This is a genomic window from Thalassobacillus sp. CUG 92003 (genome assembly GCF_013618635.1).
Lineage (GTDB): Bacteria > Bacillota > Bacilli > Bacillales > Halobacillaceae > CUG-92003.
Genome location: NZ_JABLSJ010000010.1, coordinates 56263 through 112986 on the forward strand (window position 1 = coordinate 56263; position 56724 = coordinate 112986).

The following is a 56724-nucleotide window of genomic DNA, read 5'->3' on the forward strand; positions in this document are numbered from 1 at the left end:
CCTGATTTCGATTTTTCAAATGCCAACCTCATTTGGCTATCCATTTTTCCACCACCCATAGTTATTTTAAACTTTTTACCTTTAAGACGTAAACGAAACCGACAACTTTCCAGTAAAGAGGCGAAATATAGGTGTTTTATGATGGTGTTACAGTTGCAATATCTGAATAAGATTGCCGCATGTATCGTCAAAGACAGCTATTGTAACGTCTCCCATTTCGGTCGGCTTCATCGTAAACTGTACATCGTTTGCTATTAATCGGTCGTATTCTTTATGAATATCTGCTACGCCAAACATGGTGGCTGGTATGCCATCGTTAAATATCCTTTGCTGATACTCTTTCGCCGCAGGATGCTCATTCGGTTCTAGTAAAAGCTCAGTCCCTTCCTGTTCCTCGGGAGAAACAAGGGTTAACCATCTAAATTCTCCTGTAGGTACGTCATGTTTTTTTACAAACCCGAGTACGTTTGAATAAAATGCCAGTGCTTTTTCCTGGTCATCTACGAATATACTGTTCACAATGATTTTCAAAATGATTCCTCCTTTGATATTTAGTGGAGCTTTAGTAGCGGTCTGGCTTAGACAGAAAAGCAGCTAAGCGTTTTGAGATGTACTTATTCGATCCATCCTTTCAGCAAATTTTTAAGTGGTTCGTTAGTAAATATCAATACCCTATATTTCCCCTTTCGTTTCGACATTACGAGCCCCGCATCTTCCAATATAGCCAGGTGTTTGGCTATCGCTTGTCGTGAAATGGAGAGTTCGTGCTTCATAATGAGTCGTGCCGTAAGTTCATAAAGTGTTAGCTCATGACGTTCGGAAAGTTCGTCTAACATAAGCCGCCGGGTTGCGTCACTGAGTGCTTTGAATATAGCGTCTTTATCCTCCATATATATAACTATACGCAACCAATAAGTTGCATGTCAAGCACAGTCAACTTTTTGGTTGCGTATTATTGGAGGCTGGAGCAGACGTGTAAATCAGAGTTTTTAAAATTATTGGAGCCTTTTGGACATTATTAAGTCTTTTTGTTCTTCATCTCCCATAAAAAAAGTGTGCTCTCCTGTTTGAATAAAACCCAGTTTTTTATAAAAAGCAATAGCATTTTCATTATGTTCCCATACACCTAGCCAAATCCTTTGTTTATCCATTTCCATAGCCATATTCATAGCTTTATTGAACAAGTATGTTCCAAGCCCTTGCTTTTGAAATTTATTTATTATATAAATTCGCTCAATTTCAAGAGACTCCTCGTCCATTGTTTCAGACTGAGCGTCCCCTGTATTAACCTTTAAATATCCAGCGACTTCATCATTAAATGAAACAATAAAGAAGTGTGACAAATGGTTGGATAGCTCTTTTACTACTTGCTTTAAGTTAAATGACTCTTCCAAATAGGCCTTTAAATTTTCTGGTGAATTCTGTTCCTCAAATGTCTCCTTAAATGTGTCATAACCAACCTTTTGAAGTTTGCGTGCGTCTTCCAAGGTACACTTTTTCATCGTTATATGCATTTAATCCTGTGGCTCCTTTCTATAATTAATAATCCCTTTTGTTTCCCTTCTTAACAAATTCCCACTCTTTTTCTATGTTTGTTCTAACGCGTTGCAGTAGATCGAAAATGGTGTCAACTTCTTTCTCGGTTAACCCTTCTAAGGCAACAGCGTTGGAATAATCATTTTCTCTTTTTATAAAGGGAAAGACCTTTTTCCCGTTCTCGGTTGGAAAGAGCTTTTTTATTTTTTTGTTATGTTCGTCTTCTTTCTTCTCAATAAAGCCATTCATTTCAAGTTTTTTTATAGATCGAGCTGCTGTGGTCCGGTCTACTTTAATCATTTCCGCAACTTTTTCTTGAATGATCCCTGGGTTTTCACAGATTCTCACAAGGTACAAATACTGCCCTCGCGTGAGCTCGTACTCTTTGAATTCTATGTTACTGATGGAATCTAACGCTCTTGCTATCATTCCAATTTCACGAAGTATTTCTTTCATCTTATACACCTCAGCACATATTTTTGTTGCAAATGCGTCATGTTTAACTTTATACTTAACTTACCTTATTATTGTTGTATTTGCAACATAATTAAACGTAAAGAGGTAGATTAAAGTGAATTTTTTCTTTTATGTATTAGGCATTCTATTATTAACTCTTGGCATTTCTTTCACGATCCAATCTGACCTTGGGACTTCCCCTTTTGATGCACTACTGGTAGGACTATCTATAAATGTAGGGCTGACAGTGGGTAGTTGGGAAATCATAATAGCTTTGATTATGATAGCGAGTAATTCATTGTTAATTAAACAGAAACCCGAAGTTTTAGGGTTGGTAACAGCATTCATAACGGGGATTAGTATTGATATGTGGCTCTTCTTAATGGCCAATTTTTTCACACCTGATCTATGGTTCAGCAAAGTTGTTTACTTTGGAATCGGCTTAGTTGTAATCGGTTTAGGAACTGCCATATATTTAAACACAAATTTTGCACCCATCCCGGTGGACCGATTAACGTTAATCATAAAGGAATTAACTCGAACAAATATATTTCTTTCGAGGTCATTCATTCACCTCATGTTCTTACTAATGGCCATGTATTTTAGTGGCCCTATTGGCATTGGAACTTTATTAATTGTGTGCTTCAGTGGTCTAATACTTAACTACTTTATGGATATGACTCAAAAGAGACTAAACTGATCTCCAATTCATTAGCTACATTTTAACCACATGAAATGTTTTTAGCTGCTACACCTTCCTCTATTCGGAATTCATACAACTCATATTAATAATAACAAAGCAGCAACCATAGGTTCGGCTGCTTTGTATTATTCATTTCTACCATAATAGGTACCCCCTTATTCGAGAGGCCCCTTCCTATGTTTAAATCGTCTAATGAAAAAAGATTCACTTTTTTTCTAAAAATATCCTTCACTTCACACACACTTCATCCGATATTTATGGTTGTCTGACATCATACTTCGTTGAGGTGAACATTATGAAAAAATTATCCATACTCATCATTGGATTGGTAAGTTTATTAACCGCGTGCTCTCAAGCCGCGGGTGATCAAGATGATGAAAACATCAGTGCCGGGCTTCTCGTGACAGAAAGCGGTATCGGTGATGACTCTTTTAGCGACTCTGCATTCAGAGGTCTGGAGCAGGCACGGGATGAACTCGGTATTACGTTTGATTATCGTGAACCCTTAGAAAAAAACTATCAAGAGAAAATGAAGGAACTTATTGAGCAGGGTCATGACGTCATCATCGGTCTTGGCTATAATTCTCAAGAAGCTGTAGAAACACTAGCTGAACAACACCCCGATCAAGAATTTGTCTTGATTGACGCTGTCTCCGAAGCTGACAATGTGACATCGATTACCTTTAAAGAAGATGAAGGGAGCTACTTAATCGGGTTGATCGCCGGAATGAAAACAAAATTCGACGTCGTTGGCTTTATCGGGGGCGAGCAAATGCCCGTCGTTGAGAATTTTGAAGCTGGATTTACAGAGGGCGTTCAGGCAGCTAATCCTGATGCCGAAATTTTGGTTGAATACGCAGGCACGTTTGATGATGATGCAAAAGGGGCCCAACTCGCCCAGCAAATGATTGACGCAGATGCCGATTATATTTTCCCAGCCGCCGGATTTACAGGCATAGGTGTATTGAAAAAAGCGCAAGAACAAGGTATTTATTCGTTCGGAGTCGATAGCGATCAATTTTTTGTTGCTGAAGAGGCAGTCGTAACGTCCATGATGAAAAATATCGATGTGGCTCTATACGACATCATGGAGCAATTGATAGATAATCAGGAGTTGACCGGCGGGCATATACAGCTTGGTGTTGAAGAAAATGGCGTCAGGCTTGCCCCTATCCGTCTGATTGACCTAACCGCAGACCAACAAGCTCAAATCGATCAAGCTCAAGAAAATAGCGAGTAGAAAGGATTAAGACGATGACCATAGGAAAACGACTTTATACAATGACCCTGCTGCCGTTGGTATTATGTCTGGCTTTGATCGGCTTTATCATTGTGCAGATGATTGACTTACAGAACGCATCGAACAACGACGTCCAAGTGTTGATCGAGACAAAAGAATTAGATGGCCATATTGCTGGTTTAAAGCAGACATTGAACAATTACGCTTACAATCCTTCAGAAGCGAGTAAAAATGAGGCTATCACTAAGCTTGAAACAGTGAGCGATAGTATCGAAGCGATTGAACCTACTCTGCAAACAGATGCCCAGCAGCAATGGGCTGCTCAAGCTACCGATAAATTCAACCGTATTAACGAGACGGCAGTCACGGCTTTTGAAGCGGACGACTCAAATGAAATACAACGCCAGGCCGCCCGAACGTCCGGTGTCCAAAACGATATTTATATGCTGCAGGACGAAGCGAATCAGTGGTATGATGCGCAAATGGCAAACCAACAACAGCACATTTCCAACCTTATTATGTGGAGTGTGATTGCCAGTGTGGTGCTCATCTTACTATCCATCTTTGCCACATCCCGACTGACGAAACACATCGCTAAACCGATTCAGCATCTAGCCGAAATGGCCTCCACCGTAGCCCAGGGGGACCTGACCCGATCGATTGAAACGAACGAACGCGAAAAAGATGAGATCGGCCAGTTGAAATCAGCGTTTAATCAAATGGTCTTGAATTTAAAAGAGACTGTCTCTTCTGTCGACACAGTTGGATCGAACGTTTATCAATTCAGCCATAAATTAAATTCTGAAATGAATGGCTTATCGGAAATCAGCGATCAAGTCGCTCATTCAACGGATGAGTTAGCGCAAGGCAGCCAATCCATTTCCAGTGATATACAAGATATGGCGAACCGGTTAGATGATATGAATCAAAGCTTTGAGGCAGACATGAAACAAAGCCAAGAGTCTTCCGCCTCCAGTGAGGAAGCTCTGGCCACAGTGAAGTCCGGACAGATGGCCATCGAACAGCAACGCGCCTTGATGGATCAAAACAAGTCGTCTCTCCATCAGGTCGAACAATCTGTCGGGCACTTTGTGACTTATACGAAACAAATTGAAGATACTGTCACACTCGTGAACGATATCGCCGAACAAACCAATCTGCTTGCTTTGAATGCTGCCATTGAAGCGGCTCGAGCTGGCGAACACGGGAAAGGTTTTGCAGTGGTGGCGGAGGAAGTACGCAAATTGGCAGATCAGTCCACGAACGCGACGTCTAACATTGTCGAGATGGTTAAACAAATCAAAACCGGTGTCGAGGATATCCAAAAGGAAACCGAGGAAACCATTTCAGTAACCGAGAAACAAAACCAGTCCTTAAATGAAACGGAAACATCCTTCAACACGGTAAGCGACAAGGTCAATGCCATTCATGAGCAGCTGGATCACCTCGTTGAAGGAATGGAAAAATCGCACGAGAACAGCTCAAAAGTGTTATCGTCCATCGAAAACATCAGTGCCATCACCGAAGAAACAGCTGCGGGAACAGAAGAGATTTCCGCATCAACTGAGGAACAACAGCATTCCTTTAAGCACATGTTAGATGAAGTGAAACAACTGGAAACGATGGCTGAAGAAATGAATCAGGAGCTCAACCGTTTTCAACTGGAACAATCATAGGCAAAACAATTCAAAAACCAGACCAAGTCGGCTATGATTTGGTCTGGTTATTTATCCCTCATAAATGGGACATTCTCATGCTAGTAACGCCATTCGCACGTCAAAACGATTTGTTTTTTCATTAATTCGGCGGTAAGACTGCCATTCATTTTTCCCATTAAACTTTTTGCAATGGGTAGTCCTAACCCTGTCCCACTCCCCGTTCTTGTATGATCTGCTTTATAAAAACGATCAAATAAATGATTAAAATCCTGCTCACTGATCTGGTTAACTGAGTTACTGATTATCAATATAACAGAGTGATCTGTTTGCTTTAGCTTGATAGATACTGATCCTGTTGAATGCATGACTGCGTTGACAATTAAATTTTCAATAACGCGCCTGGCAGCGGAAGGATCGGTTGTTATCGTGCATTCACGATCTGGGATGTCGATCGCTGGTTTCAAATCCCTTTGATTAAATTCTTCGTAAAAACCCAACAGAACCTCTAGCGTCAATGAATTTAAATCGACCTTCCCCAATTTTACTGGGTAGTCTTCTTGTTCGATAATGGATAACTCGAAAAAGTCCTCAAGTAAGACCTTCAATCTTCTGGCACTACTTTTTATAATGCCGGTGTATTCTTTTTTTACTTCTGGCGTTGTTTCATCTGATTCCAGGAAGTGTATGTAACCTAAAATGGAAGTCAACGGCGTACGAATATCATGTGATATGTAAGAAATCGCTTGTTTTAATTCAATTTCAGATGAGCGCTTCTCCGCCTGTGCTTCTTTAGTTAAATCAATTTGTTTATTTATTTCCATAGCGAGCTCTTCAATATCTTCATCGAAATAACCGAGGTTTATTTTTTTGGCAGTTACATCATAATTTAAATCATGGAGCTGCCGGGCTGCATGTCTTATTTCTTTCTTCAGAAAATAGTGGCGGGTGAGTAACACTACAATGACGATGGCTAAAATTATGATATACAGCATACGACTCACCCGCTCCTTTCTTACTTTATTTCTTTCCGTTGGAAAATGAGGCTCCCTATTACTCCAGCTGCCAGGTATGTCAACACAGGAATGACTACCATCATAACGACGTCATTATTCTCCAGCTTACTGACGTTCACAATATCATAAATTAACACAAACACAGAATGACTAATGATGGGTTCGAAAAATGGTACCTTAGCTGCCAGCACTTGCAGTGGCCAATCCACCATTAAGAATAATAATAGTAAAAATCCTATTGTCTTCCCACTATCGGAAAATAGCGTCGCGAAAATAGCCATGATGGAGGCAAAAGCAGCTCCATAAAGCGCAATCAACCCTACCGTCTGAAAGTAGAAAGCCCATTCTGGCATGTCGTTAAAACCAAAATAAACAGCACTGGCACCAGTCATGAAAATAGGAAGGATTAAAGAGATCACGATTGCCCCAACAGAAAATATGGTCAATTTGGCAAAATAAATTCTTAATCTACTATTTCCTGATGAGGCGATGCTTTTCATCGTCCCAATCGAATATTCGCTCGTAATGAAGAACCCGGCAAGAATACTTGGAATCAGCTTTACGATGTCTGCATGGACGCTAAGCACATTATTCAAATAGTAATCTTTAACAGGAGGCAGACCGAGATCTCCTCCATCAAACTCAAGAAGAGGAAACAGTATTGCGACGGCGATCAAAAGCCCTGTTAATACACGAAATGATCGGTCTCTTGTTAATTTAAACCATTCTGATTTGATCAGGTTACCCATTGGAGGCGCCCCCGATCCGTTTTGAAAAGTACGTTTCTAAATCTTCCCCCATCGGCATGAATTCCTTAATAACCAACTGTTGATTTGTGAGCGTCTGCGAAACTTCACCTGGAACATCTACAAAATCAAACAATTTAATCGACCCATTCGGCATTACTTCAAAATCTTTCGTATTAAAATGGTTTTCTATGATAGTAGCTGCTTTGTTCGGGTCGTTTACTTTGATATGCAGATATTGCTGACATTTATCATTTAGCTCTTTAAGTGACATTTGCTCGATTAGTTTCCCATTATGAATAATGCCGTAATGCGTTGCTAATAAATGAAGTTCACTCAATATGTGACTTGAAATTAAGATGGTAATACCATATTCTTGATTGAGTTTTTTTAATAACCCCCGTATTTCCACTACTCCCATCGGATCTAATCCATTAATAGGCTCATCAAGAATAAGGAACTCTGGATCACCTAATAAAGCAATAGCAATACCTAAACGTTGCTTCATTCCCAGTGAAAAATTTTTGGCTTTCTTCTTTCCTGTATCATCTAAGCCGACAAGTGTAAGTGTTTTTTCTATACAGTCTTCCCCAGGTATCCCTTTTAAGAGACGGTGTGCTTCCAGGTTTTCGGCGGCCGTCATATTTGGATATAAGGCCGGCCCCTCAATAATCGTACCGATCCTTTTTCGAGCTTGAATCAAATTGTGTTCATTGCTCTTTCCGAATAACTCGATTTTGCCAGTGGTGGGTTTGGCAAGACCACATATCAGCCGGATCAAGGTGGATTTTCCCGCTCCATTTTGTCCAATAAAGCCGTATATCTGTCCCTGCTTAATAGACACGTTCACTTTATCAAGCGCCATGTTATCCTGGTATTTCTTTGACAACTGATTTGTTTGAAGTACATAGTCATCCATCTCGTTTTCCCCCTATCCTTACACTTTCACCTTTATTTTTGACTCACTTCATACTTTAAGGAGGAAAACATAAGAAATGCTTAAGATCATCCTTAAGAAAACCTTAAGATTTAAGTTTATAGCCCATGCCCCAGACTGTTTCAATATACTCTTCCTCCGGGTCGGACTTTAGAAGCTTACTTCTTAGATTACTCATATGGACATTAATCGTATTATCATCGCCATAGAAATTTTCATTCCAAACGCTCTCGAATAAATTGGCTTTTGTGAAAACCTTTTTGGGAGAGGAAATGAGTAATAACAAAATTTCATATTCCCTTACTGTTAATTTCAATTCATTCCCATTCACCGTCGCTGTCTTAAGGTCAGCATCCAATACAAGGTTTTTGTGACGAAACTGATGCGAGCCATGCGCATCCTTTCTTCGATATCGTCTTAAACAAGAATCAATTCTGGCAGAAACTTCCTCCACATCAAAAGGCTTTGTAATATAGTCATCCGCTCCCGTTCTCAAGCTGTCAACTTTTGTTTGCATTTCCTGCTTTGCAGAAATAATAATGACAGGAACATGGCTCGCTTGATTTAAATTCAATAAGATCTGTTCCCCCGATAATCCGGGAAGCATAAGATCCAACAGAATCATGTCCCATTTTTGATTTTCTAAATAAATGGCTGCCTCACTTCCTGAATAGGCAGCCTTGGAAGAATATCCGTTTTTGTTAATGATATTACACAGTAAGCGATTAATATCACTATCGTCTTCAATGACTAAAATCTTTATTAAATCATCCATAAATTTCATCCTCACAATTTTATATCCTTCCTATATTACTAAAGAGGTATAGAAATAGAGACAAAAAAAGAGACAAGGTACCAATCAACGACCAAATCAACTTGAGAGGAGATACCCTGCCTGTACTTACCAGTATAGGATAATATACCTTAGCATATCAATTAAATCAATAGTACCCTCAATTGGAAAGTCTCCCAATAAACGCTTTTTGCGAGCCTAGCTGGTAAGCGGACTCGTCCTTCTAGCATTAAAATTCTCATAAATAGACACGTTTTTTATAAGGCTCTGGATTGCAAAGCTATTTGGGGCATTTTTTAGGTTTAGTGTGGTGGTCCATTTGATACTTGCATTGACATTCAAATGATTGTTTGCATATACTATATACAAACAATCATTTGAATGAAAGCGGGTGCTTGATATGGCAAAGGATAATTGTGATGTTACCTGTATTCACCGCGATAAAGTCGATCGAATAAAATCTGAAATAACCGATCATTCTATACCGGATGTGGGGATGATTTTCAAAGCCCTGGCTGATCCGACACGATTGAAGATTGCTTACGCTCTTGCGATGGAAGCAGAGCTGTGCGTCTGTGATGTAGCCAATATTGTAGAAGGGTCGAATGCGACCGCCTCTCATCATTTACGCCACTTAAAGAAGATGGGACTGGCCAAATATCGAAAAGAAGGTAAACTTGCCTACTATTCGTTAGACGATGACCACGTGAGGCAACTCGTTGAACTTGCCGTCACCCACCACAAGGAGATGAAGGAGCATGTCACAAGCATCTAAAGAAACCTACCGCGTGCAGGGGTTTACATGTGCAAACTGCGCTAGCACGTTTGAAAAAAACATTAAGCGAATTGATGGCGTTGAAGATGCAACTGTGAACTTCGGCGCATCAAAAGTGACCGTCCACGGGGAAGCATCTATTTCCGATTTAGAAAAAGCAGGCTCATTTGAAAATTTGAAAGTGACACCCGAACATTCCTTCACGCCGGGTGAGAACAAGCAATCAATTTGGCAAGCGTACCGGCAGGAATGGTTCACGCTTTTCCTAGTGCTGGCTGGATTTGCCTCCCATCTTACCGTTGGGGAATCCTATCTGACCATTCTCCTCTTCCTGGCCGCTGTCGTTGTCGGCGGAACATCCTTATTCATCACAGGGCTGACAAACATCCGCCATTTACAATTTGATATGAAAACATTGATGACCATTGCCATCATCGGCGCTGTCAACATCGGAGAATGGGGCGAAGCAGCTGTGGTGGTGCTCTTATTTGCCATCAGTGAAGCCCTGGAATCGTACTCCATGGATAAAGCTCGCTACTCGATTCAATCCTTAATGGCACTCACCCCAGATGAAGCATGGGTGAGACGTTCAGGGAAAGAGTTTATGATCCCAACCAAAGACATTCAAGTAGGCGATGTGCTGTTAGTTAAACCAGGTCAGAAAGTCGCCATGGATGGATATATATTAAACGGACATTCTGCTATCGAAGAAGCGGCCATTACCGGCGAAGCGATACCGGTGGAAAAGCGCGTGGAAGATAACGTATTTGCTGGGACGTTGAATAAGGAAGGCTTTCTTGAAGTTTATGTAACCAAAACTTCCGAAGATACGACACTTGCAAAAATCATTCATCTCGTAGAAGAGGCCCAGGCTGAAAAAGCCCCCTCCCAGCACTTTGTCGATCGCTTCGCCACCTACTATACCCCGGCTATTATGATCGCAGCTTTGGCGATAGCGGTGGTCCCGCCGTTATTTTTCGGCGCCGTTTGGTCCACATGGGTTTATCAGGGGCTTGCCGTCCTTGTCGTCGGATGTCCTTGTGCCCTCGTCATTTCAACACCGGTTTCCATTGTGACGGCAATCGGCAACGCTGCCAAACAAGGCGTTTTAGTTAAAGGAGGCGTCTATCTTGAGGAGATGGGAAAAATTCAATCGCTTGCCTTTGACAAAACAGGGACTCTGACCAAAGGCTATCCTGAGGTCACTGACCTGCAGCTTATTCACTCCAACAATGCAAAGCAAACGTTGACCTGGATGGCAGCTTTAGAGACAAAATCGCACCATCCCTTAGCCTCAGCCATTCTTGAAAAAGCAGCCCAAGAAGGTGTGATGGACGCAGCTGAGCAGTTGTCCGTCCACGACTTACAATCTGTAACCGGCAAAGGGATTAAGGCAAGCATTGAGCAAAAGCCGTATTTTATTGGAGCTGTCGATGACATGTCCGCTACCTTACCTCACGACGCAGCATCTAGGGTAGATCAATGGCGCTCGGAAGGAAAAACCGTCATGATGGCTGTTAGCGGGGATCACATTGAAGCACTCATCGCGGTCAAAGATACGGTTCGCGACGATAGCAAGGCCATTGTGCACAGGCTTCACCAGCTTGGAATCAAACACACCATTATGCTCACAGGGGATCACGCTAAGACGGCCGAACAAATGGCGCAAGAAACGGGCGTTTCCCGATATGAGGCTGAACTTCTCCCTCATGAAAAACGTGATTATATTAAACACTATCACCAGCAATACGGCAGTGTCGCCATGATCGGTGATGGCGTTAACGACGCGCCTGCACTGGCTGCCTCCAATGTGGGCATTGCGATGGGCGGTGCCGGGACCGATACCGCTTTAGAAACAGCGGATATTGCGCTGATGGGAGATGACTTAAGCAAGCTCCCTTTCACCGTGAAATTAAGTCGAAAAACGCTTGGGAATATTAAACAAAACATCAGCTTTGCGCTTATCATTAAACTCATTGCTCTCCTGCTCGTCATTCCGGGTTGGCTCACGCTCTGGATCGCTATTGTGGCGGATATGGGCGCGACCTTGCTTGTCACGTTGAATGGACTCAGACTATTGCGTGTCAAAGGCGATGATTAGCCCTAAGAAAGACACTCTTATGTCAAAGAAAGCTGAATGAAATATCAAAATGCCGAACGATTTCGCTGAAATCAGTTCGGCATTTTGGTGAGAATTCTCATCTTCTATTATATGGTTTCTCTAAAGCCAACAAGTCTTCGTCTAAATTCATCACCTTTTGTTCCACCATCTGACGCGCTTCATGAACAGCTTTATTGTGTATGTAAGGCTCCAACTCTTTCATGAAAAAATCCAACAGTTGATCAGCGCCCAACTCCCCCAGCTGCTCCCCTCTTTCAAGCTCGAAGTATGTTTGAATATTCGTGATCACGTGTTCTTTTTCTTCTTTTCTCATGGATACCATCGTACTTCCTCCTTTTCTCAGCCGCAAAGGTACATCGCTTTGCAATCTGCTTGACTAATCGATTCATGTTATCAATAATGATAGCACATCGAACCGTCTAGGAGGTAAGCATGTTAATTTGGAATCCCGCTCATGCCAATCACAACGAATTGAATGAGGACAACGTTAAAGCAAAGCTTCATGAAAGTTATACAGAATGGCTTTACTGATGGAACGATGATGGTGTTCATTGGAGAACACAAACAACGAAGCCTATTCAGCTTAGGAGGCATTATGAAAACAATCACCCATACTATGCTATTATCATGCTTATTTATTCTTGCAGCCTGCAACAGTGACCAAACACAGTCCCCCTCTGATGATAGATTATCCGCTTTGCTCGACCAACCATGGAATAAAATCACAGAAGAGGCTGAGAGCTCCACGGTGAATTTCTATATGTGGGGTGGCGACGAGGGGATCAATACGTATATCGATGAGTGGGTGACTCCCAAACTCAAGCAACAATACAACATAACGTTGAAGCGCATCCCTTTGGACACCCCGGAAATTTTGCAGAAATTAAATAATGAAAAGCGCGCTGACCAAGAAGAGGGCAGTGTCGATATCGTTTGGATTAACGGAGAAAATTTTAAAAAAGCCAAGGAAAACGGTCTGTTAGCAGGGTCTTTCACAGAAAAGCTTCCTAACTTCAATCCCTATTATGATACGGATTCAGATGCCCTACAAACAGATTTCGGAACCAGTGTCGAAGGAATGGAGGCCCCGTGGGGAAAGGTTCAATTCGTTTTCCACTACAATCAAACAAAAGTTGATTCCCCTCCGGAATCGTTTAAGGAGTTAAAAGCGTGGATTCATGAACACCCTGGCCGTTTCACCTATCCCAATCCGCAAAGTTTTACCGGTAACGCCTTTGTTCGGCACCTCCTCTATAAACACGCCAGCGAACCTGCCGACATTTACAATCAGCCGTTAGACAAAGAACAAATAGCACCTGCCGCCGAAGGAACATGGAATTACTTATCCGATATCAAACCCGATCTGTGGCGCGAGGGTAATCATTATCCTAATTCACTGACAGAACTTGACCGGCTTTACAGCGAAGGTGAGGTGTGGATAACCATGGGGTATAATGAGGCGCGGGCAGAATCGTTGATTGAAGATGGGGTCTTTCCTGATTCCACACGTTCGTTTGTGATGAAACCGGGATCGATCGGCAACACGCATTTTCTATCGATACCGTATAACAGCACCAATATGGCGGGTGCTATGACAGCCATTAACTTCATGCTGAGTCCTGAAGCTCAACTTGAAAAATTGCAGCCTTCACCCTGGGGAGAAAACACGCCGATTCAACTGGACCAACTAGATCCCGAGCAACGAGAAGCGTTTAAAAACGTGAAACGTGGTGAGAGTGTGCTGCCTCAGGAAAAATTGGAGACAAGCTTCTTGCCGGAATCAGACGCCGCTTACGTGGATTGGATCAAGGAGCAATGGTTTAATGAAATCGCTCAAAACTAAACCTTACCTTATATTATTAGCACCTGGACTCTTATTCCTCGTGCTTCCTTTTTACGCATGGGTAGCCGGAGTTGGTGAAAGCTTCGGTTTTGAGGATTCACCGACACTCGCCTACTATTCGGACCTCTTTCATTCCGAGCGGTTTCTCGCTTCACTGGGATTCAGTTTAAGAACATCACTCGTTGCTACGATCCTGGCTGACACAATCGGCTTTTTGATTACAAGATGGTGTTATGCAAGTTTAACGACATACGCTCACCGCCTGACGGTTTGGCTCCCGATGCTCTTTCCGCATTTTGTATGGGGATATGTCGTCATTTTAATCGTATCTGAAACGGGAGTGGCCGCTCAGTTATTGGAGCAATGGGGTTGGATCAGTTCGGAGGCATTTCCGGTCCTTACCCGTGACCAGCACGGCATCGGTATTATTCTGACGTATGTCTGGAAGGAAGTCCCGTTCGTTATTTTAATGCTCTACCCTGTTTACGCCACGATGTCGAACGAGTTGAAAGACGTAGTGGCCACGGTAGGCGGAGGGCGATTCCAACAATTCAAGACCGTGGAATGGCCGAACATACTTCCGACGCTTTTCGAGACATCCCTCATTATTTTCTCGTTTACGTTAACTGCTTATGAGGTGCCTGCATTACTAGGAACAACGTTTCCCGAAATGGTCTCGGTCTTAAGCTATCAATGGTTTTACAGCAGTGACTGGGACGAGCGTCATTTGGCATTTGCCGCCATGGCTCTGTTCAGTATGATCATTCTATTCGTGACATTGATCGGCTATCTCTTCCTTAATAAAAGAAGATGGCTCATGACGAAAGGACAATCATGATGAGGCACATTAACATGCCAAAGCTGTTATTCCGAGCTGTCGCTATGCTCCTATTCATCGGACCGATTGGCCTTTTGATATTCAAAAGTGTGACGTCGCCGGGGATTCCTCATTGTCCGTGAACGGCTGGCACACGCTTTTGAATGAACCGAGGCTCTGGGAGGCCACATACTGGTCTATGTTGATTGGGAGTCTCGTGGTCCTGGTTAATCTGATCGTTGGGGGAATGACAGGAAAGGCACTCGCATTGTATGATTTCAAAGGCAAATCCGTCTTGGAAACTCTTTTTCTCGCTCCAATTTTAATACCTATCATTCTGTTAGCTATGGGGGCCCATTTGGCGATGATTCGCTTAGATTTGGCCGGGACTTGGGTCGGAATTGCCATCATCCACTTGATTCCGACCCTGCCCTACAGCATCAGAATCATGACAAATGGTTACCACCAAATCGGACGTCTGTGGCTTGAGCAATCAGAAATTCTCGGAGCAAGCCCTGTCAAGAAACTTCTGACCATCGAACTTCCTTTGCTGAAACCCGCCATTCGCAGCCTGGTGTTCTTAGTCATTGTCATCAGCCTTAGCCAATACGCCATCACAGCTATCATTGGCGGCGGTGAAGTGTTAACCCTGGCTTTAGTGTTTTTTCCTTTCTTGGATACAGCCGATACGTCTGTGCTGGCCGCTTTTTCACTCTGGTTCGCCCTGGTCCCCCTGATTATGTATATCCTGGCAGAAACCTTTTTATCATACCTGCCTTATCACGGTAAACGTTGGAGGAAACACATATGAACCCACATACCCTTGAATTGACACAGGCTGAGAAACAATTCGCTTCCAATACGATATTCCACGACCTTTCCTTCCACGTTCATCAAGATGAGGTGCTCAGCATCGTCGGTCCCTCAGGAAGTGGCAAAACGACACTTCTGCGCACCATTGCGGGACTGGAAGGGCTGTCTCAGGGACGTATTATCCTGAACGGAAAGGATGTCACTCGGCATAAAGCGCACCATAGAGCCATCAGCTTCGTTTTCCAGCAGCCGTTATTATTCCCTCATATGAATGTGTGGGAAAATATTTCCTACGGGGCGAAGTTGAATAAGACCCACAGCCACGCTAAAACAGAAGATTTACTACGCTCAGTTGACCTTGCCGGGTATGAAACGGCTTACCCGTTTGAGTTATCAGGAGGACAAAAACAACGTGTCGCGCTAGCCCGGTCCCTCGCCATTGAGCCCTCCCTCCTGCTTTTGGATGAACCTTTCAGCAGTCTGGATCCCACGTTACGACACGGGTTAAGGTACTGGGTGAGAAACTTGCTGAAAACCAAAGGCATCACAGCTGTGTTCGTTACCCACGACCATGAGGAAGCTTTGCTGATGGGAGACCGCGTTGCTGTTTTTCACGAAGGGACCTTCCAACAAATAGGCAAGCCTGACCAGATTCATGAGTATCCAGCCAATCCTTATGTGGCTCGTTTCCTAGGCAGCCATATCATTTTGGATGACGACCGTTATGCTCCGTTGAAAGCTTGCTATGTAACAACAGAAACGCCGGCTGATTCCGTCCTCTCGTTAAGCGGAACGGCCGACCATATCACGTATCATCACGGCCAGCGGCTCGGGCACTTATATCTTCCTCACATTCACGAACGCATTGTGCTGCCGATTCCGCTCCACGTGAGCCCAGGAGAAGAGATTCGGATCAACGTCCCGCGCGAGCACATTCAAACCTTTTCAAAAGCGAGGTACTCTGAATGAATCGGACGCGTATCATGCGAGCCGCGGCCTTCCTTATCCTATTCATCGGGATTGTTTGGCTTATTCGAAGCCGTTTAGACATCACGCCCCAAGAGATCAGAAGCTTTGTTTTGTCTTTTGGCTTATGGGGGCCGCTTCTGTTTATTGGGGTGTATGCCATCGGCCCTCTGGTCGTCTTTCCGACCTCCGTTCTATCATTGGCGGCAGCCTACGCTTATGGCATTTGGCCGGGCATGCCTTATATCCTCCTTGGGGCCTCCGGTGCCGCTATCACCGGTTATGTGATGGGGCGGTTCTTTGGGGATTCCGTGCTGCAATTCCAGCACTTCAAATGGGCAGACACCATTTATCATCGGATTAGCGAACGCGGTTTTCTCTATGTTTTTATTCTTCGCCTCATTCCGATCGTCAGCTTTGACCTCCTTAGCTATTCAGCCGGAACCACCCGCGTTCGCCTGCCGGCATTTTTAGCGGCGACTTTCTTCGGTATGATTCCCGGAACGTTTGCCTATAGCTTTCTTGGTTCAAGTTTATCCAGTGGAAATTGGAACTTAATGATCATCGCGATTAGCCTCTTCATCGCATTATTGCTCGTTGGGTTTCTCATGCGTAACAAAGTGAAACAATGGTTGAACCTCTAACAGGTTGCTTTAATCAAACGGTAGGAGAATCGTTTTATTAAAATGCCTCTGTAAAAGATTGCTGTTGATATTAAAGGGCAGGATTGTGGAAGACTTGATTTCGAGATGTTTGTGGGAGTGTAGGGCCGTTGGGGAAGGATTCGCTTTCCTGCGGGGGAACTGGCAAGCCTCCTCAGGCTTCGCCTTCCGGGGTCTTGCCTTGCTCCTTCTTCCGCGGGAGTCTCACCCTTCCCCAACGGCCCTTGCCATATAGGCTTCTCGAAATCATTTGGTTGCGCATCAGCCTATAGGGAACCGATAGCACATATAATCACGAGTATGAAAGCTTTTTCAGTCAAAGCTTCCTGTTACGGAAGGTCGTTTCGAGCACATTATGATTGTATGGTGGATGGGAAAACGGTGAGATCCCGCAAGGCGTAGCCTGAGTAAGCTCACCCCATGCCCACGGAAAGCGATCCTTTTTCCCATCCAGCATCCGCATACACAAAAGTCTCGAAACTGAGCCTTCAAATAAAGGGGCAATTGTTCAATATATACGAACGCTTTTTTAACTAACGGAGCAGGATAATTGAATTAGATTGGGTAGGTATCATAGCGATAAAAAAATACTAATTCAATTTGATAACTAGGAGGTCTGTTTTGGGAACTGAATTAATTTTTATATGTATTATATTAGTAGCCTCAGTACTACAGACAAGTACAGGTTTCGGTTTTTCCATAATGGCGACACCTTTCTTGCTGTTGTTATTCCAACCACAAGAGGCTATACAAATAAACATAATTTTATCTTTAATTATCTCAATATCAGTAATTTGGAAATTAAGAATGGACATTGATTTTATACTACTAAAAAGAATTACTTTAGCAAGTATAGTTGGTGTCCCTTTTGGTATTTTATTCTTTATTTCCATTAACATTAGCATCTTTAAATTAGTAGTTAGCATCCTTCTCTTAATATTAACAATGCTACTGATATGCAATTTTAAGGTTGAACCAACAAAATCTAGGGATTACATAGTGGGTGGGTTATCAGGGCTTTTAACGACAAGTATCGGTATGCCAGGACCTCCGTTATTGCTTTACTTTACAGGAACTGATACTGAAAAAGGTAAGTTGAGAGCAACAACATTAGCTTTTTATCTGTTTATATATTTCATTAGTCTAATAACTCAAATAATCTTTACTGGAACTAATAAAATAATATGGGAATTAAGTCTTTATGCAATTCCAATAGTGTTTCTCGGTTTATTTATAGGTCAAGTTATTTTCAAATGGCTTAATCAACGGATTTTTAGAATATTTACATATATCCTTTTGAGTTGTACTGGTATTTTTCTTCTTATTGAAAGTTTGAGTTCGTTATAATATCACCACTAAACTTTATCAGAGCCATTAAAATAAAGGACACGCTCTGAGGTTTTCTACTCGGAGCGTGTCCTTTATGCTAGATCTATTTTTGGGGTTGGTCATTCTACTTTAAACCGATTCATAAATTCCCGATCTATTTTATTCTTTAATTTCCACGCCTGTTTACTGTGATAGCATAATGCACCGTAGATCATAAACCCTCTTTGGTACCCGGTCGATAAGATATAGAGGGCTTTCTTTTGGGGCTGATATACCTCAAGGGTTTCTTTATGAACAGCGTGCTTAATGTTCTGCCACAAGACTAAACCCTGTTTGACAGCATAAACCCCGCTTTTTGACAGATCGGGGTATTCTTCCATCGTGGCGCAATCCCCAGCAGCAAACACGTGTTCATGGCCTTTGAGCTGTAATGTGTTTTCGACTAAGGCAAACCCTTCTGCATCCGTCGGCAGGCCTGACTCATAAAACAGAGGCGGGGCTATTGCGCCTCCAAGCCAGAGAACTTCTGTATGTCTGATCTTATTTCGATTATTGGTGATAACATGATCCTCATACACAGACTCTACACGTTCACCATTCCATACTTCGATCCCGTATTTTCGCATCATTTTCAACAGTTTAGCAGAGGTGTGCTTAGGTTCGTCAGGCAAAAGGCCTTCCGAACTGACCAGTCTTACGTTCCCCTTCCGACCATTGCGGCGTTTCCAGGCTTGTATGGACAAAGCGAGCTCGGCTCCCGTTGCGCCTCCCCCGACAATCAAAGGCTGGCGTTGTTCACGAAGTGTCTCGATCTGATCGGCAAAATTATGGTTCGGTTTAATGGCCTTATCTGCTGGGGTGCCGTGACGTTTCGGTGGTACATTCACCGAACCGATATCAAAACTGATAAGGTCGAACGGATAAACGGACCCATCCTCACAAATCAATTTTTGTTGATCAGGGTGGACGCAACTGGCGTTCTTTTCGATAAAGTTAGTGTTCGCTTTTTCACAGAAATCCTTTAAGTCAATACGAATATCATCTAGGTTATACAGCCCTTCTGTATAACCGGAAAACATGCCAGAGTAGTATTGGTAGCGGGAGGATGATATAAGACAAATCTGAAGTTGGTCCTCTCGTTCTTCGTAATACGACTTGATAACTTGCAGGTGAGCATGTCCCCCACCGACTAAAAGGACCCGTTTTGTCATTGGTCATTCCTCCTCTTGATGTAAACAAGCCCACATAAGAAGTTATGTGGACTTGGTTGACTTTAAAGGTTTGATGCCAGAAATTGCTGAACTTCTTCCGGCGTTTTAGCTTCGGCACTGTGAAGATGGGCGATCTTTTCACCATTTTGAAAAACGAGCAGACTCGGAATCCCCATCACCTCATATTTTTCACCAAGCTCAGGCAATTCATCACGGTTCACATCAAACCAATCATACTTGCTGTATTCCTCTAATATATCTCCAATAAACATTTCCATCCGACGGCAGTCTGGACACCAATCTGCTTGGAACTTCACGATGACTGGCTGATCTCCACCAATGACATCGTTAAAATGATTCACACTTTTAATTGACTCCATCTTCGTCATCCTTTCTCCATAATTATATCCATGCTCTATCATAATGGCTGCACATTGTCTTTGTCGTGTAATGTGCTTATTTATACTCAAATCGACCGAGCAGCCACGCCGTTCCTAAACCACCCAAACACGTTGCGACACTGGCAGCTAATAGCCCCGGGGTGCTTGGAAGACCCGGGAAAACCACCACCACAGAACCAATGACGAGTCCGATGATTACGGCATATGTCCCAGAGGTGTAGCGATCCAGGAAAAACTTCACAACTTTGCTCATCACCACAATGCCACAAAGGATGCCCAATCCCACTATCATGATAATATCAAACTTGAAATTTGATATCCCATCAATGATGGTCGTATACATACCCATTATCAGCAGCATGAACGACCCACTGATGCCCGGGAGGACCATAGCACTGCTGGCAACGAATCCACCAAAAAATAACGATATGTAATCCGGCATGTTTAAGTTCTGCATCGCTTCGGACTCTGAAGTTTGGAAAATCACCATAGAAGCCACCAGGACTGCCCCTATCAAGAGTAAGACGTAATGCCGGGTGACAAAGTTATGCTTCATGTCCGCTTTATGTGTTAAATACGGCAAGACACCGACGATCAACCCCAGGAAAAAGAATTTAGTCGGCCCCGGATAATGTTCAAATAACCAATCAATGACGTTGCTTAATAATAGAATCGATAGACCTATACCGAGCACGAGCGGGATCATAAATGATAGATGTTTCTTCCAATCTTTACTGAATATGCCGTTTACTGCTTCAATCAAACGGTCATAGATGCCGAGGACAACGGCGATCGTCCCTCCGCTTACACCAGGGATGACATCACTCGCTCCCATCATCAAACCGCGATATATATTCTTCCATTCCCACATGAGTCATCGTTTCCCTTCTCTATTCAATATCTGAGGATCTTAATCATTTTACCAAACTTCCCCCATTTGAAAGAAGCATATTTTTGACCTAGTCGGTTTTTCCTTTGTATGCGCATCCTTACACGCTATTCCCATAAATGTCAGACGCAAACCTTACGAACGTCATATAGTATGAAGGGAGATTTTAATATATTCAAGTTCCTGCCAAAAAAAATGTTAAAAATTGCCTTTAACCCTAATTTATCAGTTATTTCAACCTGAGGAGTTACTCAATGCTCCGCGAAAACAAGTCCAATTCTGTAGTCACACTTAAAGCCCGCATAAACACGTTTATATTTATAATTATATTACAGTAGTTTTGTTAGGTTTACCTTTTAAAACAGTACGGGTATTGATGAAATATAGATAAGGTTAAACCCTTTTCTAAAATAATTTTGGAGGTGGGTAAACATGGGAGATAACAAGTTCAAGACTGGTGAAAAAGGACCAGAAAGCGGATCGAAGGAAGTAATCCTTCTGACGATTTGACCACTTTTCGAAACAAATGAAAGATTGAAGACGTAGGCTTACTCCCCATTATCGATAACCATAAATATACGAGAGTGGTTACAGATCGAGATATTGTCGTAAAAGGCTTAGCGAAGGGCAAAGCTGAAAATGTAAAGGCTTCTGATATTATGACCGAAAATATTATCTCAGGCTACCCCCAAATGGACGTGGAAGAAGCTGCTCAGTTAATGCAAGAACATCAGATTAAGCGTTTATTAGTCATAGAAAATGGAGAGGTCCAAGGCGTTGTCTCTTTAGGCGACTTAGGAGCAAAGAAAGCCAGCCAAATCGCTGGAAACATTCTTAGTGAAGTCTCTAAAGGAGAGAATTACAATTAAACGTAAGTGTTGGTATAAAAACAAAAAATGCCTGCCTTTTTCAATTTTTCAAATGAAGAAGGCAGGCATTTTTTCAGCAAATTAAAGTCCTCGTCCCCCCTTGACTGATTACCCGCTAAAACAAATCTTCTTTAACTCCCGATATCGACTCTTTGTGTATTCCTGCTGCAACTCCCTATAACCGTCTCCACTCTTACCCAAAACAGCCCGCTCAATTGTTGAACGGGCTGTTGTAATTTAAGCTGTCGTTTTATTTTCGTTTTTTTCCTTTTCTATAATGGCTTTGTCCTTCTGCAAGGTTTTATAAAAGGAAATCACCATCATGACCATGATAATGGAGAATGGGAACGCTGCTGAGATGAGGGCGTTTTGCAAGGCTTGAAGGCCACCCGTATACAGCAACACCGCAGCTGTTGCTGATTGCAGGATCCCCCATGCAAACTTGACCATTTTCGGCGGGTTCAGCGAGCCGCCTGTGGTCTGCATCCCCAGCACAAACGTTGCTGAGTCGGCCGACGTAATAAAGAATGTGCTGATCAACAACATCGCCAGGATCGACATGATGATGGTCAGTGGGTAGTAATCAAATGTACCAAACAAAGCTTGCTCCGTCGCCAAACCGGCAATATCAGCTGTATTATTCTGCTGGAGGTTGATGGCTGACATCCCAAAGGTCGAAAACCAAAGGAAGCCCACTACTGTCGGCACGAGCAATACGCCTGTAAGAAATTCTCGAATCGTCCTTCCTTTTGAGACACGGGCGATAAATATCCCGACAAATGGTGACCAGGAAATCCACCAGGCCCAGTAAAAGACAGTCCAGTTATTGATCCATGCTTGATTTTCATCATTATTCGGCGCTAGCCGAAAACTCATGGACGGTAAATTTTGTATATATGCTCCAATGCTGTCGGTAAAAATATTCATAATATACAGCGTTGGTCCGACAATCAGCATGAGTGCAAACAGCACGACAGCCAGAATCATATTCGTGTTGCTTAGCCACTTGATGCCGCGGCTAAGCCCGGTATACGCCGACATCATGAATAGAACCGTCACAATTGCAATAATAATCAACTGGACACTGAACGAATTGTCGACATTTGTTAAATAGGAAAGCCCGCCATTGATTTGCGAGGCACCGAACCCGAGCGTTGTCGCCACACCTACAACCGTGGCGAACACAGCGATAACATCAACCACGACTCCCCACGGACCACGCATAGCTTTTCCAAATAGCGGCTCCAGAGTTGCGCTGATCAGCCCCGGTGCTCCTTTGCGGAATTTAAAATAGGCCAGGACCATGGCGACAATAGCGTAGATTCCCCAGGCATGAACACCCCAGTGGAAAAAGGTGAATTGCATGGCTTCTTGCAATGCAGCCACTGTTTCAGGTTCAGCTGTCGGGGGGTTCGAGGCGTAGTGAAAAATCGGCTCGGCAGCGCCCCAAAAGACAAGTCCAATTCCCATTCCCGCACTGAACAGCATAGACAGCCAAGTCGGATAAGAATATTCAGGCTTATCCTCTCGTTTTCCTAATTTAATTTTTCCATATGGGCTGACAATCATATAAAGACAAAAAATTACAAACAGTGCAACGATGACAAGATAATACCAGCCAAAATTGACGGAAATAAACATTTGAATATCACTTGTCAACGATTCAAAGTTATCCGGGGCGAACGACCCCCAGATCACAGCCATTAACGTAATAGCCAGCGTAATCCAAAACACAAGCGTAACCTTTTTCATGAGTGTGCTCCTTCCTGATGTCAATCAATCATATCGTTTATTATGCGTCATCAGGAAGTAGCTATACTCACGAGTGGCCGTTACGATTTATTGCACGCTTGCTTCAGTTTGTCGATTTGATGGCGGTAATGCTCATGATCCAGTTCATCTAACGAGTCTTCATCTACGACTTTGTCCATATAAATGGCAAACCGCCACACATCGTCTTTCACATTCTGTTTATTCACCACGGAAATCTTATATAAGGCTTCCATTACACCGTTAATTACTGACAAGTCATGGCTGCCGTACGTCCGGATTTGGTAGAAGCTCTTGTAAAGATACTCTTGATAGGATTTGGGTTCCATGATGAAACGGAGGGCCCCCTCATCATCTGAATAGTAGCGTATCGGCTCGTACCTTTCTCCAAGCTCCGCTAATAATGAACCGATCCGATTGATGCAATTGGCTGCAGTATGTGGATCGTTGATGCTTGGGGAAATAGCTTTAACTGATATTTCAACAAGTTTTTGAATTGAAAATTCAATATCCTTCAAGTCAGTCCGCTCATTGCCGATCATCACGTAAAAGTTACATTCATTTTCATCGAAGTCTGACTCTTCCTGCTTCCAAAATTTAAATAACGGCATACTTTTTTGAATGTAGTCCCCTATTTGAAAGTTCGCCTCAAGCAATACATTATGCTGCTTGGCCCAGTTAATCAGTGGATTCATTTCCACGTTCTGCATATAACCTGACTGGGAAGCATAAATCGTCCCATAATCTGGCGCTTTCATATTATCAAGTTCCTGTTCATCCCAATCACTTGCTTCGTGCTCCTTCTTGTTTGAAAAGGTCTGGTTGATCATGTTGGATGTACTCTTACGAATTTTGCCTATTAAATTATTGACTTGGACAAATCGTGAAGAGTGGTGAATAAAGAGCACAAAAAAAGCTAGACACGCAATCGCCACCATCACGGTGAAGAACGGTGTCAGTAAACCTTTTTCTTTCCCATTGTTCAACAAAAGCAAGTTCAATAAGGAAAATATGAATCCAAAGGAGTAAACCCCCATGACATGCTGCGTGAGACGGCTTTTCATAAAGTCCTGCAGGGTCCTTGGAGAAAACTGGGTCGAATATGTTGTCAATACCACCATTATGGTCGAAAAGCTGATCGTGGTCATCGTTAAAATGGAGGTGATCAGCGCACTATACAGTGATTTGGCGATATTGGTATTCGTTAATAGTATAGACGGAACAGCGCTCTTGATCGATGGAATCATCCAGAAATCGATTGCTGTAACAAGAAAGACAGCAAACAGAGAAATAACACTATAGACGGCTGGCAAAAACCAAAATGTGTCTCTTACTTTTAAAAATATTGTATTTGTGTTCATAGCGCGTACACTCATTTCTATTAAAGTATCTAGTAACTATTTCCGTGCTTAGCGCCATTGAAACTGGGGATTTTTCCATGGCCTAACATAAATAGCATTAATATAAGAGTTGTTCCAGCCATCTGTGTTGGGGATAGCATTGGATTAAAGCCTGTTTCAACCATTCCTTTTGCCGTTCATTCAAAAACGGGAAAACGTTTTGAAAATCCGCTTCATCTTTATCACTAGTCGCTTTCGCTTTATATAACAGGACTATCTCCGGATTCAAATAAGGAAAACCTTGTTCCGAGCGCAAATGCATATGAGACAACGGGTAAGTGATATCATGGTTACGGCGGAATTGCCAATAACGCCCCTTCCGCTCATTCAGCAATATTTCCAAATGATCCTCCTCGTGGTTGACATGGATTTCATGGAGCGGTTGTGCTAAATGTTCCATTAAGTCCCATTCGACCAATTCCTTCTCTTTCGCCACCTTAACCGTCCAACCTTGGAACAGACGTTGCAATTCCCGCTGATCTTCTCTGAAAACCGCTACTTCAATGTCGTGGTGCTCCCGGGTCACCTCTCCGATATGAAGATCAATGGCCCATCCTCCGGCAATCAGCCATTTGCCTTCATAACCTTGCATCCAATCCGCTGCACGTTGGCATAATTCAAACATCGCATTCACCTTCCTCTTCTATTAAGCTTCCCTCTGTTTTCCTATCTATAACCATAATGGGCCATCCTCTATGTTAAACTAACACCATTACAATGCACCGGAGGGATCACACGTTGCTGAAAGGCCAATTAACCGAACTGCACCCTGTTTCACGCAACGATTTACCTTACATGTACGAATGGGACAATGATGAAGAGCTGACGATTTTAGCCTCAGGCTCTAAGTCTCCATGTCGAAATAACAACCCGCTAGAAGCCCTAGAAGCTTATTATGATGAAAACTTAACCTCCCATCATCTATGGGAGCATGGGAGGCTTTTTATCATTCATACCATCAGCAGCTGCGACACCATTGGAAAATGTGATTACCGCGACCTGATTTCATTACCCGGAGCGCTCGCATCGGGATTACTATCGGCGAACGCGAATACTGGGGCAGAGGATATGGCCGAGATGTCCTCCAAACCTTGCTTCACCACCTTTTTAACACGTTAAACATCGAACATGTGCAAGGGGAGACGTGGAGTGGCAATCATCAAGCCATCCGCTTCTATGAAAAAGCCGGGTTCGTGCACGAAGGGAGACTGAGACGCAACGAATTCGTCAACGGCCAATACTACGATACCATCCTCATGGGTATCTTGAAGGAAGAATATCAACAGCAATAAAAGAGCTCCTGATCATTACAGGAGCCCCTTCTCTATTTCAGCCCTACCCGTTTTTTCACGGTGTGCATCATGGTTTGCGCTTCGTTTCGCGCCCTTCCTGCCCCTTCATGCAAGAGCTGATCGATTTTTTGCTGATCATTCATCAACTCTCGATAAACAGAACGGGGCGTTTGCAACGTTCGATTCATGACACGAAATAACTCTTCTTTAATTTTGCCGTACCCTATTCCCTCTTGATAAGACCGCTTCATCTGGGCGATTTCTTCATTTGTTGCAAACTCCTGGTACAACGTAAATAAGGTTGAATTGTTTGTATCCTTAGGCTCATCAGGTCCCTTAGAATCTGTAATCACACGCTTGACTAATTTCTCCAGGACATGTTCCTCAACAAACAGCGGGATGGTGTTATCATAACTCTTACTCATCTTCCGGCCGTCCAGACCAGGCACCACCGCTCCATGTTCATTGATAACGTGAGAAGGTAGCTTGAACGTATCTTCATACGTACGATTGAACGCTCCGGCAATATCTCGGGCCATCTCAACATGCTGAACATTGTCCTTCCCTACCGGAACTTCGTCTCCCTGGAACATCAGAATATCAGCGGCCATCATGACAGGATAATTGTATAGCCCCATATTGATTCCATCATCCGCTTCCCGGTCGTGTTCCATATTTTCACTCACTCTCGCTTTATAAGCATGAGCTCGGTTCATTAAACCTTTACTCGTTACGGAAGCTAATATCCATTGCAGTTCCACCAATTCCGGCACTTCGGATTGACGATAAAATAACGACGTATCAGGGTTGAGCCCCAACGCAAGCCATGTAGCTGCCACTTCATACGTCATTTCCTTCAATTTACGCGCATCATGGACAGCATTCAACGCATGCAGATCCGCCATGAAATACATCGTTTCACGTTCAGGGTTCTCGGCAAGCTGTAAGGCCGGTTTAATCGCCCCAATGTAATTTCCTACATGCGGTGTTCCCGTCGGTTTAATACCTGTCACAGTCCGTTTCACAAGGATCTCCCCCTAATTAAATTATCGCGGCATGCATAAAAAACCCCATCCTGGAAAAGGACGGGGTTCCGTGGTGCCACCTTTGTTCGCGGCTTTTAGCCACGCACTTTTGTGCCATAGCGATCACTATGGCGTCTCTTATATCGGCGAGACTTCCGTCATCCCTACTATGCTGTTCAGGATAATTGCTCCAAAGTCCATTCAATGGTCCGCTCTGTTGATTCTCACCCACCATCAACTCTCTTAAAGAACGACATCCACCTACTCGTCTTCATCAACGCAAGTCAATATAGTTAAAAGCATCATATCCAATACCGCTTCTTTCGTCAAGTTGATCTACAAGAAAAGTCTGTTAAAAAATTTTCATGATCAGGTACCAGCTGTTCAAAACCACTAAACCTGTCACAATACCCTTCTCGATCAGGGAGCCGGTCTTAAATGTAAAGAAAAAACGAACGTACTTGGAGGAAAAGGGATAAAAAACCGGTATACCTTTTTTCGTAACAAAATCCCCGACTAAGTGTGAAAAAGCGCCCGCAAGCAGCCCGTGTAAATAAAACCAGGGCAAATCTAACCATTGGACGATCACATAACTATACACCCACAAACAACCGATAAAAAATAAGGAATGCGTCGCTTTCCGGTGACTTTTAATCATAACAAGAACCGGGAGCATGAACATGACGAACACTTTCAACTCGTCCCGGTACCGATTCAACCATTCAGGGAAAAACAAATAAGCGGCCAAAGCTGTAAAAAACAGCAGCATTAATAAACGCCAGAACTTGTTTCCCAGCCGGGAACGGGGTGAATCAATATCAGGCAGTAAAGACCCGAATAAAACAAAAACAAAATACAAAACCGTATGTAAGGGCATTGTCGGAACCATTCCAAAGCCTTGTAAGACGGTAATCGCCATGAGCCCGAAGGTGAATCCAACAACCTGGTGTCCTGTTGCCATCATGATAGTCTACCTCATTTTCACTAAAAGTATGACTCTCCAAAATCACGGACTGAGTCATCTATCAGCTTAATACAAAAACATACGTTCGTAAAGAGCGGAATGCCTGTAACTACTTAAAAATACCGGCCTGACCATAAAATTCCCACCCTTCTTCCTTCACCACCACGCCGCTCCCATCCTCGCAGGTGACAACGGGTAAATCTCCTTCAATGAATGAATGCAATTGTTCCTGCTCATATTTCGTTCGTTCATAATGAGGATAAAAATGCATGCTGGCCAATCCGAAGCTGCCATAATCGCTTTTAGACAAAGGAGACTGCGATTTATACTTCTCATCTACGATATCTGCTATGTCAATCCGCTGCGTCATGATCATAGCGCCAGCACTGGCTCCAATTAAAACGCCACCCTCACGGACATAAGCTTGCAGCCAAACGAGCATCTCTGTTTGTTTCAGACAGGAAAGAAAATGAAACGTGTTGCCCCCTGATAAAAAAATAGCATCACATTGGCGCAATTCCGGGAGTAAGGACGCGTCATACTCACGGTCCACATCAACATAAACGTAATCCTCAAATCCGATTCGCTTAAATTGATCCCACGCCGGGTGAAAATACGTACGAGATTCATCTGTCTGAGAGGGGATATAGCCTAGTCGGGGGTTGTCTCCATCAACTTGGCTGATCATACGGTCTTCCAGATCTGGCACGAGCGATTGTTTGATGTCACTAAGTAAAATGGCCGTCATATTTATCTCTCCTCGCTTGATATGGTAAATTAATGTTAAATACATAAGGATAAAGGAGTTTATGCGATGTCTGGCCATGCAGAGGAACGCCTGCAATATGATGGTGCTCACGTGATGGGCATTTTGATCCTGTTTAAGTTCAGTGAATTCTTAAGTCTTCCTTTATGGTCTTTAAGTGTCTCGATTGGCGTTTATATGCTAGCGGCCCTTTTATAATGAAAAACGTCAGAGAAGCGATGTATTGGTTCACAACTTACTTATTCGGCGTGACCGGCTATATCCTGCTCAATTACTTAGACCCTCACTATAATTGGCTTTATGAGGCGGCCCGGCCTCTTGGACTCAGCTAATAAAGAAGGGTGCAACCATTTTGGCACACCCTTTGCTCCATTAACATGAATCCTCTGGTAGACCGAGCATTTTGAATTTCGGTCCTTCCATTGTCTGTTTTCCATCAATCACTAATTCTTCCGTTAAATAAATGATTTTCTGATCGATTGCCACCGGAATGGAATTAATATTCTCCAATTGATCCTCAGCCTGGGGTTCCTCTAACGCCATTCCCAGCTGTGGTTCGCTGCATCCATATCCGGCAAAATAGATGCGAAGACAACCGCCACTCTGATCTTTGAGTAAGAGATCGATCATATCACGTGCTTCATCTGTAATTTGCATACACGCTCTCCCCTTTTATCTATACCATACCACATGAATCCTTCAACTCTGAAATGATTGAGCCTTTACGGCGCTCCTTCCACCTTTGATTTAACTTTTACGAAGACATAGCGACTTTTTGGAGAGATAGTTAGCAGCTTCAGGATTTTCAAATCAAATTTTTTTGTAAAAAGGAGCATGATCGTGTTATTAACTTCATTAAGTAAGCACATAAAAATAGTGAATAGTGTTCTCATTATTGTCGCCATTATAATTTTTTCTTTGAACGTTGTGAATAGGACAGAACACTATCTCATATATGGAATTATAATCAACTGTATTTTAGCCCTCCAGTTTATGGTTAATGGAGTATATATATTCCATAAGAAGCGAAGCTGGTCACTTATGTTGATAACGGCGTCGATTCTGATTACGTTCATTACTATATTGGAAATGATGTTATATTATTAAAAAACATGCTGCAGCCTGAGTACGTGTTACATTTCACTTAACCGTTTAATAAAGCCCCTCGCCGAACTGGCAAGGGGCTGATATCTTTACTTATACTGCTTTTGCCTTCAGTTGTACATCGATGTTGCCGCTAGTCGCTTTGGAATACGGGCAAACTTTATGAGCTTCGTCGACAAGCGCTTCCGCTTCATTCTGGCTGACGCCTCTTACTTCTACATGAAGCACAACGCCTATTTTAAAGCCGTTATCAGACGAATCCTTAAGCAAGCTAACATCCGCTGTCGTCTCAGAATCAATTTCCTGATTCTTCTTACTAGCAACTAAATTCAATGCACCATCAAAACAAGACGAATACGCGGCAGCAAATAGCTGTTCAGGGTTGGAACTATTCTTCTCAACGCCATCTCCTGGCATGGACAGATTAAGGTCAATTAACTTGTCACTTGAAGTGACATGACCGTCGCGTCCGCCTTTTGCTGTTGCGTGTTCTGTCAGAATTACATCACTCATTCTAATCACTCCTTGTTAGAATAACGATCTCACTTAATAGATGTACCTCATAATGGGCAAAATCAAACATCTCGTTTATGAATCAAACCCATGTTTTTCTCTGATCCAAGCTGGTGCCATCTTCACAATCTGCTGAAGTACCAAGGTGAACACCGTGACATCATCCACAATCCCCAGCAAAAATAAAAAATCGGGGATTAAATCAAAAGGCAGAAAAAAATACCCCACAATCAACGCGATCGAGAAAAACTTACGAGTGAAGGGAACGTCCCCAGACTTAAAAAAATCAACAAGAAACGGGATAGACTGCTTAACATTAAATAAGAATTTGATGCGTTTCCAAAATCGCCACATAACGATTCTCCTTCTCTAACATTCATGAGTGAGCCCCTTCCCTGTCAGGCAGGGTGCGTTGCTTAATCAAAATGAATGATTTAACATTATGATTGGATTATATATCAACACACGTAACAAAACCGAATAGGATAACCAGTAAAGGAGAGAAGCAAGCATGAAGATTTTATTACTTAACGGTACGATTGTCGGTGATAAAACAAAGGCATTGCTCGAAGAAGCTGAAAAATTTGTCACCCAGTTATCTGACCGTTATGATACCCATATTTTAAACTTGGCAGACTACGACTTGCAATTTGTCGATGGCCGCCCAAATGAAGAATATAATGAAGATATGCAAAAACTTATCCAGGCTATCGAATCAGCCGATGCTTATGTGATCGCCACGCCCATTTTTCAAGGCTCGATACCCGGCACCCTCAAAAACGTATTCGATGCTGTTTCCCCTCTTTCCATGCGATATAAACCAGCCTCCATCGTTGCTAACGGGGGCACCCAGCAGCATCACCTGGTCATCGAAAATCAACTCAAACCGATACTGAACTATTTCCGCTGTCTCGTGACGCCGAACTACGTCTATACCCACACCAATCACTTTTCAACCCAGGGGGAGCTGATAGACGACGATGTCATCAACCGCCTGAAAGAAATGGCGCGCGTGTTCCATCATTATATCAACATGAGTCAGGAACTGAAATAAAGTGAATCGGCAAAAAAAGATCGCACGCCTCTCATTAGGCGTACGATCTTTTTTTAAGCGAGTCCGAGCACTTTTTTCACATACTGCTGTGTTTCTTCAAATGGAGGCACCCCGTTGTGCTTGTCCACATTACCTGGCCCCGCATTGTATGCTGCCAAAGCCAGCTTAGCATCGCCATCATAACGATTAAGCATATCCTTTAAATACTTCGTGCCGCCCATTACATTCTGACGAGGATCAAAAGCATCCGTCACCCCTAACCACTCAGCTGTTCCAGGCATGAGCTGCATCAAACCTTGAGCACCTGCATGACTGACGACATCAGGATTAAAATTCGACTCCGCTTTGACAACCGAGCGAATTAAACTGGCATCCACACCATGCTTCTGAGAAGCTTCTTCAATCAACGCATCAATCTCTTTGTCTTCCACCTCTACCTCAGGAGGCTGCGTGATGGAAGCTGATTGTACCTTAACAGGCTGTTCCTGAAACAAAGGCAGAGAGTTAGAGTTAGTCTGAGACGGTTGATTATCCGCGTACTGTGATATAGCCGACTGAAGCATGCTCTGAAACGCCATTTCCATCATCCCTGAACGCTGTGACGAATTGCTCGATTGGGATGTGCCATGCAGCATAGACATGGCGTATGACTGCCACAAATAGTTCATTCGATTAATTTCCAAGGAGACCCACCTTCTTTATTCAAAAATGTTATCTATAGTTTACAGTAATTTCATCTATATATCTATGGAAAACTGGAAAATTGCGTTATCATTAACATACTCGTGAACACAGGAGAGGGTACTATTTTATTCATTCTATTAGGTTTCCTAGTCGCTAGCTTGATTTATTACGTCATAAAAATGAAACGATTGAAAGCAGAGGGCGTGCAGATATACGACTTTAAGCTACACCTCACACCCCTCTGTTTCTATTTAATCGCCCTTATTAATATGGCAGCTGAATTCCTGGACTTAAGAGGCATCATAAGCTGGACTCTCACCATGGTGCTGCTTGGTTTAGCCGCTTATTTTACAAAATACTTGCACACACCAGAAAAACAAACGCAAAAATGAGCCCCTGACAATAAGTCAGCGGCTCATTTTTCATTTATCATCGGTCCGCTTCGCCTTATCGTCGCTTCGAGCTCATTTATCGGCGCTCCAGACCAGATTATCATCGCTTGCGAGCATTTTGTCGTCACTCGACCCTTTATCATCGGTCCGCTTCACTTTATCGTCGCTCCGACCTCGTTTATCATCGCTAGCGCAGACTTTATCATTGATCCCTTCTTCATTCAGGTACGATCACACGAATGTGAGAAGGTTTGACGCTGATTTCAACAGGAAGCCGATCGCCTTCTTCACCGTCAACATTTGTGATGAGATTTTCAGAGGAATCTACTTTCAGGTGCGTAGCGGTAAAATAGTCAACATCTTTATCTTTGCGCAAATTCCCACGTAATACAGCCGTTACGAGCGTTGCCAGACGCATGACGTTGACGTTTTTAATGATATAACAATGGAGCACCCCGTCATCGACGTCCGCTTCTGGCGATAGTTTTTCAAAGCCGGCAGTCGAGTTCGTCAAGGCTGCTAAAAACAGCAGGGATTCTCCTTCCCATGTGCTTCCATCATGGTCGACTGTTAACGGATAGGATGGGTTTGTCGAAAGGGTTTTGAATCCTTCAATAGCGTAAGCAAGCGGTCCTAGTTTGGTCTTTTGTTCCTTTGTAACCTCATATGTGGCCTCAGCTATGGCACCGACTGCTACGATATTGACGAAATATTGATCGTTGAACTGGCCGATATCCACTTCCCTGCTCGCGTCTGAACGCAAGTCTGCAATAGCCTGTTCTGGATCAAGGGGAATATTGAGGGCACGGGCAAAGTCATTTACCGTTCCTAAAGGGATAATTCCTAGCTTCGGCCGGTGTGCTTGATCGACAAGTCCGTTAATGGTCTCATTTAAGGTCCCATCGCCTCCGAGCGAGACGATTAAATCGAATTCGTCTTTGCACGCATCCATGCAAAACCGTGTAGCGTCCAGTTCTTTTTCAGTCTGACTGACCCGTACTTCATAGTCTTTTTCCGTTAATATTTCTTTTATTTCGTCTATGTAACTTACCGCCTCTTCTTTTCCCGAGGACGGGTTAACGATGAGCATCGCTTTTTTCACAGCTCGGCCTCCTGTAAACTAGTTGATTCAAACGCCACCTAAGGAAGGTGGCGTTGGTCACCTTAACTTTAGTTGATAATGTCCGTCGCGCTTTTCGAATCCATGGGCTCTTAGAAATCCAGTGTCCCCTTTATCAGTGGCATAAAGCATACTCGTACCTTGCTCTTCCATCCACTCTATCGCTGACTGTATCAATTTCGTCCCGACACACGTATGGCGATACCATTCTCTTACGAAAATTTCTTCAATCCAACCAGTATGTGAGGATGTCATAGAGGCTAACACATAACCATAGACGATGCCATTCTGCTCGGCCAGGCGAAGGTAATGTGCTGGTGTTTCCTCCATGATACAATCTGCTGCCCAGTATTTACGCTCTCTCAGCTTCTCTTGGTGATTGTTTGTGAATGAACGCGTTTGGGTTTCGGTATATTCCAAAGCTAGTCTGGTGAATTCCAGCAGATCCTTATCTCCTGGTTTTCGAATACGCACTGTCATGCTTATTCATCATCCGTTTTCAACACATCGTGATAATCCGGCGTTTGTTCTAGAGTGTCTCGCGCAAATGAGCAGACGGGATCAATCTTCAAACCTTCTTCCCGTGCATGTTCGACTGCTTTTGCGACTAATTTTGAGCCTAATCCTTCTTCCCGTTTCGAAGGATCCACAAATGTGTGGTCGATCACCATTGTCTCATCATCTGTTTCTTCAAAGTGAATTTCAGCATCAACACGTGATTCACTGCCGATATAAAAGCGATTCTCTCCTTGTTTGATATCTGACATATAGCATCATCCTTTCTGCAATTCTCATACCCGGAATGACTTTGCCTTAAGCACCGATTTAGGTGGCGCGTCGGGCGGCTTGTTGCACCGGGTCCCACACACTGTTATAAGGCGGGGCGTAAGCCAGATCCAGGTCTAATAAATCATAGATTGTCATGGAATGGAACAAGGAAACAGCGAGAACATCGATCCGTTTGTCCACACCTTTTTCGCCAATGATTTGGCCGCCGAGCAGCTTAGCAGTTTCAGCGTGGTAGATGAGTTTCACTGTCAAAGGGTCTTTCTCAGCGTAATACCCCGCTGAATGGGTTGAGTCCACTGTAACCGTTTTGTGCGGAATGTGAAGCAGGTGCGCTTCACGTTCAGACATACCGGTTCGCCCCAACGTCAAATCGAAGAACTTTATAATCGAGGTTCCCACTATACCTTTAAATGTCTGTGGTTGATTGATCATGTTGCGACCGGCAATACGGCCTTGTTTGTTTGCATGGGTACCAAGCGGGACATAGTCATCGCGTTCCTTTACTCTATGGTATTGCAAGGCACAATCACCAGCGGCATAAACGTCCTTGATGTTCGTCTCCATATAGCCATTCATCTGAATCGCGCCATTTATCCCCGTTCGTATGCCCGTGCCTTCAAGAAATGCAGTGTTCGGTGCAATCCCTACAGCAGCGAGTACAAGGTCAGTTTCATATCGATGATGATCCGTTATAACCTGCTGCACACGATTTTCGCCCTGAAATCCTTCTACCGATTGGTAAAAACAAAGCTCTACATCATGGCGCTTCGCCTCAGCATGAATCAACTCGGCCATATCTTCATCAAAAATCTTAGCCAGCTGGCCGCCCCGATCAATAAGGCGGACGTTTTTACTTAAGGCTCTTAAGCTCTCGGCCATCTCAAGCCCAATGTATCCTCCGCCGATAATGGTCGCATGCTCCACATCATGTGATAGGTAATCCATGATGTCTTGGGCATCCGGGATGGTCTTCAATGGGAAAATGCCTGCCAGTTCCTTTCCTTCCCAAGGCGGTAAAATCGGATCAGCTCCTGTAGCGATCAACAACCTGTCATAAGGTTCCTGGAATGATTGCCCTGTGGCAAGATTATCACCGATGACCACCTTCTTATCACAATCCACACGCGTAACTTCATGGGACGTGCGAGCATCGATCCCATATTTATCTCTGAATTTTTCAGGGGTGCGCGCGATTAAATCATCCGTCGCTTCCACCTCTCCACTGATCGCATAGGGTAGCCCGCATTGGCCATACGAATAGGTTTCTCCTCTCTCCAGTGTCACGACCTGATGAAATTCACTATGACGTACGATTTGCATCGCAGCACTCATCCCTGCTGCGTCTCCCCCTATAATGACGTACTTCATGATCATCCTTCCTTTCTTCTGTTAACACCATACCCTGAAATTTACGTAAATATGTACGTTCGCTCTATGCATGCACGTCTCATCTGTTACAATGAATAAAAAATGAGGTGACGCATATGAGCTACAACATTACCATCATCCAGTCCGATGTCGCTTTCGGTGATCCTTTGCAAAACCGTGAAGCGATGCAGCATAAACTCCTGCAAGCTAAAGATCAGAACGCCGACATCATCGTCCTGCCTGAATTATGGACGACTGGCTATGATCTGTCCAGATTTGACGAAATAGCTGAACCCATAGATGGACCGACCCACCAGTTGCTCGGTCAATTTGCTGAAAAATATGGCATCATGATCGTTGGCGGCTCCGTGGCTGAAAAACGAGACGGCGGTTACTACAACACGATGATCGCCTATGACCGGGCAGGCGAGAGACAGTTCCACTATAGTAAAGTTCATCGTTTTCGCTTGATGAATGAAGAAAAATACCTGCTAGCCGGTGAACGTAAAGCGAGTTTTCAATTAGAAGGAACTTATATGGCAGGGCTGATTTGCTACGATATACGTTTCCCGGAGTGGGTCCGCACAAACATGCTTCATGACGAAAAAATTCTATTCGTCGTTGCCGAGTGGCCCCTGCCGCGCGTGGACCACTGGCGCAGCCTGCTGATCAGCCGAGCGATTGAAAATCAATGTTTTGTCGTAGCCTGTAATCGCGTGGGAAGTGACCCTAATAACCAATTCGGCGGTCATTCACTGATCATCGACCCTTGGGGAAACGTTATCGCAGAGGGCGATGAAACAGAACAACTTGTGTCAGGAGGAGTCGATGTCAGCCAGGTCGAAGCGATTCGCCAGCAAATCCCGATTTTCCGTGACCGCCGCCCAGAACTATATGAGTAAAAAAATAATAACCTCTTGGTCCCATCCAAGAGGTTATTTTTTACCTTTAGCCGCCCAGGAAAAAGTCCAAGACGTTTCCTGCTTTAGAGGCTTTTTGGTTATAAAATTCGGAGTAACCGCAGTTTTTACAATATACAACTGTAAACTTATTGGATTGAACGTCCATCAATTTAGATAAAGTCCCTCCTGTCATCGATACTTCCTTCGAGTCAGCATCCTTACTGCCACATTTCATACAACCTTCTTCGTACATTCAAAATCCTCCTAATAATTCATTTAATTTATATACGATAATAGCCAAGATGACGTTTCACATAATGTAAATACCCTTCACTAGAGGGTTTAAACCAAATGAAAAAATGACCAGTGAGATTTCTTACATCATAAAAAAGAGAAGCCCTTAGACTTCTCCTTCACGCAGCATATTTGTATCGGTTACGGATGATTGCACCCCTGACAAATCAATAGAAAGAGCCTCTACACTCAGACCTGGTGCAGCGTCACGCAGACGCTTAAACTGATCATTATCCAGCCCTTCGAACAAGCCGATCAAGGTCGGTCCCGCTCCACTCATATAAGTGCCAAGTCCACCCGTTTGTTTAACAGCATGAGTGATGGCCTCAAAATGAGGGATCAGCGCCTTCCGGTAGGGTTGATGCCATAAGTCCCGCTCCATCATTTTACCGACTAGCGGCCAATCCTGTTCAGCCAAGGCTGCGACTAAAACGTTGGCGTTGGCACTTGCATGAATGGCATGAGGATACGATAACTCGGAAGGCAAAAACGCACGGGCTTTTTGCGTTTCCAAATGAAAATCCGGTATGACGGCAACCCACGTTAAATCAGTTAACCCTTTTGAAAACCGGACAAAATCCAGGTGTTCGTTATCATAACTCGAGACCATAACCCCGCCATATATGGCAGGTGCTACATTGTCCGGATGGCCTTCAATATCGCATGCGAAGCGCAGTTTATCCTCTTTCGACAGAGCTAGTCCGTGAATTTGGTCAGCCAACTCGATCCCTGCAACAACAGCTGTCGATGAGCTGCCTAACCCCCGGGCAATCGGTACTTCATTTATCACCGTTACTTCATAAGGAGGAAGGTCGTCTTTGCCGAAAGCATGCGCGGTATGAAGAGCAATTCGATAAATAAGGTTGGTTCCATCAGCGGGAATAAAGGGCTGATCGACATCCGGTATAACAAATCGCCATTGCTCAGCGGGACGGCAAGTCAAGGTAAGATACTTATTTAAGGCAAGCCCTACAGAATCAAAACCTGGGCCCAGGTTAGCTGATGTAGCCGGAACAGTGATGTGGAGCGTCTTCATGCTTCAACACCCAATACCGCTGATTTGAACTGCTCAATATCATTTTCGATGACGCGTGGCTCCAGTGTACTTGTTTCGATGGCTGTATCAGGATCTTTCAATCCGTTGCCTGTTAACACGTGAACGACTTTTGAACCCGGTGATATGAGACCTTCTTTGACTTTTTTAATGGTGCCCGCTAAAGACGCACAAGAGGCAGGCTCAGCGAACACACCCTCTTTCCTGGCTAACCATTGATAAGCGGCCACAATATCATCGTCTGTCACTTCATCGATCAACCCATTGGATTGTTCTGTTGCCGTTAAGGCTTGCGACCAACTGGCGGGGTTGCCGATGCGGATGGCCGTGGCGAGTGTATCCGGATTTTCAATGACTTGATTTCTGACGATAGCCGCTGAACCGCTAGCTTGAAAACCGAACATCTTCGGCAACTTAAAACCTAAGCGCTGATGATACTCCTGGAAACCTCCCCAGTATGCCGTGATGTTGCCCGCGTTTCCAACGGGGATAGCAAGATAATCTGGCGCTTCGCCCAGCGCATCGCACACTTCAAACGCGGCTGTTTTTTGCCCTTCAATTCGGTAAGGGTTCAGTGAATTCACCAACGTAATTGATTCCTGACCTGCAATTTCTTTTACCATTTCAAGTGCTTGATCAAAATTACCCTTCACCGCATAAATTTCCGCGCCGTACATAACCGCCTGCGCTAGTTTTCCCTGGGCGATTTTCCCTTCAGGAATAACAATGATACACCGCAGACCAGCCCGAGCTGCAAAAGCAGCTGCAGAAGCTGATGTATTACCGGTGGAAGCACATATGACCGCTTTCGAACCTTCTTCAATCGCTTTAGCCATTGCCATCACCATCCCCCGATCTTTAAACGACCCGGTAGGATTGGCCCCTTCTATTTTGACGTAAGCCTCGATGCCAAGTTCTGCAGAAATCGAAGGGACCGGAAGTAACGGCGTGTTCCCTTCATGAAGAGTCAAAGGAGGCGTCTCCTCATTAATCGGTAAATAATTTTGGTAATGATGCAAAAGACCCTTCCACATTATGATTGTCCTCCTTCAACTCGGAATACACTGTCAACGGAACGAACAGTCTCCAGTTTATTTAAATCCTCCAGCGCTTTCCCGAACCTTTCTTCATCCACTTGATGTGTAATCATCATCAATTCTCTCTCTTCCGGCGTGTCGGTTGGGAGCTGAATGATTTGATCGAACGAAATATCATATTCAGCAAAAATTTGCGTCATTTCCATCAGCATGCCGGGTTGATCATGGACATGCAGACGCAGATATTTTTTCGTGAGACTCGCTTGTTTCGGTTTTAATTTTTTGCCAAATTGCGGATTGACATACCCCGCACCCGTCGTTCCAAGCCGAACGTTCTTAATTACAGCAATCAGATCAGAGACGATTGCTGTCGCGGTCGGTAACTGACCCGCACCGGGACCATAAAACATCGTCTCCCCAACAGCTTCCCCATGGACATAAACCGCATTATATTCGTCATTCACGGATGTAAGCGGGTGATCCTTAGGTAAAAGCGTCGGTTCGACACTGACTGAAACGCCGTGTTCGTTATTATCCGCAATCCCAATCAATTTCAGACAGTAGCCGAGCTGCTCAGCATAGCGAATATCCGAAATAGACAGACCTCGTATGCCTTTAACGGAGACATCTTCAAGATTCAGCGGCATGGAAAATCCGAGAATCGATAAAATCGTCATTTTTCGTGCCGCGTCAAGACCATCGACGTCTGACGTAGGATCTGCCTCAGCAAAGCCGAGTTCCTGTGCTTCTTTCAAAACGTGGTCAAAGTCAGAACCTTCTTTGCTCATTTTGGTCAAAATATAATTGGTCGTTCCGTTCACGATCCCCATCATCTTGGTAATACGATCTGATGAGAGGCCATCCATGATGGATCGAATAATCGGGATGCCCCCGGCCACGCTCGCTTCGTAATAAAAATCACATTGGTTTTCCTGACTGGCCTGAAATAATTCAGCACCATATTGAGCGACTAAATCCTTATTGGCCGTCACGATGTGCTTTTGGTGATTAATAGCGTCCATCAAAATAGAGAACGTATGCTCAATGCCGCCCATAACTTCCACTACAACATCAATGTCAGGATCCCGTGTAACATCTTCATATTGATCGGTCATGTGGGCAGGGTCAATGCCGACATCACGGACTTTTTTCATATCGTGTACGAGCACGCTTTTGATCTCCACCTCACAGCCGATTTTATGGCTGATTTCTTTCTGATGCTCTTTTAAAATATGAATAACGCCGCCTCCGACTGTACCTAAACCTAGTAAACCAACAGTAATCGTGTTGCTCATTTTCCCCACCCCTTTATTGTCCTTATTAAAGGTACTTTTGTATTTATATAATGGACATTGTAACTGAAATCATTAAAGCAGCACAAGCATTATGGATGAATCTTCACTAAACTTTTTCAAAGTAAAGACATTTATACATTATTTGTCAAAGTTGCCTGCCCTCAGCTAATTCCAACACAAAAGACCTACTTAGATAGCAGGTCTTCAAAATGTACTTCAATTAAGGGTCATCAGCATATCCCGATGAGGAATATCATCGTCCAGGTACGTTTCTGAAATAGCTTCAAATCCACACGATTCATAAAACGAACGTAAATGCTCCTGCCCCTGCAGGAAGATTTCTGAAACACCCCATTCTTCTTTGATCCAAGCGATGGATTTTTCCATCACTAGCCGTGCGTAGCCGTGACCACGATGTTCAGGGTGGACCAACACCCGTCCAATAGAAGCTTGCTTGTATTTACTATTCGGAGGAACCAGTCGGGAATACGTGATGACCTCCCCGCCCGCCTCTAACCATAAGTGGATACTATCGGCATCGTACCCGTCTAACTCAGGGTAGGCACAAGCTTGTTCGACAACAAATATGTCCATTCTTAGTTTGAGAATAGTGTATAACTGGGTCGTTGTTAATTGGCTAAACTTTCTAACCCTCCACTCCACAACTCTCGCCTCCCTCTGTGCTTTTATTGTAAATATATACGGAATGCCCCCATCTTTCAAACCTGGTTTTTATTACTCACTCATGTATGCTCCAGCTTGGATTCAATGTATCTGGAAATGGAGTGTAAGTTGCTGCTTTTGGCTTGGATGTATCGTGAGGCATGTAAATGTGTCGATTTGGCACGATAATGTCTATCTACGGAATGGTCTTCCTGCCAACTGGATCGGTGTTGCGCTAATCCGGCTTAAATCACCCCTCACCCGGCTTATTTCAATAGCGCTCATTGTCGCATTGCTTATATGCTGTTCTTCAGCTCTCATACTGCTCGATCCCGGCTTAAATGCAGCATAGTTCGACTGATAAAAGCGGGAATTTTTTCTTATGGGCAGAGTCAAGATTATAAGTGAAGCAGGTTAGCTAGCACCTGTTCGCTAATGGATTATAACTGGCTGCTTTTGACACGTAGGCGTCAAATGTTTTTTCTACCCTCCCACGCTTGACCTGGTAATCCAGCAATCCAAAAATTTCCCCAGATTGTTTAAGATTTTTCAAATTTATTATTTACACCCCGCATTAATTATACTAATATAATGTTCTGGCTATTTGAGCTGGTGATTAAACAGCAATCAAAATCATTAGACAACGAGCCTGTCGCAAGGAAAACAAGGAAAATCCTAACTGCCGTGTCACACCAATTAAGGCTTGTATATCTATAAAGATGTGTAAGTTTCCACGGTTTGGGGGATTGGATGACAGGGAAAGTATTTTCCACATTATATTTAGATACTAATTAAAGGAGGTGGCAACACAATTGTTTCTCAAATTATTACCCGGATCAGTGAGAAGGTATTTCGAAATGTCAAAACGCATGCGCCAACATGAGGTGCAGCTGACACTTTGGCGGATGCCATTAAGATATGTTGGTTCCGCGATTTTGCTGTTAATTATTACATTAATATTGGACATCCAACTCGAAATTTGGCAATACTCGCCCGATCCGCTCATTATTGGGTCTGATATGACGCGCACCCTCGTTAGCACACTGGTAGGTGCCATTCTAACACTCAGTGCCTTTACTCTTAACTCCATCCTCGTTGTGCTCACAACATTCAGTGGGCAGTTCTCCCCAAGAATGCTGTTGAATTTCGTTTCCGACAACCGGACTCAGCACGCTCTAGGAATATTTAACGGCAGCTTTGTATACGTTTTGCTAGTCTTTTTATTTACTGGAAATAGCGAGGAAATATACGTATCAATCCCAATAGTGACCGTTCTGCTCGCGTTTCTTTCAGCTATGGCATTCATCTATTTCATTAATCATGCCACCAGCTGGATGCAGGTTCATAACATCACGTTCAACATGAAAACCGTTTCGAAAAACATTATTCGGGATTCACTACGCAATGACCTGGAAGCTTATCGCACGAAAGAGCCAAAGAACTTGATGGAGCCTTACCGGGAGATTAAGAAAACCGTAAGATCAGAAGTATCCGGTTACTTTCAAGTGGTCGACTTTCGCCAAATGATCCAGGAAGCCCGGAAGGACCAGATTATCCTGCGTTTCCATTCCAGGGTAGGAGATTTTATATTGGAAAAAAACCGATTATTCAGCTACTGGGGCCCAGGCGCAGAATACATCGATGAAGATAAATATCACAGGATGATCGAACTTGGTCATAAGGAAACGGAAATCCAGGATATTCAGATGGGGATGCATAAACTGGCCGAAATCGCGATCAAATCACTCGGTAATGATGACCCCAAAACGGCAACCAATACAATCCATCAAATGGCCGAGTTGATGCTATCAGTAGATGAATATATCACCTTTACACCATACTTGATGGACGACAACCAACAAGTACGGGTGGTCCTCGAGGAAGAGGATTTTGATTACTATTTATACAGAGGGTTCGGTTTTATTCGCCACTATTCTCAGAAAAATTATCCGATTATTACTGAAATTATCGGAGCCCTTGCATTAATTGCCGAATCCATTGACCCATCCAAGCACGAGAGTATATGGAAATTTGCTAAGAACACCGTTGACCATATCGAAGGTCAATTTGTATATGACCTTGACCGTGTTCATCTGTTGAATCGGTTATTTGAATTAGCTACCATAACCGATGCAGAACCTGATTACTACTTGATTGAAGAACGGATGTTCGAAGCGGCAAAATAAAATCCTGCGGTTGTTTTCTTCAAGGTTTTCCCTTGCGGTGAACAACCGTTTTTTTGAGCAACGCCAGCTAAAAGACCATAATTCATAAGGTTAAACAAACGTTTGAACAACCTTTATTCTACTTTATTCGAGCGCGAATCCAATACATTTTATCCTTCAAACCGGTGCCAGACTGTCTTTCATGGATAAGGTGATACTAACGAGGGATGGTATAAACATGCTGTATTGAACCATTATCAAGCACTCCACATTCTCTTTCATTCAAGATGCTGCTTTACAGGCACCCTATCTTCACAACTGGATATTATAAAAAATACTGTATTGACACTTTCAACGATGTTTGCGTACAATTATATATATGAACATATAATCATATATCATTAGCATTCAAGTGGATAGGAGTGACGCATCATGTCTCATCATCATCACCATGATCACACGACCGGCAACATCAAAGTCGCCTTTTTTCTAAACTTAATATTTACTATTATCGAAATCATCGGCGGAATCATGACCAACAGTATGGCGATTTTATCAGATGCTCTGCACGACTTGGGCGATTCGTTATCGCTAGGGCTTGCCTGGTTCTTGCAGAAGTTTTCCAAAAAGCAGAAGACAAAAAGTTTTTCCTTCGGGTATAAACGGTTTTCATTACTTGCTGCCTTAATCAATGGGGTGGTCTTGATTGTCGGGTCAGTGTTCATCCTGACAGAAGCGGTACCACGCTTGTTGAATCCTGTGCAACCTAATACGAATGGGATGATCATCCTGGCCATCCTGGGGGTTATTGTGAACGGGGCTGCAGTGTTTCGCTTAAGAGGCGGCGAATCCATGAATTCGAAAGTGATGATGTGGCACCTTCTTGAGGATGTGCTAGGCTGGGTCGCTGTCCTCATCGTGAGTGTGATCATGAGTTTCTTCGACATCCCTATTCTTGACCCTTTAGCATCTATCGGGATAACCTTATATATCCTGTATAACGTCATCATAAATTTTCAGAAGACGATGCGCTTATTTTTAGAAGCTGTTCCTGAAAATATCGATCTGGATCACTTAGTGGCTAAAATTAATCGAATCGACCCTATTCTATCCACTCACCATACGCATCTTTGGTCCCTAGATGGGGAACACCATGCATTCTCAACCCATATTGTCATTCCCGAATCTGCGACGAAAGACGAAATTTGCGAAGTTAAGGAACACGTAAAAGAATGCCTGGGGGATATTCACTTAGACCATGTTACGATTGAAATTGAATATGAAGATGAGTACTGCTCGATGCTAGAGCAAGACAAGGAAGAAGGAGGGTTCTCCCATGGATGAAGATGAACATCAGAAGGACCTGGATGAAGAAACGCTCTTTGTCGTCTCTCAAACATTTAAAGCACTGTCTGATCCAACACGCATTCGCATTTTAAACCTCCTTTTTGAAGGGGAGCATTCTGTTAATGACATAGCTGAAGCTTTAGAATTACGGCAATCTACCGTTTCTCACCAACTGCGTTTTTTGAAAAATTTACGACTTGTGAAATACCGTAGAGAAGGGACGTCCTTCCGTTATGTACATGATGATGAACATGTCATCAATGTCCTGCAAGAAATGATTAAACACGCTCTTCACCATTAAAAAAGGACGGCTGAGCTCAGGCTCACCCGTCCTTTTTATTTTATAATTCCAATGTTTCCGGCGTATCACCATCAGCGTTCATGAGACGGATCGTTTCCGGTTCTATTTCCAGGGCGATATAATTTTGATCGCCAGAACTTGTGAACCAACGGCTCATCCGCTCTGTCCAAAGCCACTCCTTAATCTTTTGGTCCTCACGAATTTTAGCTTTCCCCTCAACCTCAACATAGGGGTCGCCATCGCCTTCACCTTGATATCCTAGCAGAATATGCACATACGGGTTGGCTTCTATTTCTTCCATTTTATGCGTTTCTTTATCTGTAGGCGTATAGAACGTGAACCCTTCATTTGAAAAACTCATATAACGAGAGTGAGGTCGATTATTCTTTACAGTGGCCAGCGTGCCAACCGTATAGTTATCTAATACATTGGTGATTTTTTTCTTCAGTTCCTGTTGTTCCATCATAAATCTCCTTTCTATATTGAAAATTCACAGTTAGTTTTCCTGATTGTAGAAAGAAGTAAACATTATTCCTGAAAAACGTTGAAGTCAATTAAATTTGACTTGATCCGTGGCATTTCCTCTCTCCTTCACGGGTCATCCTCCCTATACACTTTGATAATAATTTCCAAATACCTTTCTCTTTTTTCATACATGTTTCGGGTGGATTAATCAAGTATAAGAAGGATGACTATAAAAAGGAGAGTTAGCAATGGAGAATAACGACATGCGCATGAATCAAGCGCAGCCAAACACTGGAACACCTGCTGAAAATATGCCGAATGCCATGAATCATGGCGGCCATGAGATGTTCGATGCCCATGAAGTATTGGGATCTGTCATCAGCATGCTCGATCAATACCAACTGTATGTACAGCACATTCAAGATCCGGATTTAAAAAACATCTTAAATCTACAGTATACGTTCACATCCGAGCTATACAGCATTATCGTGGAAAGCTTCCAAACTGGAGAAAAACCAAGGATATCTACTCATGTCTATAAAATGACTGAGAATAATGATGTCATTTTCGGACTCAAACCAGGACAACCCAAAAAACCGAAACAATCCCCAAGCGAGATCACCGACGCTGATGTTACGTCCTTTATGCAAGGGCATGTTAAAGGCTTGGCTTCGTTGATGACAATGACGGCAGTCGAAATGACTAATCCTGTTCTTCGCCGTGTAGTCAGTGACAGTGTCCCTAATTTCATAGAAATGAGCTATGAGATCTTCCTGTACCAAAACAGACATGGCTATTACCAAGTCCCTCAGTTAGCTCAACAAGACATGGCGCAAATGCTGCAAAGTTACGCTCCAGCTCCGGCAAACCCGTTGAACTAACATTTAACACATAAGATAAATAAGCATGTGTCACTTTTTTTAGCTGGCACATGCTTATTTTTTTGTGCTGGTTTCCTGCTTGTCTGAATAAAAGTGGCGTTGTTTATGCTCGCCACCTTAACGCCATCGTGAGGTGACAGCAGTCCATGCTGTTAACGGTTGCAGTCAATTTAATATTAATATTGTCCGGGTTAAAGTGAACCTCAAAATCAGATTGGATCCCCGTGGAATTCAAAAGTTGTTTAACCTTGCTTTCATCTGATTCCTGGGCGGCATGCATGACTTCACCTGCAAATTCTTCTGATTGATTAAGCCTTTGAAGTACCGGCTCAGCTTCACCCATTAAGGTTTGCATTTTTCCAGCAGATTCAGAAAATAACCCGGGGTCCACATCCGGTAACTCCGGACGCGATGGATGAGGAATTGCATAAGACTCTGGCACCGAATAATAAAATGGCTGCAACTGATAGTAATCTCGGATATAAGGGTGAGGAACCACATAATAATACGGGTACACATGACGTCCTCCTTCTAATTTGAGTATATGTGAGCGAAAATACGTGAGAAGTTGTCAGGAAGAATTTATGGGAAGCAATATAACCCCGCTCCATATGTTTATGAAACTTAAACAGCTTAACATCGTATTTTTATTAAGAGCAGGCATAAAAATGATTGAAAAGGGACTAATGGATTCTGTTTCTCGTCCATTAGGCGTTCTCTGAGCAATTAATAGGCTAATCATAAAGAGGGGGGATATGTATCAAAAAATTCATCGGTCATTTTATATACACATCGTTTATGGTGGGAGCTCTAGTTGGTTTTTTAGTCATTTATCAATCATTACTAGAGCAAGCTAAACTTCATTTTAATGTCATACCAGCCATGACATTCAGTTTGTTATACCCAGTATTATTAGGTATGCTGTTTGCCTTGCCTGGATTATGGAATCGCATGAAGCAAGATAAAGCAAAAGGATTTGAAGTTGGCAGATTTTTGGGAGTGGGCATTCCGGTGCTTTATGTGGTAGCTGTCCCGTTTCTCCACTACTCATCATTTCCTGCACCTCCCCTCACTCGCTTTTTATCAATCCAATATGAGGGAGGGGTAATGCTCTTCAGTTTTATCTTTGGCTATTTATTGATTAACTGTATCAGAAAAAAGGAGTCAACACATGGAAAATAACGCAACTTTTGCTAATCATCACACAAGTACACCGGGGCACCTTTGGGTAGTCGCTATCTTCTTTATTTGTTTGTATGCGATAGGGGCATATGATTATGTTATGAGCCTTAAGGTTAATGCCGCTTATTTCAGCACGCAAAATTACGGAGAAGACCATGTGGCTTATTTTAGCGATTATCCTCTAATTCCCCTCATATTCTGGACAGCAACTATTTTCATTGGGCTTGTCGCCCCCCTCCTCCTTTTGTTCCGATTACGCTGGGCAGTAACCGCCGCATTTATTTCTGGTGCGTCTCAGCTTTGTTTAGTTATTATCACGTTTGGGTTTATGGGGCGTTGGGATGTTTTTGGTCCAATGCTCTCACTTTTTGATCTGCTTATTCTTCTCCTGACACTCTGCTTTTTTCTGTATTGCCGAGCCCTCTCAAATCGTGGTGTATTGCGGTAATTTAACCGAGAGCCACAAATTCCGCTGCTCATCTAAGAAGCATAGGCCTCGCCCGTGGAATGCGAATTGGTTTGACGGGGCGTTAATTAGGACCACCTTTCTTGGCACACAAAGAATGCCGAACGATTCACTGAAATCGTTCGGCATTCTTGTGTTTCATTTAATTTTGACTCAGCTAAACTTTTATTACTCTTCCTCTTCACTTAAACGCGTTTCGATTTCGTTCATGATGGAGCCTGCCTCTTCCCAGTTGCCACTAGAAAGTGCAGCTTGATATTGATCAAACAAGGTGGAGATTTCCTGCAGGATCTCTTCTGATTCCATCAGATCCTGTGCATTTTCCCCTTCTTCAGGTGTCGGCTCGCCTTCGGCTTCTTCCTGTTCAACTTCTGGATCAATTAAGCCTAACATCCTTTCCACTGCTTGATCGAAGGTGGGTTCCATCACAATCTGGTCGCCGTATGCCAAAATAACCTGCTTCACTTCAGGTAAAGATGTTTCGTTTGAAGATTCGATATAGATCGGTTCTGCATACATAACTGTATCTTCGATTGGAATAGCTAATAGGTTGCCGCGAATTACTTCCGAACCACCTTGTGACCAAAGGTTCAGCTGTTGAGAAATTGTACTGTCTTGATTGATTCTGTTTTCTATTTGCTGCGGCCCATAGACGTTCCGTTGTTTCGGGAAGCGATAGACGAACGACTCACCGTAGTTCTCCCCATCGTTACGTACGCCCATCCACGCAATCATATTCTGCCGGTTCCTCGGGGTATAGGGCATCATCAATATGAATTCTTCTTCATCCGCTTCCGGAAGTCTCATTGTAATATAATACGGTTCCATTTCTATATCATCATTAAAGTACTTCTCCGTCGGGAACTCCCAGTAGTCTTCCCTGTTATAAAATACTTCCAGGTTGGTCATATGGTAGGTCCCATACATAGCTGCCTGGACTTTGAACAGATCGACGGGATAACGAAAATGCGATTCAACATCTTCCGGGATTTCCTCTGTAAACAGATCTGGAAACATATTTTGATACGTTTGCAGTAATGGCTCCTCGGGGTTAACAGCGTAAAAGTCAACTTCACCCGTGTAAGCATCGACCGCCACTTTCACTGAATTCCGGATGTAGCTTTCATCTCCCTGGTGAGGTTCCGAATAAGGATACCGCTCTGCCGACACGTATGCATCAATCATCCAAGACAGACTGCCATCCTCACGAACAAAGATATAGGGATCCTCGTCATATTCCAGGAAAGGCGCAATGCGTTCGACCCGATCCATTATGTTCCGGGTATCCAGTAGTTGACTATCTTCATTTAATTGATCAGACACAAACATCCTGAATGAACCTGCGTCCAAGCTGAAGAACAGACGATTCAAGCCGGCTAAGGAGATGCCAGTATCAGCTTCATAACGGGAAGATTTATTTTCTTCACCGGAAGGATAGTCAAATTCATCCACTTCACTATTTACGATGACATTGTCGTAGTTTTCCTCTCCGAAATAAATCTGTGGACGGTTAATATCCATTACGCCTTCAGATGGAACATTTTCCAGCATATATTCCGGTTGGCCCTGGCTCGTAATTTCATTTACGTCGCTCATAGCCACCCCGTATCCATGCGTATACCTTAAGTTTTCGTTCACCCATGTCTTCGCTTGCGATGGGAGATCAGTAGTGTTCAGCTCCCTGGCCCCCAGAAACACTTGCTGATACTCACCATCAATGTTATAGCGGTCAATATCGATATCATTGAATTCATAGTACGTCCTGAATGTTTGTAGTTGATTATAAATATCCAAGATCGGCCTGGAGTCATTAATCCGCACGTTATTGATCGTCAACTGATTCTCTTCCACCATGGACTGGTCAAGTGATTGGTTGCCAGGGTGGTTACGTTCATCGATGTTTTCCAAATCATAAGCCGCTCGTGTGAAATCCAAATTATGTTGCAAATAAGGCGTTTCTTTTGAGAATTCATTAGGTGACACGACATAATTTTGTACAATGACCGAAGCCCCTTGCCCGAGGACAACAAGGCCAACATAAGCGGCAACAGGGATGATAATCGCTTTTAAGTTACCCTTGATTAAAGCAATAATCATCCAGACAGCCGCTATAATCGCCATCGCAGCAAGCACGTAAGACGCTGGGATATTTACCACTTTGTCCGTATAACTCAGGCCATGGACAACACTGTTTTGAAAAACATTCACCTCATTGGTCAATAGGGTGCCAAACGGTTCCAGCACATGAATGGCAGCCAAAAGTATGCCGATACTGCCTAAAGTCGCACCCATATGCAACTGAGCCAACCGACTTCTTCGGTACATATGAAAAGCCGAATAAAAACCTATTTCAACAAATAGCAAAAATACACCTAAGCCTAATAATGTTGAGATGGCAAAGTTAATGAACGGTAAGACAAACACATAAAATGAGATATCCATATTGAAGTGAGGATCGGTTACACCAAATGTCGCGTGATTCAAGAATTTCAACCAAATTTCCCAGCCGATTCCTTGCACGATACTACTTCCAAATAACCCTACAAGGGCAGAAACCCCCAGAATGAGCAGTCGACTCCACTTCTTTTTCTGGATAAAATAAGGCAACTGTTCATGAGCAAAGTGATTCACATAACCCTTTCTTATCCACGCCAACGTTATATAGGTCAGTATGAAAAAGAGCAAAAATCCAATGACGCCAAGTAAAACTTTACTTCCGAGAATTGTCGTATAAACATCTTTAAAGCCGAGTGAATCCATCCATATGTAATCGGTCACCCAATGTAAAGACATCCACAGCAATATGACAAGCAGCAACAGAAACCCGAACACCTTCCCCATTAAGATGCCGAACTTTTTCATTTTCGCCTTCTGTGCTGGATTGATGTTAGTCGTTTGATTATCCAACTTTCTCCCCCTTAGTTGTTCCTAAAAAATGGTCGTTATAGTTTCATCATATTCGATTCATGGTATAAAAGTACAGCTTTGATTTTTATTGAGAACCTTTGTCTAAGTTTGTTTTTTCAATGGTTTCAGGATGGTAGGCTGCAAAGGAACGCCTCCCATATTTACATTCCTCCAAAGTAAACAAAGCCCTTGCCATTGATGACAAATTTATGATCACCTTCGTACCATACTTCATAACCTTTCTCCTTTAAATCGTGCTTGATAGACTGAACATAGTGATGATGATTTGTATAACGTTCTTCAAAATCAATCTGTATATAGTCCTTCCTGTATCCCATCAGATGATTAAATAATAAGAGCAGTCCACCCGATAGCATTATCCCCCACATAACAGTCCACATATAAAACCATCTCCTTGAAACGCGTTTACTATGTAATACGATATGAAGGCTGCAGCGTTTCAATTTTTCAACCAAAATTCCAATTCAATTTAATAAATAACCTCCACTTGGAAAGAGCTCATCATGGGGAAATATTGCAAAAGGCAAGTCATTGGTCTATACCATCGACTTGCCTACTTGCTGTTACTCGTACTCAGCTGCCTCTGCGTCAGCTTTCGTTTCATGGATGGTTCCAAACGGGTGCTCTGGCGGCGCATAAATGGTATACAGTTTCAACGGCACATTTCCTGTATTGGTCACATTATGCCATTTTCCAGCAGGTACCATGATGGCGTAATCATCATACACCCTGTCTTGAAAATCTAATTGGTCGCGATTATTCCCCATTTGTACCAATCCCTGCCCCTGTTCGATCCGTAAGAATTGATCGACATCAGGATGAACTTCTAACCCGATATCCTCTCCAACTCCGATGCTCATTAGAGTCACTTGCAAGTTTTCTCCTGTCCATATAGCCGTACGGAAGGTGTTATTCTGCTTCGTAGCTTCGTCAATGTTAACGACAAACGCATCATTTCCATAATCTTCCATAATAGCTCTATCTTCCCCATGTGATACTAAGACCTCAAAGCGTTTGACGTGACTGAACTCATCATGCCAAGTCTGCAAGAAAAAGTCTCTGTACAAAGAAAGATGTGGAATTAGATAGTGATTCCGAATCACATCACATCCCTCCAGTTCAATCCGATAAGCCTTTTCAACGCCTTCGCGATAAGTACTAAACGGTATTTGTTCGATCGTGTACTCTGGATCGCTTCCAGTAAGCTTGATATAAAGATCCGTGAATTGTTTCAAGTGACGATTTTCGTCCTCCAAAATGTGCAAGATGGTCTGTTTATGCATGCTATGAGGTGCAGCATCTGCTAAGCGGTTATAAAAATCAATGGTTTCAGCCTCTTCTTTAACCTTGTAAATCAATGAATCCATGACAGATTGGTTGGTTGCCTGACTGCTTCTTCCTATTATATCTGTGTGATACATTGATCGATTTGCGTCATAAAAATCAGGATATACATAAGGCGCGTAGTACATCTGTTTCATCCCCTCCCCGGTTTTATACCATCATCGTATGCCTCAAGATAAGGAAATGTACATTTAAGCAAAGGGCTTACGCCTAGTTGTCATCAACCCCCGGGAGTGAAACCAACACAACTTCACGATGAACAAGTTATTCGACTAATTCAAGCATGGAGACCCATAAAAACGATAGCGATTGCTCCAGTTCTTTTGGTAAATCAGCTACATGTTTAGGCGAGACCCCTCGTTTATATACGCCATGCCCATCGAGAATATTAAACCCATTTTCTCTGGCCATTTTTTCAAATTCCCAGGGCATCATCGTATTACAAATGACATCTTCTCCGTATAACCTGAGGTAGCTGTTCTCCCTCGGGTGGGCAGTAGGGCCAAGAACCCCGACACATAGCCTTCCTCCAGGTTTAGTTACCCGTTTCAATTCTTTCAACGCAACATAAGGATGCTCGACCCACTCGAGCGAATTGATCGCCATAATGCCGTTAAATTGATTAGACTCAAACGGAAGGCCGGCAAGATCACCTTGCATAAATGTAAGCTGCTCATTTTCGAGATTATTTTTAGCCAGTTCGACCATTTCCGGGGAAATATCCAATCCTGTGACAGCAAACCCTGCCTGATTTAACTTAAAAGACCCATAGCCATCTCCACATCCGATATCCGCAATATGAGTGCCTTCTTTTAAATAACGCTTCATAAAAGGGATGATTGTTTTACGGCTTCCTTCATCCCACATATTTTGACTATTGGCATTCCAAAACTCGGCACGTTCATTCCATTTTCTTTCTGCCTCGACGTGCCATTCAAATGATTCTGTCATGTTGGGACCTCCTATCCGATTTCGTACTTCTTATTTGGATTCGTTAACAAATGAAAAAATCCTTTTCATAAATGTTAGGGTTGCAATTCTTCAAAAACTTCGATATGATTTTAAACACAAGATAAGCTAATCATTTATTAACAATACCACTACATATAGTAATAACGTTCATGTGATGCTGATAAGGCTTAATAGGGAATCTGGTGGAAATCCAGAACTGCCCCCGCAACTGTGAGTACCGCGAAAGGGAATGATCCACTGTGCTACATGCATGGGAAGGTCCCGAGTAGATGGTGGTACAAGTCAGGAGACCTGTCACGGATCGTTGCAAGTTTCAACTTCTTCGGGGATTGAGAAGATGAAGCGATGGCGTGATGCGTTCCTCAGGTTCATTTCAGGGAATTTGCTCATCATACCATGGTTTCGTCCGCTCAATGTCGAGCGGCTTTTTTTATGAAATAAATTATGAGGAGTGACAATTATGGATACAGCCACCCTATCTTCTCCAATCAGTCAATGGGAGGCCTGGCTGCAAGACCAAGCAGCACGATGGCCAAAACTGAAGGTTGAGAATATTATAGCTAAATTGGAACAGCTGCAAATCGGGCAAATGGAACGAAAAGATCAATTTCATGCTCTTATTTTAGAATGTCTCGCCCAAATGAGTGAAGGTGAACCTGACTGGACGTATCTGGCCAGTCAACTACAACTAGAATGGATGTATGGCCAAGTTATGCACAATCGTCAAACTGAGCAACCCTACCGCAACCTTTACGGGTTATTGCAGACGCTTACAGAAAAAGGAATTTATAGTGAGCAGCTTCTCCAACACTATACAGAAAAAGAAATCGCTGCGCTCGAGAAAGAAATCGTACCAGAGCGCGATAACCTGTTCACCTATATCGGGCTAAAAACATTAAGCGATCGATATTTGGCTAAATCTAAACAAAATGAGTGGTACGAACTGCCCCAGGAACGTTTCATGATCATTGCAATGACGCTGATGGCCGGAGAGACAAGCGAAAAGCGCCATGATCTGATAAAAGAATCCTACTGGGCTTTAAGCAATCTTTACATGACAGTTGCCACGCCGACACTCGCCAATGCCGGCAAAAGTTACGGGCAATTAAGTTCCTGCTTTATCGATACGATTGATGATAGCCTGCAGTCCATTTATGACAGTAACACAGATATCGCAACGTTGAGTAAACATGGAGGCGGCATTGGTGTTTACCTTGGCAAAATTCGCAGCCAAGGGAGCGATATCAAAGGCTTCAGCGGAGTATCATCAGGTGTGCTCCCCTGGATGAAGCAATTGAATAACACAGCCGTCAGCGTCGATCAGCTCGGCCAACGACAAGGGGCTGTGGCCGTTTACCTTGATGTGTGGCACCAGGACATTTTCTCATTTTTGGACAGCCGTTTAAACAACGGGGACGAGCGTAAGCGTACGCACGATTTATTTACCGGCGTTTGTCTTCCTGACATTTTCATGGAAGCTGTCGAAAACCGAGAGGATTGGTATCTGTTCGATCCTCACGAAGTCCGTACGGTCATGGGGTATTCCCTTGAAGATTTTTACGATGAGGAAAAAGGCCACGGCAGTTTCCGAGAAAAATATCAGGCGTGCATCAACCATCCCGATTTAAGCAAGCACCGGGTGGAAGCAATCGAACTGATGAAGCGGATTATGATCAGTCAACTTGAAACGGGCACCCCGTACATGTTTTATCGTGATGAAGTCAATCGCAAAAACCCGAATGCTCATGAAGGTATGGTTTATTGCAGCAACCTTTGCACAGAAATCACACAAAACCAAAGCCCGACTGTGCAGGAAGAGCAATATGTAGAAGACGGAAAAATGGTTATCGTCCGCCACCCTGGGGACTTTGTCGTCTGTAACTTATCGAGTATCAACCTTGGAAAAGCTGTACCTGATCATGTACTGCAACGCTTGACCCGTATTCAAGTGAGGATGCTCGATAATGTAATTGATGAAAATACCATCCCCGTGATGCAAGCTGAGATCACCAATAAAAAATATCGGGGCGTCGGCCTTGGCACATTTGGCTGGGCTCACCTGCTTGCGAAAAAACAGATTAAATGGGAATCAGATGAAGCAGCCGAATACGCGAATGAAGTCTACCAGGCCATTGCTTATTACACGATCGAAGCCAGCGAGGCGTTAGCGAAAGAAAAAGGTGCCTACCCGGCATTTGAAGGATCGGATTGGCAGACAGGAGCGTACTTCGAAAAGCGCGACCTGGAATCCAGCGGGTCCTGGAACTGGACGGACCTTCGCGAAAAAGTAGCCCGTAACGGGGTACGTAACGGGTACATGATGGCGGTTGCCCCCAACTCGAGCACCTCGTTAATTGCAGGGAGCACAGCCAGCATTGACCCTATTTTCAACAAGTTCTACTCAGAAGAGAAAAAAGACTTTAAAATTCCCGTTACAGCTCCAGATTTGAGTCCAGACACCTATTGGTATTATAAATCAGCTTATGAAATTGATCAGCATGAAAGCATTCGCCAAAATGCAGCCCGCCAAACGTACATTGACCAGTCCGTGTCGTTCAACTTCTATGTGCATAATCAAATCAAAGCGAAAGAACTGCTCGCTCTTCATCTTGATGCTTGGAAACAAGGCCTAAAAACAACTTATTATACACGCTCAACCTCATCTCAAGCTGATTATGACGATTGTGAAAGCTGTTCATCTTAAAAGGAGGCTTCCGCCATGGCTCACGCATTAGACAAACGTAAGCTCGTTGACCACGAAGCGCCCAACAAATCGACGGGGATTGTGAATGGCCAGAGCTCAAACGTATTGAATTGGGATGACACCCGCTATTCCTGGGCTTATCCTATGTACAAAAACATGCTCGCAAATTTCTGGATCCCTAACGAAATCAACATGGGAAATGACTTAAAGCAATGGAAACAGCTGACCGACCAAGAGCAAGAAACGTTTAAAAAAATCATCGGACTGCTCGCCTTTCTGGATTCCATTCAGACAGACTATTCGGGAAAAATCGCCGACTATCTGACGGACTCCAGCTTGTCAGCCTTGATGCAGGTCCTGGCCTTTCAAGAAGTGGTTCACAATCAATCCTACTCTTATGTGTTATCGACTCTCGTTGACCAACACGAACAAGAGAATATCTTTGAGTATTGGAAATATGATGATATTTTAATTGAACGAAACAAGTTTATTACGGACGGCTATGAAGCTTTTCTCGAGGAACCGACTGTTGAGAACTTCCTGATCTCGATCGTCTATGACGTGGTATTAGAAGGGTTGTTTTTCTATGCTGGATTCGCGTTCTTCTACAACCTGGCACGCAACGGAAAAATGGTCTCAACGAGTACCATGATCAATTATATCAACCGTGATGAACAAATCCACGTTTCATTATTTGCTCGTAT

At 43.4% G+C, this 56724-nt stretch carries 64 protein-coding genes, 1 riboswitch and 1 other annotated feature (2 of these 66 cut by a window edge); of the genes, 26 read left to right on the top strand and 38 right to left on the bottom strand.

From position 1 onward, the window contains the following. The 5 genes from HOP45_RS15015 to HOP45_RS15035 form a co-directional block, all read right to left on the bottom strand. Positions 1-44 carry the beginning of a hypothetical protein gene (locus tag HOP45_RS15015; protein WP_181350195.1) on the bottom strand. 502 nt of this gene lie to the left of the window's left edge, so only the first 44 of its 546 coding nucleotides appear in the window; the start codon lies at positions 42-44; the stop codon falls past the left edge of the window. Positions 45-147: 103 nt separating this feature from the next. Next, positions 148-531 carry a VOC family protein gene (locus tag HOP45_RS15020; protein WP_181350196.1) on the bottom strand — a complete coding sequence of 128 codons (384 nt, stop codon included), beginning with the start codon at positions 529-531 and terminating at the stop codon, positions 148-150. Positions 532-614: 83 nt separating this feature from the next. After that, entirely contained in the window at positions 615-890 is a 276-nt protein-coding gene (locus HOP45_RS15025; RefSeq protein WP_181350197.1) for an ArsR/SmtB family transcription factor, read from the bottom strand. A 105-nt stretch (positions 891-995) separates the two neighbouring features. Beyond that, positions 996-1514, bottom strand: a complete 519-nt coding sequence (paiA, locus tag HOP45_RS15030) for a spermidine/spermine N(1)-acetyltransferase (RefSeq protein WP_181350198.1) — start codon at positions 1512-1514, stop codon at positions 996-998. 25 nt (positions 1515-1539) lie between these two features. Further along, entirely contained in the window at positions 1540-1992 is a 453-nt protein-coding gene (locus HOP45_RS15035) for a MarR family winged helix-turn-helix transcriptional regulator (RefSeq protein WP_181350199.1), read from the bottom strand. A gap of 115 nt (positions 1993-2107) precedes the next feature. Between HOP45_RS15035 and HOP45_RS20760 the strand changes: the two genes are divergently transcribed. From HOP45_RS20760 to HOP45_RS15045, 3 genes are all read left to right on the top strand, one after another. Beyond that, positions 2108-2692 carry a YczE/YyaS/YitT family protein gene (locus tag HOP45_RS20760; RefSeq protein ID WP_370458045.1) on the top strand — a complete coding sequence of 195 codons (585 nt, stop codon included), beginning with the start codon at positions 2108-2110 and terminating at the stop codon, positions 2690-2692. A 298-nt stretch (positions 2693-2990) separates the two neighbouring features. Next, entirely contained in the window at positions 2991-3935 is a 945-nt protein-coding gene (locus HOP45_RS15040; protein WP_181350200.1) for a BMP family lipoprotein, read from the top strand. Positions 3936-3949: 14 nt separating this feature from the next. Next, entirely contained in the window at positions 3950-5611 is a 1662-nt protein-coding gene (locus HOP45_RS15045) for a methyl-accepting chemotaxis protein (RefSeq protein ID WP_181350201.1), read from the top strand. Between the two features lie 80 nt (positions 5612-5691). Here HOP45_RS15045 and HOP45_RS15050 read toward each other — a convergent pair whose 3' ends face one another. The 4 genes from HOP45_RS15050 to HOP45_RS15065 all read right to left on the bottom strand — a co-directional run bounded on the left by HOP45_RS15050 (position 5692) and on the right by HOP45_RS15065 (position 9064). Further along, a complete protein-coding gene (locus tag HOP45_RS15050; RefSeq protein ID WP_181350202.1) occupies positions 5692-6585 on the bottom strand; it encodes a sensor histidine kinase in 894 nt (297 codons plus the stop codon). A gap of 20 nt (positions 6586-6605) precedes the next feature. Further along, a complete protein-coding gene (locus tag HOP45_RS15055; protein ID WP_181350203.1) occupies positions 6606-7355 on the bottom strand; it encodes an ABC transporter permease in 750 nt (249 codons plus the stop codon). Beyond that, complete coding sequence (locus tag HOP45_RS15060) at positions 7348-8271, bottom strand: ABC transporter ATP-binding protein (RefSeq protein ID WP_181350204.1); 924 nt, start codon at positions 8269-8271, stop codon at positions 7348-7350. Before HOP45_RS15060 ends, HOP45_RS15055 begins: the two co-directional genes overlap by 8 nt. Before the next feature lie 103 nt (positions 8272-8374). Further along, entirely contained in the window at positions 8375-9064 is a 690-nt protein-coding gene (locus HOP45_RS15065; RefSeq protein WP_181350205.1) for a response regulator transcription factor, read from the bottom strand. Positions 9065-9482: 418 nt separating this feature from the next. On the opposite strand from HOP45_RS15065, the gene HOP45_RS15070 reads away from it, so the two are divergent. Further along, the gene (locus HOP45_RS15070) at positions 9483-9857 is read left to right on the top strand and encodes an ArsR/SmtB family transcription factor (RefSeq protein ID WP_181350206.1); all 375 of its coding nucleotides are present in this window, start codon (positions 9483-9485) and stop codon (positions 9855-9857) included. Next, positions 9841-11958, top strand: coding sequence for a heavy metal translocating P-type ATPase (locus HOP45_RS15075; protein WP_181350207.1), 2118 nt, complete (start codon positions 9841-9843; stop codon positions 11956-11958). Before HOP45_RS15070 ends, HOP45_RS15075 begins: the two co-directional genes overlap by 17 nt. Before the next feature lie 97 nt (positions 11959-12055). Here the strand turns inward: HOP45_RS15075 and HOP45_RS15080 are convergent, their stop codons facing one another. Beyond that, a complete protein-coding gene (locus HOP45_RS15080; protein ID WP_181350208.1) occupies positions 12056-12301 on the bottom strand; it encodes a DUF2164 domain-containing protein in 246 nt (81 codons plus the stop codon). A gap of 273 nt (positions 12302-12574) precedes the next feature. Here HOP45_RS15080 and HOP45_RS15085 point away from each other — a divergent pair, with 273 nt between their 5' ends. From HOP45_RS15085 to HOP45_RS15110, 6 genes are all read left to right on the top strand, one after another. Beyond that, positions 12575-13822 (top strand): ABC transporter substrate-binding protein, encoded by a 1248-nt coding sequence (locus HOP45_RS15085; RefSeq protein WP_181350209.1) that lies wholly within the window; start codon positions 12575-12577, stop codon positions 13820-13822. After that, positions 13803-14660, top strand: coding sequence for an ABC transporter permease subunit (locus HOP45_RS15090; protein WP_181350210.1), 858 nt, complete (start codon positions 13803-13805; stop codon positions 14658-14660). The genes HOP45_RS15085 and HOP45_RS15090 overlap by 20 nt, the downstream gene beginning before the upstream one ends. 178 nt (positions 14661-14838) lie before the next feature. Then, on the top strand, positions 14839-15450 hold the full coding sequence (locus tag HOP45_RS15095; RefSeq protein ID WP_255437686.1) for an ABC transporter permease: 612 nt from the start codon (positions 14839-14841) through the stop codon (positions 15448-15450). Further along, entirely contained in the window at positions 15447-16421 is a 975-nt protein-coding gene (locus tag HOP45_RS15100) for an ABC transporter ATP-binding protein (RefSeq protein ID WP_181350211.1), read from the top strand. Before HOP45_RS15095 ends, HOP45_RS15100 begins: the two co-directional genes overlap by 4 nt. Then, a complete protein-coding gene (locus HOP45_RS15105) occupies positions 16418-17062 on the top strand; it encodes a TVP38/TMEM64 family protein (protein ID WP_181350212.1) in 645 nt (214 codons plus the stop codon). The genes HOP45_RS15100 and HOP45_RS15105 overlap by 4 nt, the downstream gene beginning before the upstream one ends. Before the next feature lie 639 nt (positions 17063-17701). Further along, complete coding sequence (locus HOP45_RS15110) at positions 17702-18427, top strand: sulfite exporter TauE/SafE family protein (RefSeq protein ID WP_181350213.1); 726 nt, start codon at positions 17702-17704, stop codon at positions 18425-18427. Between the two features lie 101 nt (positions 18428-18528). On the opposite strand, the gene HOP45_RS15115 is transcribed toward HOP45_RS15110, so the two are convergent. The 3 genes from HOP45_RS15115 to HOP45_RS15125 all read right to left on the bottom strand — a co-directional run bounded on the left by HOP45_RS15115 (position 18529) and on the right by HOP45_RS15125 (position 20892). Next, positions 18529-19620, bottom strand: coding sequence for an NAD(P)/FAD-dependent oxidoreductase (locus tag HOP45_RS15115; RefSeq protein ID WP_181350214.1), 1092 nt, complete (start codon positions 19618-19620; stop codon positions 18529-18531). A gap of 62 nt (positions 19621-19682) precedes the next feature. Continuing rightward, positions 19683-20000 carry a thioredoxin family protein gene (locus HOP45_RS15120; RefSeq protein WP_181350215.1) on the bottom strand — a complete coding sequence of 106 codons (318 nt, stop codon included), beginning with the start codon at positions 19998-20000 and terminating at the stop codon, positions 19683-19685. 76 nt (positions 20001-20076) lie between these two features. Beyond that, positions 20077-20892 carry a DUF368 domain-containing protein gene (locus HOP45_RS15125; protein WP_181350216.1) on the bottom strand — a complete coding sequence of 272 codons (816 nt, stop codon included), beginning with the start codon at positions 20890-20892 and terminating at the stop codon, positions 20077-20079. 602 nt (positions 20893-21494) lie between these two features. On the opposite strand from HOP45_RS15125, the gene HOP45_RS20765 reads away from it, so the two are divergent. Beyond that, positions 21495-21779: a CBS domain-containing protein gene (locus HOP45_RS20765; protein ID WP_370458046.1), complete on the top strand. Its 285-nt coding sequence runs from the start codon at positions 21495-21497 to the stop codon at positions 21777-21779. Positions 21780-22016: 237 nt separating this feature from the next. On the opposite strand, the gene HOP45_RS15135 is transcribed toward HOP45_RS20765, so the two are convergent. From HOP45_RS15135 to HOP45_RS15145, 3 genes are all read right to left on the bottom strand, one after another. Next, complete coding sequence (locus tag HOP45_RS15135; protein WP_181350217.1) at positions 22017-23531, bottom strand: glycine betaine uptake BCCT transporter; 1515 nt, start codon at positions 23529-23531, stop codon at positions 22017-22019. Between the two features lie 80 nt (positions 23532-23611). Next, complete coding sequence (locus HOP45_RS15140) at positions 23612-24910, bottom strand: DUF2254 domain-containing protein (protein WP_181350218.1); 1299 nt, start codon at positions 24908-24910, stop codon at positions 23612-23614. A gap of 97 nt (positions 24911-25007) precedes the next feature. Continuing rightward, positions 25008-25574 carry a nucleotidyltransferase domain-containing protein gene (locus tag HOP45_RS15145; RefSeq protein ID WP_181350219.1) on the bottom strand — a complete coding sequence of 189 codons (567 nt, stop codon included), beginning with the start codon at positions 25572-25574 and terminating at the stop codon, positions 25008-25010. 113 nt (positions 25575-25687) lie between these two features. Here HOP45_RS15145 and HOP45_RS15150 point away from each other — a divergent pair, with 113 nt between their 5' ends. Next, a complete protein-coding gene (locus HOP45_RS15150) occupies positions 25688-26068 on the top strand; it encodes a hypothetical protein (RefSeq protein ID WP_255437690.1) in 381 nt (126 codons plus the stop codon). Beyond that, on the top strand, positions 25987-26241 hold the full coding sequence (locus tag HOP45_RS20770) for a GNAT family N-acetyltransferase (protein ID WP_370458050.1): 255 nt from the start codon (positions 25987-25989) through the stop codon (positions 26239-26241). Before HOP45_RS15150 ends, HOP45_RS20770 begins: the two co-directional genes overlap by 82 nt. Positions 26242-26273: 32 nt before the next feature. On the opposite strand, the gene HOP45_RS15155 is transcribed toward HOP45_RS20770, so the two are convergent. The 3 genes from HOP45_RS15155 to HOP45_RS15165 form a co-directional block, all read right to left on the bottom strand. Beyond that, a complete protein-coding gene (locus tag HOP45_RS15155) occupies positions 26274-27272 on the bottom strand; it encodes a tryptophan--tRNA ligase (protein ID WP_370458051.1) in 999 nt (332 codons plus the stop codon). Between the two features lie 47 nt (positions 27273-27319). Beyond that, positions 27320-27553: a binding site (T-box leader), on the bottom strand. Positions 27554-27618: 65 nt separating this feature from the next. After that, the gene (locus HOP45_RS15160; protein ID WP_181350221.1) at positions 27619-28230 is read right to left on the bottom strand and encodes a metal-dependent hydrolase; all 612 of its coding nucleotides are present in this window, start codon (positions 28228-28230) and stop codon (positions 27619-27621) included. Positions 28231-28339: 109 nt separating this feature from the next. Beyond that, complete coding sequence (locus HOP45_RS15165) at positions 28340-28978, bottom strand: Type 1 glutamine amidotransferase-like domain-containing protein (protein WP_181350222.1); 639 nt, start codon at positions 28976-28978, stop codon at positions 28340-28342. Between the two features lie 66 nt (positions 28979-29044). Here HOP45_RS15165 and HOP45_RS15170 point away from each other — a divergent pair, with 66 nt between their 5' ends. Together HOP45_RS15170 and HOP45_RS20775 are read left to right on the top strand one after the other, a co-directional pair. Continuing rightward, positions 29045-29194: a hypothetical protein gene (locus HOP45_RS15170; RefSeq protein WP_181350223.1), complete on the top strand. Its 150-nt coding sequence runs from the start codon at positions 29045-29047 to the stop codon at positions 29192-29194. After that, entirely contained in the window at positions 29194-29328 is a 135-nt protein-coding gene (locus HOP45_RS20775) for a hypothetical protein (protein WP_255437691.1), read from the top strand. The genes HOP45_RS15170 and HOP45_RS20775 overlap by 1 nt, the downstream gene beginning before the upstream one ends. Before the next feature lie 40 nt (positions 29329-29368). Here HOP45_RS20775 and HOP45_RS15175 read toward each other — a convergent pair whose 3' ends face one another. The 3 genes from HOP45_RS15175 to HOP45_RS15185 form a co-directional block, all read right to left on the bottom strand. Next, complete coding sequence (locus HOP45_RS15175; RefSeq protein ID WP_181350224.1) at positions 29369-29653, bottom strand: iron-sulfur cluster assembly accessory protein; 285 nt, start codon at positions 29651-29653, stop codon at positions 29369-29371. 540 nt (positions 29654-30193) lie between these two features. Then, positions 30194-30613 carry an organic hydroperoxide resistance protein gene (locus HOP45_RS15180; protein ID WP_181350225.1) on the bottom strand — a complete coding sequence of 140 codons (420 nt, stop codon included), beginning with the start codon at positions 30611-30613 and terminating at the stop codon, positions 30194-30196. Positions 30614-30688: 75 nt separating this feature from the next. Then, complete coding sequence (locus tag HOP45_RS15185) at positions 30689-30967, bottom strand: YkvA family protein (RefSeq protein WP_181350226.1); 279 nt, start codon at positions 30965-30967, stop codon at positions 30689-30691. A 157-nt stretch (positions 30968-31124) separates the two neighbouring features. Here HOP45_RS15185 and HOP45_RS15190 point away from each other — a divergent pair, with 157 nt between their 5' ends. Continuing rightward, a complete protein-coding gene (locus HOP45_RS15190) occupies positions 31125-31667 on the top strand; it encodes an NADPH-dependent FMN reductase (RefSeq protein WP_181350227.1) in 543 nt (180 codons plus the stop codon). A 53-nt stretch (positions 31668-31720) separates the two neighbouring features. Here the strand turns inward: HOP45_RS15190 and HOP45_RS15195 are convergent, their stop codons facing one another. The 5 genes from HOP45_RS15195 to HOP45_RS15215 form a co-directional block, all read right to left on the bottom strand. Next, positions 31721-32350 (bottom strand): lytic transglycosylase domain-containing protein, encoded by a 630-nt coding sequence (locus HOP45_RS15195; protein ID WP_255437692.1) that lies wholly within the window; start codon positions 32348-32350, stop codon positions 31721-31723. 610 nt (positions 32351-32960) lie between these two features. Then, positions 32961-33845, bottom strand: coding sequence for a diacylglycerol/lipid kinase family protein (locus HOP45_RS15200; protein WP_181350228.1), 885 nt, complete (start codon positions 33843-33845; stop codon positions 32961-32963). A gap of 57 nt (positions 33846-33902) precedes the next feature. Beyond that, positions 33903-34343 (bottom strand): GNAT family N-acetyltransferase, encoded by a 441-nt coding sequence (locus tag HOP45_RS15205; protein WP_181350229.1) that lies wholly within the window; start codon positions 34341-34343, stop codon positions 33903-33905. A gap of 2 nt (positions 34344-34345) precedes the next feature. Beyond that, complete coding sequence (locus tag HOP45_RS15210; protein WP_181350230.1) at positions 34346-34630, bottom strand: GNAT family N-acetyltransferase; 285 nt, start codon at positions 34628-34630, stop codon at positions 34346-34348. 58 nt (positions 34631-34688) lie between these two features. Continuing rightward, positions 34689-36020 carry an FAD-dependent oxidoreductase gene (locus HOP45_RS15215; RefSeq protein ID WP_181350231.1) on the bottom strand — a complete coding sequence of 444 codons (1332 nt, stop codon included), beginning with the start codon at positions 36018-36020 and terminating at the stop codon, positions 34689-34691. Between the two features lie 116 nt (positions 36021-36136). Between HOP45_RS15215 and HOP45_RS15220 the strand changes: the two genes are divergently transcribed. Then, on the top strand, positions 36137-36922 hold the full coding sequence (locus HOP45_RS15220) for a carbon-nitrogen family hydrolase (protein ID WP_181350232.1): 786 nt from the start codon (positions 36137-36139) through the stop codon (positions 36920-36922). A 46-nt stretch (positions 36923-36968) separates the two neighbouring features. Here the strand turns inward: HOP45_RS15220 and HOP45_RS15225 are convergent, their stop codons facing one another. From HOP45_RS15225 to HOP45_RS15245, 5 genes are all read right to left on the bottom strand, one after another. Then, complete coding sequence (locus HOP45_RS15225) at positions 36969-37175, bottom strand: zinc ribbon domain-containing protein (RefSeq protein ID WP_181350233.1); 207 nt, start codon at positions 37173-37175, stop codon at positions 36969-36971. 147 nt (positions 37176-37322) lie between these two features. After that, a complete protein-coding gene (gene thrB / locus HOP45_RS15230; protein ID WP_181350234.1) occupies positions 37323-38252 on the bottom strand; it encodes a homoserine kinase in 930 nt (309 codons plus the stop codon). After that, a complete protein-coding gene (gene thrC, locus HOP45_RS15235) occupies positions 38249-39304 on the bottom strand; it encodes a threonine synthase (protein WP_181350235.1) in 1056 nt (351 codons plus the stop codon). Before thrC ends, thrB begins: the two co-directional genes overlap by 4 nt. Next, entirely contained in the window at positions 39304-40602 is a 1299-nt protein-coding gene (locus tag HOP45_RS15240; protein ID WP_181350236.1) for a homoserine dehydrogenase, read from the bottom strand. Before HOP45_RS15240 ends, thrC begins: the two co-directional genes overlap by 1 nt. A gap of 216 nt (positions 40603-40818) precedes the next feature. Next, a complete protein-coding gene (locus tag HOP45_RS15245) occupies positions 40819-41265 on the bottom strand; it encodes a GNAT family N-acetyltransferase (RefSeq protein WP_181350237.1) in 447 nt (148 codons plus the stop codon). A gap of 857 nt (positions 41266-42122) precedes the next feature. Here HOP45_RS15245 and HOP45_RS15250 point away from each other — a divergent pair. The 3 genes from HOP45_RS15250 (at position 42123) to HOP45_RS15260 (ending at position 45078) form a co-directional block, all read left to right on the top strand. Next, positions 42123-43451 (top strand): DUF2254 domain-containing protein, encoded by a 1329-nt coding sequence (locus tag HOP45_RS15250; RefSeq protein ID WP_255437693.1) that lies wholly within the window; start codon positions 42123-42125, stop codon positions 43449-43451. 411 nt (positions 43452-43862) lie between these two features. Then, positions 43863-44774: a cation diffusion facilitator family transporter gene (locus tag HOP45_RS15255; RefSeq protein WP_181350239.1), complete on the top strand. Its 912-nt coding sequence runs from the start codon at positions 43863-43865 to the stop codon at positions 44772-44774. Next, entirely contained in the window at positions 44767-45078 is a 312-nt protein-coding gene (locus HOP45_RS15260) for an ArsR/SmtB family transcription factor (RefSeq protein WP_181350240.1), read from the top strand. Before HOP45_RS15255 ends, HOP45_RS15260 begins: the two co-directional genes overlap by 8 nt. 40 nt (positions 45079-45118) lie before the next feature. Here HOP45_RS15260 and HOP45_RS15265 read toward each other — a convergent pair whose 3' ends face one another. Further along, complete coding sequence (locus HOP45_RS15265; RefSeq protein WP_181350241.1) at positions 45119-45541, bottom strand: pyridoxamine 5'-phosphate oxidase family protein; 423 nt, start codon at positions 45539-45541, stop codon at positions 45119-45121. 250 nt (positions 45542-45791) lie between these two features. Here HOP45_RS15265 and HOP45_RS15270 point away from each other — a divergent pair, with 250 nt between their 5' ends. Continuing rightward, positions 45792-46424 carry a spore coat protein gene (locus tag HOP45_RS15270; RefSeq protein ID WP_181350242.1) on the top strand — a complete coding sequence of 211 codons (633 nt, stop codon included), beginning with the start codon at positions 45792-45794 and terminating at the stop codon, positions 46422-46424. 103 nt (positions 46425-46527) lie between these two features. Here the strand turns inward: HOP45_RS15270 and HOP45_RS15275 are convergent, their stop codons facing one another. Beyond that, complete coding sequence (locus HOP45_RS15275) at positions 46528-46941, bottom strand: YuzC family spore coat inner layer protein (protein WP_181350243.1); 414 nt, start codon at positions 46939-46941, stop codon at positions 46528-46530. A 434-nt stretch (positions 46942-47375) separates the two neighbouring features. Between HOP45_RS15275 and HOP45_RS15280 the strand changes: the two genes are divergently transcribed. Then, on the top strand, positions 47376-47606 hold the full coding sequence (locus HOP45_RS15280; protein WP_181350244.1) for a hypothetical protein: 231 nt from the start codon (positions 47376-47378) through the stop codon (positions 47604-47606). Next, positions 47596-48054 carry a hypothetical protein gene (locus HOP45_RS15285; protein WP_181350245.1) on the top strand — a complete coding sequence of 153 codons (459 nt, stop codon included), beginning with the start codon at positions 47596-47598 and terminating at the stop codon, positions 48052-48054. Before HOP45_RS15280 ends, HOP45_RS15285 begins: the two co-directional genes overlap by 11 nt. Before the next feature lie 186 nt (positions 48055-48240). Here HOP45_RS15285 and HOP45_RS15290 read toward each other — a convergent pair whose 3' ends face one another. The 4 genes from HOP45_RS15290 to HOP45_RS15305 form a co-directional block, all read right to left on the bottom strand. Beyond that, a complete protein-coding gene (locus HOP45_RS15290) occupies positions 48241-50934 on the bottom strand; it encodes a UPF0182 family membrane protein (protein ID WP_181350300.1) in 2694 nt (897 codons plus the stop codon). Between the two features lie 206 nt (positions 50935-51140). Beyond that, positions 51141-51380 (bottom strand): hypothetical protein, encoded by a 240-nt coding sequence (locus tag HOP45_RS15295; RefSeq protein ID WP_255437694.1) that lies wholly within the window; start codon positions 51378-51380, stop codon positions 51141-51143. Positions 51381-51563: 183 nt separating this feature from the next. Next, complete coding sequence (locus tag HOP45_RS15300) at positions 51564-52472, bottom strand: cupin domain-containing protein (RefSeq protein WP_181350246.1); 909 nt, start codon at positions 52470-52472, stop codon at positions 51564-51566. Between the two features lie 136 nt (positions 52473-52608). Further along, positions 52609-53295: a class I SAM-dependent methyltransferase gene (locus tag HOP45_RS15305; RefSeq protein WP_181350247.1), complete on the bottom strand. Its 687-nt coding sequence runs from the start codon at positions 53293-53295 to the stop codon at positions 52609-52611. 155 nt (positions 53296-53450) lie between these two features. After that, a riboswitch (cobalamin riboswitch) is annotated at positions 53451-53629 on the top strand. Between the two features lie 147 nt (positions 53630-53776). Here HOP45_RS15305 and HOP45_RS15310 point away from each other — a divergent pair. Next, positions 53777-56020, top strand: a complete 2244-nt coding sequence (locus HOP45_RS15310; protein ID WP_181350248.1) for a ribonucleoside-diphosphate reductase subunit alpha — start codon at positions 53777-53779, stop codon at positions 56018-56020. Positions 56021-56035: 15 nt separating this feature from the next. Further along, positions 56036-56724 carry the 5' portion of a ribonucleotide-diphosphate reductase subunit beta gene (locus HOP45_RS15315; protein WP_181350249.1) on the top strand. The gene runs 352 nt beyond the window's last position, so 689 of the gene's 1041 nt are visible here — the first part of the coding sequence; it begins with the start codon at positions 56036-56038; its stop codon lies beyond the right edge, outside the window.

Coding starts and splice junctions, on each gene's coding strand:
- HOP45_RS15025 (WP_181350197.1), bottom strand. CDS start 890: ATGGAGGATAAAGACGCTATATTCAAAGCACTCAGTGACGCAACCCGG.
- paiA (WP_181350198.1), bottom strand. CDS start 1,514: ATGCATATAACGATGAAAAAGTGTACCTTGGAAGACGCACGCAAACTT.
- HOP45_RS15035 (WP_181350199.1), bottom strand. CDS start 1,992: ATGAAAGAAATACTTCGTGAAATTGGAATGATAGCAAGAGCGTTAGAT.
- HOP45_RS15040 (WP_181350200.1), top strand. CDS start 2,991: ATGAAAAAATTATCCATACTCATCATTGGATTGGTAAGTTTATTAACC.
- HOP45_RS15045 (WP_181350201.1), top strand. CDS start 3,950: ATGACCATAGGAAAACGACTTTATACAATGACCCTGCTGCCGTTGGTA.
- HOP45_RS15050 (WP_181350202.1), bottom strand. CDS start 6,585: ATGCTGTATATCATAATTTTAGCCATCGTCATTGTAGTGTTACTCACC.
- HOP45_RS15055 (WP_181350203.1), bottom strand. CDS start 7,355: ATGGGTAACCTGATCAAATCAGAATGGTTTAAATTAACAAGAGACCGA.
- HOP45_RS15060 (WP_181350204.1), bottom strand. CDS start 8,271: ATGGATGACTATGTACTTCAAACAAATCAGTTGTCAAAGAAATACCAG.
- HOP45_RS15065 (WP_181350205.1), bottom strand. CDS start 9,064: ATGGATGATTTAATAAAGATTTTAGTCATTGAAGACGATAGTGATATT.
- HOP45_RS15070 (WP_181350206.1), top strand. CDS start 9,483: ATGGCAAAGGATAATTGTGATGTTACCTGTATTCACCGCGATAAAGTC.
- HOP45_RS15075 (WP_181350207.1), top strand. CDS start 9,841: ATGTCACAAGCATCTAAAGAAACCTACCGCGTGCAGGGGTTTACATGT.
- HOP45_RS15080 (WP_181350208.1), bottom strand. CDS start 12,301: ATGGTATCCATGAGAAAAGAAGAAAAAGAACACGTGATCACGAATATT.
- HOP45_RS15085 (WP_181350209.1), top strand. CDS start 12,575: ATGAAAACAATCACCCATACTATGCTATTATCATGCTTATTTATTCTT.
- HOP45_RS15090 (WP_181350210.1), top strand. CDS start 13,803: ATGAAATCGCTCAAAACTAAACCTTACCTTATATTATTAGCACCTGGA.
- HOP45_RS15095 (WP_255437686.1), top strand. CDS start 14,839: ATGTTGATTGGGAGTCTCGTGGTCCTGGTTAATCTGATCGTTGGGGGA.
- HOP45_RS15100 (WP_181350211.1), top strand. CDS start 15,447: ATGAACCCACATACCCTTGAATTGACACAGGCTGAGAAACAATTCGCT.
- HOP45_RS15105 (WP_181350212.1), top strand. CDS start 16,418: ATGAATCGGACGCGTATCATGCGAGCCGCGGCCTTCCTTATCCTATTC.
- HOP45_RS15115 (WP_181350214.1), bottom strand. CDS start 19,620: ATGACAAAACGGGTCCTTTTAGTCGGTGGGGGACATGCTCACCTGCAA.
- HOP45_RS15120 (WP_181350215.1), bottom strand. CDS start 20,000: ATGGAGTCAATTAAAAGTGTGAATCATTTTAACGATGTCATTGGTGGA.
- HOP45_RS15125 (WP_181350216.1), bottom strand. CDS start 20,892: ATGTGGGAATGGAAGAATATATATCGCGGTTTGATGATGGGAGCGAGT.
- HOP45_RS15135 (WP_181350217.1), bottom strand. CDS start 23,531: ATGAAAAAGGTTACGCTTGTGTTTTGGATTACGCTGGCTATTACGTTA.
- HOP45_RS15140 (WP_181350218.1), bottom strand. CDS start 24,910: ATGAACACAAATACAATATTTTTAAAAGTAAGAGACACATTTTGGTTT.
- HOP45_RS15145 (WP_181350219.1), bottom strand. CDS start 25,574: ATGTTTGAATTATGCCAACGTGCAGCGGATTGGATGCAAGGTTATGAA.
- HOP45_RS15160 (WP_181350221.1), bottom strand. CDS start 28,230: ATGATGGCAACAGGACACCAGGTTGTTGGATTCACCTTCGGGCTCATG.
- HOP45_RS15165 (WP_181350222.1), bottom strand. CDS start 28,978: ATGACGGCCATTTTACTTAGTGACATCAAACAATCGCTCGTGCCAGAT.
- HOP45_RS15170 (WP_181350223.1), top strand. CDS start 29,045: ATGTCTGGCCATGCAGAGGAACGCCTGCAATATGATGGTGCTCACGTG.
- HOP45_RS20775 (WP_255437691.1), top strand. CDS start 29,194: ATGAAAAACGTCAGAGAAGCGATGTATTGGTTCACAACTTACTTATTC.
- HOP45_RS15175 (WP_181350224.1), bottom strand. CDS start 29,653: ATGCAAATTACAGATGAAGCACGTGATATGATCGATCTCTTACTCAAA.
- HOP45_RS15180 (WP_181350225.1), bottom strand. CDS start 30,613: ATGAGTGATGTAATTCTGACAGAACACGCAACAGCAAAAGGCGGACGC.
- HOP45_RS15185 (WP_181350226.1), bottom strand. CDS start 30,967: ATGTGGCGATTTTGGAAACGCATCAAATTCTTATTTAATGTTAAGCAG.
- HOP45_RS15190 (WP_181350227.1), top strand. CDS start 31,125: ATGAAGATTTTATTACTTAACGGTACGATTGTCGGTGATAAAACAAAG.
- HOP45_RS15205 (WP_181350229.1), bottom strand. CDS start 34,343: ATGACAGTGCGTATTCGAAAACCAGGAGATAAGGATCTGCTGGAATTC.
- HOP45_RS15210 (WP_181350230.1), bottom strand. CDS start 34,630: ATGTCAGATATCAAACAAGGAGAGAATCGCTTTTATATCGGCAGTGAA.
- HOP45_RS15215 (WP_181350231.1), bottom strand. CDS start 36,020: ATGAAGTACGTCATTATAGGGGGAGACGCAGCAGGGATGAGTGCTGCG.
- HOP45_RS15220 (WP_181350232.1), top strand. CDS start 36,137: ATGAGCTACAACATTACCATCATCCAGTCCGATGTCGCTTTCGGTGAT.
- HOP45_RS15225 (WP_181350233.1), bottom strand. CDS start 37,175: ATGTACGAAGAAGGTTGTATGAAATGTGGCAGTAAGGATGCTGACTCG.
- thrB (WP_181350234.1), bottom strand. CDS start 38,252: ATGAAGACGCTCCACATCACTGTTCCGGCTACATCAGCTAACCTGGGC.
- thrC (WP_181350235.1), bottom strand. CDS start 39,304: ATGTGGAAGGGTCTTTTGCATCATTACCAAAATTATTTACCGATTAAT.
- HOP45_RS15240 (WP_181350236.1), bottom strand. CDS start 40,602: ATGAGCAACACGATTACTGTTGGTTTACTAGGTTTAGGTACAGTCGGA.
- HOP45_RS15250 (WP_255437693.1), top strand. CDS start 42,123: ATGTCAAAACGCATGCGCCAACATGAGGTGCAGCTGACACTTTGGCGG.
- HOP45_RS15255 (WP_181350239.1), top strand. CDS start 43,863: ATGTCTCATCATCATCACCATGATCACACGACCGGCAACATCAAAGTC.
- HOP45_RS15260 (WP_181350240.1), top strand. CDS start 44,767: ATGGATGAAGATGAACATCAGAAGGACCTGGATGAAGAAACGCTCTTT.
- HOP45_RS15265 (WP_181350241.1), bottom strand. CDS start 45,541: ATGGAACAACAGGAACTGAAGAAAAAAATCACCAATGTATTAGATAAC.
- HOP45_RS15270 (WP_181350242.1), top strand. CDS start 45,792: ATGGAGAATAACGACATGCGCATGAATCAAGCGCAGCCAAACACTGGA.
- HOP45_RS15280 (WP_181350244.1), top strand. CDS start 47,376: ATGAAGCAAGATAAAGCAAAAGGATTTGAAGTTGGCAGATTTTTGGGA.
- HOP45_RS15285 (WP_181350245.1), top strand. CDS start 47,596: ATGGAAAATAACGCAACTTTTGCTAATCATCACACAAGTACACCGGGG.
- HOP45_RS15290 (WP_181350300.1), bottom strand. CDS start 50,934: ATGAAAAAGTTCGGCATCTTAATGGGGAAGGTGTTCGGGTTTCTGTTG.
- HOP45_RS15295 (WP_255437694.1), bottom strand. CDS start 51,380: ATGTGGACTGTTATGTGGGGGATAATGCTATCGGGTGGACTGCTCTTA.
- HOP45_RS15300 (WP_181350246.1), bottom strand. CDS start 52,472: ATGTACTACGCGCCTTATGTATATCCTGATTTTTATGACGCAAATCGA.
- HOP45_RS15305 (WP_181350247.1), bottom strand. CDS start 53,295: ATGACAGAATCATTTGAATGGCACGTCGAGGCAGAAAGAAAATGGAAT.
- HOP45_RS15310 (WP_181350248.1), top strand. CDS start 53,777: ATGGATACAGCCACCCTATCTTCTCCAATCAGTCAATGGGAGGCCTGG.